48 protein-coding genes and 1 tRNA gene are annotated in these 57,148 nt (G+C 40.7%); 39 read left to right on the top strand and 10 right to left on the bottom strand.

Features of this window, described 5'->3' with window-relative positions; genetic code table 11:
* The first annotated feature begins 419 nt into the window (after nucleotides 1-419).
* The 8 genes from BACCELL_RS10335 (at nucleotide 420) to BACCELL_RS10300 (ending at nucleotide 9,593) form a co-directional block, all read left to right on the top strand.
* Nucleotides 420-2,162 (top strand): tetratricopeptide repeat protein, encoded by a 1,743-nt coding sequence (locus tag BACCELL_RS10335; RefSeq protein ID WP_007211704.1) that lies wholly within the window; start codon nucleotides 420-422, stop codon nucleotides 2,160-2,162.
* A gap of 166 nt (nucleotides 2,163-2,328) precedes the next feature.
* On the top strand, nucleotides 2,329-3,063 hold the full coding sequence (locus BACCELL_RS10330) for a hypothetical protein (protein ID WP_007211703.1): 735 nt from the start codon (nucleotides 2,329-2,331) through the stop codon (nucleotides 3,061-3,063).
* 48 nt (nucleotides 3,064-3,111) lie between these two features.
* Nucleotides 3,112-4,158 (top strand): MAC/perforin domain-containing protein, encoded by a 1,047-nt coding sequence (locus BACCELL_RS10325; RefSeq protein WP_007211702.1) that lies wholly within the window; start codon nucleotides 3,112-3,114, stop codon nucleotides 4,156-4,158.
* Between the two features lie 132 nt (nucleotides 4,159-4,290).
* The gene (gene metG, locus BACCELL_RS10320) at nucleotides 4,291-6,330 is read left to right on the top strand and encodes a methionine--tRNA ligase (RefSeq protein WP_007211701.1); all 2,040 of its coding nucleotides are present in this window, start codon (nucleotides 4,291-4,293) and stop codon (nucleotides 6,328-6,330) included.
* Between the two features lie 18 nt (nucleotides 6,331-6,348).
* The gene (locus BACCELL_RS10315) at nucleotides 6,349-6,678 is read left to right on the top strand and encodes an ATP-binding protein (protein WP_007211700.1); all 330 of its coding nucleotides are present in this window, start codon (nucleotides 6,349-6,351) and stop codon (nucleotides 6,676-6,678) included.
* Entirely contained in the window at nucleotides 6,641-7,003 is a 363-nt protein-coding gene (locus BACCELL_RS10310; RefSeq protein WP_044153582.1) for a hypothetical protein, read from the top strand. Before BACCELL_RS10315 ends, BACCELL_RS10310 begins: the two co-directional genes overlap by 38 nt.
* A 128-nt stretch (nucleotides 7,004-7,131) precedes the next feature.
* Complete coding sequence (locus tag BACCELL_RS10305; protein ID WP_007211698.1) at nucleotides 7,132-8,580, top strand: lipopolysaccharide biosynthesis protein; 1,449 nt, start codon at nucleotides 7,132-7,134, stop codon at nucleotides 8,578-8,580.
* Nucleotides 8,580-9,593, top strand: a complete 1,014-nt coding sequence (locus tag BACCELL_RS10300; RefSeq protein WP_007211697.1) for a glycosyltransferase family 2 protein — start codon at nucleotides 8,580-8,582, stop codon at nucleotides 9,591-9,593. Before BACCELL_RS10305 ends, BACCELL_RS10300 begins: the two co-directional genes overlap by 1 nt.
* Nucleotides 9,594-9,697: 104 nt before the next feature.
* Here the strand turns inward: BACCELL_RS10300 and BACCELL_RS10295 are convergent, their stop codons facing one another.
* The 5 genes from BACCELL_RS10295 to BACCELL_RS10275 are packed head-to-tail and all read right to left on the bottom strand — an operon-like array spanning nucleotide 9,698 to nucleotide 13,799.
* Nucleotides 9,698-10,198, bottom strand: a complete 501-nt coding sequence (locus tag BACCELL_RS10295; protein ID WP_007211696.1) for a KdsC family phosphatase — start codon at nucleotides 10,196-10,198, stop codon at nucleotides 9,698-9,700.
* Nucleotides 10,199-10,231: 33 nt separating this feature from the next.
* Nucleotides 10,232-11,095 (bottom strand): glycosyltransferase, encoded by an 864-nt coding sequence (locus BACCELL_RS10290; RefSeq protein WP_007211695.1) that lies wholly within the window; start codon nucleotides 11,093-11,095, stop codon nucleotides 10,232-10,234.
* Nucleotides 11,096-11,098: 3 nt separating this feature from the next.
* Nucleotides 11,099-12,139, bottom strand: a complete 1,041-nt coding sequence (locus tag BACCELL_RS10285; RefSeq protein ID WP_007211694.1) for an N-acetylneuraminate synthase family protein — start codon at nucleotides 12,137-12,139, stop codon at nucleotides 11,099-11,101.
* Nucleotides 12,140-12,198: 59 nt separating this feature from the next.
* Nucleotides 12,199-12,951, bottom strand: a complete 753-nt coding sequence (locus BACCELL_RS10280; RefSeq protein ID WP_007211693.1) for a cytidylyltransferase domain-containing protein — start codon at nucleotides 12,949-12,951, stop codon at nucleotides 12,199-12,201.
* Nucleotides 12,948-13,799 (bottom strand): hypothetical protein, encoded by an 852-nt coding sequence (locus BACCELL_RS10275; RefSeq protein WP_007211692.1) that lies wholly within the window; start codon nucleotides 13,797-13,799, stop codon nucleotides 12,948-12,950. The genes BACCELL_RS10280 and BACCELL_RS10275 overlap by 4 nt, the downstream gene beginning before the upstream one ends.
* 417 nt (nucleotides 13,800-14,216) lie before the next feature.
* On the opposite strand from BACCELL_RS10275, the gene BACCELL_RS10270 reads away from it, so the two are divergent.
* Genes BACCELL_RS10270 through BACCELL_RS10260 form a run of 3 tightly spaced genes read left to right on the top strand, consistent with a single transcriptional unit; the run spans nucleotide 14,217 to nucleotide 17,492 of the window.
* Nucleotides 14,217-15,491, top strand: a complete 1,275-nt coding sequence (locus BACCELL_RS10270) for a glycosyltransferase (RefSeq protein ID WP_007211691.1) — start codon at nucleotides 14,217-14,219, stop codon at nucleotides 15,489-15,491.
* Nucleotides 15,488-16,753 (top strand): glycosyltransferase family 4 protein, encoded by a 1,266-nt coding sequence (locus BACCELL_RS10265; RefSeq protein ID WP_007211690.1) that lies wholly within the window; start codon nucleotides 15,488-15,490, stop codon nucleotides 16,751-16,753. The genes BACCELL_RS10270 and BACCELL_RS10265 overlap by 4 nt, the downstream gene beginning before the upstream one ends.
* The gene (locus BACCELL_RS10260; protein WP_007211689.1) at nucleotides 16,746-17,492 is read left to right on the top strand and encodes a glycosyltransferase family 2 protein; all 747 of its coding nucleotides are present in this window, start codon (nucleotides 16,746-16,748) and stop codon (nucleotides 17,490-17,492) included. Before BACCELL_RS10265 ends, BACCELL_RS10260 begins: the two co-directional genes overlap by 8 nt.
* A gap of 169 nt (nucleotides 17,493-17,661) precedes the next feature.
* On the opposite strand, the gene BACCELL_RS10255 is transcribed toward BACCELL_RS10260, so the two are convergent.
* Entirely contained in the window at nucleotides 17,662-18,363 is a 702-nt protein-coding gene (locus BACCELL_RS10255; protein WP_007211688.1) for an SIR2 family NAD-dependent protein deacylase, read from the bottom strand.
* A 191-nt stretch (nucleotides 18,364-18,554) separates the two neighbouring features.
* On the opposite strand from BACCELL_RS10255, the gene bamJ (BACCELL_RS10250) reads away from it, so the two are divergent.
* The 12 genes from bamJ (BACCELL_RS10250) (at nucleotide 18,555) to BACCELL_RS25725 (ending at nucleotide 30,936) form a co-directional block, all read left to right on the top strand.
* A complete protein-coding gene (bamJ, locus tag BACCELL_RS10250) occupies nucleotides 18,555-19,151 on the top strand; it encodes a BamJ family beta-barrel-assembly machinery protein (protein WP_007211687.1) in 597 nt (198 codons plus the stop codon).
* 20 nt (nucleotides 19,152-19,171) lie between these two features.
* Nucleotides 19,172-20,038 carry a BamJ family beta-barrel-assembly machinery protein gene (gene bamJ / locus BACCELL_RS10245; protein ID WP_007211686.1) on the top strand — a complete coding sequence of 289 codons (867 nt, stop codon included), beginning with the start codon at nucleotides 19,172-19,174 and terminating at the stop codon, nucleotides 20,036-20,038.
* A gap of 192 nt (nucleotides 20,039-20,230) precedes the next feature.
* Complete coding sequence (locus BACCELL_RS10240; RefSeq protein ID WP_007211685.1) at nucleotides 20,231-20,695, top strand: Lrp/AsnC family transcriptional regulator; 465 nt, start codon at nucleotides 20,231-20,233, stop codon at nucleotides 20,693-20,695.
* Between the two features lie 10 nt (nucleotides 20,696-20,705).
* On the top strand, nucleotides 20,706-21,017 hold the full coding sequence (locus BACCELL_RS10235; protein WP_007211684.1) for a DUF4491 family protein: 312 nt from the start codon (nucleotides 20,706-20,708) through the stop codon (nucleotides 21,015-21,017).
* Nucleotides 21,018-21,112: 95 nt separating this feature from the next.
* Nucleotides 21,113-21,186, top strand: a tRNA-Ile gene (locus tag BACCELL_RS10230).
* 143 nt (nucleotides 21,187-21,329) lie between these two features.
* The gene (locus BACCELL_RS10225) at nucleotides 21,330-22,598 is read left to right on the top strand and encodes a phage integrase SAM-like domain-containing protein (protein ID WP_007211683.1); all 1,269 of its coding nucleotides are present in this window, start codon (nucleotides 21,330-21,332) and stop codon (nucleotides 22,596-22,598) included.
* Nucleotides 22,599-22,750: 152 nt separating this feature from the next.
* Entirely contained in the window at nucleotides 22,751-23,683 is a 933-nt protein-coding gene (locus BACCELL_RS10220; RefSeq protein WP_242577616.1) for a hypothetical protein, read from the top strand.
* A gap of 345 nt (nucleotides 23,684-24,028) precedes the next feature.
* Complete coding sequence (locus BACCELL_RS10215; protein ID WP_007211681.1) at nucleotides 24,029-25,099, top strand: ParB N-terminal domain-containing protein; 1,071 nt, start codon at nucleotides 24,029-24,031, stop codon at nucleotides 25,097-25,099.
* A 318-nt stretch (nucleotides 25,100-25,417) separates the two neighbouring features.
* On the top strand, nucleotides 25,418-27,028 hold the full coding sequence (locus BACCELL_RS10210) for a hypothetical protein (RefSeq protein ID WP_081450810.1): 1,611 nt from the start codon (nucleotides 25,418-25,420) through the stop codon (nucleotides 27,026-27,028).
* A gap of 594 nt (nucleotides 27,029-27,622) precedes the next feature.
* A complete protein-coding gene (locus BACCELL_RS10205; RefSeq protein WP_007211678.1) occupies nucleotides 27,623-28,645 on the top strand; it encodes a DUF3871 family protein in 1,023 nt (340 codons plus the stop codon).
* Nucleotides 28,646-28,910: 265 nt separating this feature from the next.
* Nucleotides 28,911-29,549: a recombinase family protein gene (locus tag BACCELL_RS10200; RefSeq protein ID WP_007211677.1), complete on the top strand. Its 639-nt coding sequence runs from the start codon at nucleotides 28,911-28,913 to the stop codon at nucleotides 29,547-29,549.
* 613 nt (nucleotides 29,550-30,162) lie between these two features.
* Nucleotides 30,163-30,936 carry a DUF4595 domain-containing protein gene (locus tag BACCELL_RS25725; RefSeq protein WP_007211676.1) on the top strand — a complete coding sequence of 258 codons (774 nt, stop codon included), beginning with the start codon at nucleotides 30,163-30,165 and terminating at the stop codon, nucleotides 30,934-30,936.
* Between the two features lie 36 nt (nucleotides 30,937-30,972).
* Here BACCELL_RS25725 and BACCELL_RS10190 read toward each other — a convergent pair whose 3' ends face one another.
* On the bottom strand, nucleotides 30,973-31,158 hold the full coding sequence (locus BACCELL_RS10190; RefSeq protein ID WP_007211675.1) for a hypothetical protein: 186 nt from the start codon (nucleotides 31,156-31,158) through the stop codon (nucleotides 30,973-30,975).
* Between the two features lie 637 nt (nucleotides 31,159-31,795).
* On the opposite strand from BACCELL_RS10190, the gene BACCELL_RS10185 reads away from it, so the two are divergent.
* From BACCELL_RS10185 to lacZ, 11 genes are all read left to right on the top strand, one after another.
* Nucleotides 31,796-32,359 carry an RNA polymerase sigma-70 factor gene (locus BACCELL_RS10185; protein ID WP_007211674.1) on the top strand — a complete coding sequence of 188 codons (564 nt, stop codon included), beginning with the start codon at nucleotides 31,796-31,798 and terminating at the stop codon, nucleotides 32,357-32,359.
* 78 nt (nucleotides 32,360-32,437) lie between these two features.
* Entirely contained in the window at nucleotides 32,438-33,409 is a 972-nt protein-coding gene (locus tag BACCELL_RS10180; protein ID WP_007211673.1) for a FecR family protein, read from the top strand.
* 140 nt (nucleotides 33,410-33,549) lie between these two features.
* Nucleotides 33,550-35,475, top strand: a complete 1,926-nt coding sequence (locus tag BACCELL_RS27615) for a SusC/RagA family TonB-linked outer membrane protein (RefSeq protein ID WP_007211672.1) — start codon at nucleotides 33,550-33,552, stop codon at nucleotides 35,473-35,475.
* 11 nt (nucleotides 35,476-35,486) lie between these two features.
* Entirely contained in the window at nucleotides 35,487-36,896 is a 1,410-nt protein-coding gene (locus BACCELL_RS27610) for a SusC/RagA family TonB-linked outer membrane protein (protein WP_282705114.1), read from the top strand.
* A 24-nt stretch (nucleotides 36,897-36,920) separates the two neighbouring features.
* A complete protein-coding gene (locus BACCELL_RS10170; protein ID WP_007211670.1) occupies nucleotides 36,921-38,471 on the top strand; it encodes a RagB/SusD family nutrient uptake outer membrane protein in 1,551 nt (516 codons plus the stop codon).
* A 76-nt stretch (nucleotides 38,472-38,547) separates the two neighbouring features.
* Nucleotides 38,548-40,620: a GH92 family glycosyl hydrolase gene (locus BACCELL_RS10165; RefSeq protein ID WP_044153577.1), complete on the top strand. Its 2,073-nt coding sequence runs from the start codon at nucleotides 38,548-38,550 to the stop codon at nucleotides 40,618-40,620.
* A 5-nt stretch (nucleotides 40,621-40,625) separates the two neighbouring features.
* Nucleotides 40,626-42,839, top strand: a complete 2,214-nt coding sequence (locus tag BACCELL_RS10160; protein ID WP_007211668.1) for a GH92 family glycosyl hydrolase — start codon at nucleotides 40,626-40,628, stop codon at nucleotides 42,837-42,839.
* Between the two features lie 2 nt (nucleotides 42,840-42,841).
* Nucleotides 42,842-44,302, top strand: a complete 1,461-nt coding sequence (locus BACCELL_RS10155; protein WP_007211667.1) for a glycoside hydrolase family 28 protein — start codon at nucleotides 42,842-42,844, stop codon at nucleotides 44,300-44,302.
* Between the two features lie 8 nt (nucleotides 44,303-44,310).
* Nucleotides 44,311-46,170, top strand: a complete 1,860-nt coding sequence (locus BACCELL_RS10150; RefSeq protein ID WP_007211666.1) for an FAD-dependent oxidoreductase — start codon at nucleotides 44,311-44,313, stop codon at nucleotides 46,168-46,170.
* Between the two features lie 12 nt (nucleotides 46,171-46,182).
* Nucleotides 46,183-47,670: a glycoside hydrolase family 28 protein gene (locus BACCELL_RS10145; protein WP_007211665.1), complete on the top strand. Its 1,488-nt coding sequence runs from the start codon at nucleotides 46,183-46,185 to the stop codon at nucleotides 47,668-47,670.
* Between the two features lie 2 nt (nucleotides 47,671-47,672).
* The gene (gene lacZ / locus BACCELL_RS10140; protein WP_007211664.1) at nucleotides 47,673-50,765 is read left to right on the top strand and encodes a beta-galactosidase, LacZ type; all 3,093 of its coding nucleotides are present in this window, start codon (nucleotides 47,673-47,675) and stop codon (nucleotides 50,763-50,765) included.
* Nucleotides 50,766-50,861: 96 nt separating this feature from the next.
* Here lacZ and BACCELL_RS10135 read toward each other — a convergent pair whose 3' ends face one another.
* Nucleotides 50,862-51,224 carry a hypothetical protein gene (locus BACCELL_RS10135; RefSeq protein WP_007211663.1) on the bottom strand — a complete coding sequence of 121 codons (363 nt, stop codon included), beginning with the start codon at nucleotides 51,222-51,224 and terminating at the stop codon, nucleotides 50,862-50,864.
* A gap of 243 nt (nucleotides 51,225-51,467) precedes the next feature.
* On the opposite strand from BACCELL_RS10135, the gene BACCELL_RS10130 reads away from it, so the two are divergent.
* The gene (locus BACCELL_RS10130) at nucleotides 51,468-52,256 is read left to right on the top strand and encodes a LiaF transmembrane domain-containing protein (RefSeq protein WP_007219199.1); all 789 of its coding nucleotides are present in this window, start codon (nucleotides 51,468-51,470) and stop codon (nucleotides 52,254-52,256) included.
* Between the two features lie 4 nt (nucleotides 52,257-52,260).
* Nucleotides 52,261-53,064, top strand: coding sequence for a LytTR family DNA-binding domain-containing protein (locus BACCELL_RS10125; protein ID WP_044153574.1), 804 nt, complete (start codon nucleotides 52,261-52,263; stop codon nucleotides 53,062-53,064).
* Between the two features lie 103 nt (nucleotides 53,065-53,167).
* Here the strand turns inward: BACCELL_RS10125 and BACCELL_RS10120 are convergent, their stop codons facing one another.
* Nucleotides 53,168-54,826 (bottom strand): flotillin family protein, encoded by a 1,659-nt coding sequence (locus tag BACCELL_RS10120; RefSeq protein WP_007211659.1) that lies wholly within the window; start codon nucleotides 54,824-54,826, stop codon nucleotides 53,168-53,170.
* A 25-nt stretch (nucleotides 54,827-54,851) separates the two neighbouring features.
* Nucleotides 54,852-55,349, bottom strand: coding sequence for a hypothetical protein (locus tag BACCELL_RS10115; protein ID WP_007211658.1), 498 nt, complete (start codon nucleotides 55,347-55,349; stop codon nucleotides 54,852-54,854).
* Nucleotides 55,350-55,508: 159 nt separating this feature from the next.
* Here BACCELL_RS10115 and BACCELL_RS10110 point away from each other — a divergent pair, with 159 nt between their 5' ends.
* The 3 genes from BACCELL_RS10110 to BACCELL_RS10100 all read left to right on the top strand — a co-directional run.
* On the top strand, nucleotides 55,509-55,946 hold the full coding sequence (locus BACCELL_RS10110; protein WP_225979469.1) for a hypothetical protein: 438 nt from the start codon (nucleotides 55,509-55,511) through the stop codon (nucleotides 55,944-55,946).
* Nucleotides 55,947-56,047: 101 nt separating this feature from the next.
* Nucleotides 56,048-56,485 (top strand): hypothetical protein, encoded by a 438-nt coding sequence (locus BACCELL_RS10105; protein ID WP_007211656.1) that lies wholly within the window; start codon nucleotides 56,048-56,050, stop codon nucleotides 56,483-56,485.
* A gap of 8 nt (nucleotides 56,486-56,493) precedes the next feature.
* A partial coding sequence (locus tag BACCELL_RS10100) for a sodium ion-translocating decarboxylase subunit beta (RefSeq protein ID WP_007211655.1) occupies nucleotides 56,494-57,148 on the top strand: 655 nt, incomplete at its 3' end.

The raw sequence follows: 57,148 nt of genomic DNA, 5'->3' as shown, positions 1-57,148 counted from the left end.
AACTTAAAAAGTTGTTTTGTTTCATTGCAAAAAAGATTCGTATAAATAACCATACAAAATGGTTGAATAACAATACTGAATTATCAGACCAAGCATGCAAATGTATAAAATTAATCTAAAAATTAAAGAGTATTGCTTTTATACTTTGTGGAGACATATTCAGAAGCATTATTAAGATTCATTGTTAATTAGTAAATGTCAATGCTCTAACATCTCAATTATTGTCGGAGATTTTAAAATAACAATTTTGCGATTATCATCAGTAAGTGCAGAGTCCCAGAACAATAAATTGTCAGATAATAAGTGTAAACAACGACAAGTAACACGAAAGTCGAAAAAACGAATTTCACTCTTCAACTTCAACAAAAGTTTATTACCTTTGTATGCTAAATAACACTAACGACTAAAACAACACGCGTATGAAATGGCCTGAACCGCTACTACTAATCATTCTCTTACCACTTTACTTCCTCTCCTGTGACAGTAAACCTTATCCTCAGGTCTTACAACTTGCTGATTCTCTCGCAAATACTTGTCCGGACAGTGCTATCGTATTGTTAGAACAATTCAAAGACAGTACACATCAAGAATCTAAAGAGGCACAAATGTATTATCAGCTACTGACCATAAAGGCCAGAGACAAAGCGTATATTACACATACCTCCGATAGCTTGATACTGGAAGTACTGCACTATTATGAAAAGAGGAAAGATAAAAAACACCTACCAGAAGCATATTATTATGCCGGACGGATATATAGAGATTTGGGAGATGCACCGCAGGCGCTGGAATATTTCTTCAAAGCTATTGATGCATCAAATGCTTGCATGAACTATAGATTAACAAGTCGCATCTATAGTCAAATAGGAACCCTTTATCTTTATCAAGAAGTATATGATAAAGCACACGATGTATTCGTCAAAGCATATCAATATGATATCTTGGCAAAGGATAGCATCAGTATTACTTACAGCTTACGAGATATCGGCCGGACGTTTAGCACACTGAACAAGGTGGACAGTGCAATATATTACTACGAAAAGGCAGATAAATTAGCTGACAAAATAAAGAACATAAATCTGAAAAGAATCGTCAACAGTGAACTATCTGAATATTACACTAAACTGGGGATGTATCAAAAAGCTTATCAAAGCATGCAAATTGCCTTTGAGCAGATCAACACTATCAATTTAGCTCCCCGTTATTGTACGGCAGCGCGTTATTACTACCATACAAATCAATTAGACTCAGCTACTTATTATTACACCCAATTGTCACTCATGAACCGATATAGCTACAAGGCAGAAGGCTATCAGGGATTGGGCTACATTGCACGTCTAAAAGGAGAATATAAAAAAGCATTAGAGTATTTAGACAAAGATTTAGCATATACAGATTCTGCGAGAAATATTATTCAGACAGAAACAGTACGCAAAATAAACTCATTATACAATTACCAATTAAAAGAAAAAGAAAACAACCGATTGAAAGATATGGCTAATAACCAGAAGATATGGAATATTATTTTCATCTCCTTTCTCATCTCTCTTATACTAATCTTTGCTGTTTATTGGCAATATCATAAGAGAAAAAAACAAGAAGAATTAGCCCAACAAAGGAGAATAAAAAGAATGCAAGAAGAACAATATAACCAAAGTTTGGCATGCATTGAGGAAAACAGGAGGCAAATAAAAAAACTGGAACAATCGCTACAGAGTGCAGAAAGCATAAAAAGTTCATTAAATCAAGATTTACTCAATCTCCAGAAAAAGCTTATTGAAAAAAGCAATGAGCAAATTATAGCTAAACAAGAATTTCGTGAACAAGGTATCTCTATTTTAAAGAAATCACCAATATACCACAAATTTCTAGAGGCGGAACAAGGGATAAAAATTAAAAAAGAAGACTGGCAAGAACTGACTCATAGCATAAATGAAGCCTATACAGATTTCACGCTACGTCTACTTGATCTCTATCCAATGAAGACAATAGAGATGCAAGTTTGCCTACTCATAAAAATAGGAGTACCTCCTACCCAAATTGCATATATAACCTCACATACCAAGCAAGCCATTACATCCATACGAAAAAGGTTATACAAGAAGGTTTTCAATATGGATGGAAGCCCCGAAGATTGGGATATTTTCATTAGCTCAATGTAGTCAGAAGCGTACTTGTTGCGTACTATTATTATTGAGTACATATAAAATGCGTACTTATTGCGTACTTAATTATCGCATGATTCTTACACGAAGTCCCTACATTTGTAAAAACTCAAAAATTATAAAGTAAACGTCAATCTATACAAACTTTATAAACACCCTAATTATGATGAAACTATCGCATTTCTTTTTCCTGATATTAATACCGGTTCTGCATTCTTGCTCATCCGATGAACATTATCTTGATTTCACCATTGAAAAACAAGATATAAAAATAGCAAAAGCATTTTGGGGAAGAATAAAAATATTAAGCGGTAATATGGATTATAGTATAAATAACTTGAACTCTGATATAGCTGAAGCATATATCTATGAAGACGGGGAATATGGCAACATAGTCATAAAACCGATTCAGAAAGGTAAAGCAACTATTGAAATAACAGATAACATTTGCCACACCAGTATTATTATAAAAGCAGAAGTTGTAGACAATGAAATCGGAACCATCATACGTGAAAGCAATCACCCTTTATTGAAAGAAGGCGGTTTTTTATGGTTCAAAGAGGATGAAAAGCGCTCATTTCGCATAACCGTTCAAGATGTGGACATTGCAAAAGGGTTATATTCAATATACAAATCCGAGAAGAAATACTACCTTTCACTCGCCTATAAGAACGATGATGGCAATGAGGCCACGGAAGTTTATGATATAGGAGAAAGCGACTATGTAGCATTGTATATGTTGGACACTATTTTAAACTTAGGTTTATTCGAAACTACAAGATCGGCTCCTCCTCCTAAGGCTCACTGGCTGAGAATGAAAGGGATTAACAACGAATATAACATCAATTGCATAGCTTCTAACGATGAAGGATATGACATAGAAGGGGAAACTCGATGAAGCACCCAATTTATCGCTTTTTATCACTGTCAATATAAAAATTAAAATATGAGACTGAACTACACTTTATTTGGGGTACTGTTACTGCTTTGGAGTGGATGTGATTTTTCGGAACCGGAACCAGAAATCGAACCGCCGACTGTAGTAGAGAAAGATCCTGTTGATATAAAAGTATTTATAGAAACAGTAACGAACGATAAAACCTATGATTACATAGACTTATTGGGCAGAGGATTTGACTGTAAAAAGAGTACCATAAAGGGATATATAAATGTAAAAAGCAAAGTTATTGATGTAGAACGTCTGTTAGCAGGTGACGGATATGACTGTATAAAACAGGAACCAGTTAAACTATACCCTTATTCTATGGAAGTAGCTTTGTTGTACGAGGGAGGACATTGGATTATAAATGAGAATCGGGACCTAAATAGATATATAGATAATATCTATTCAAATAGCCATGTGGAAACGAAGATAGGAGATGATATTCTTGAACTATTTACTGAGGACATAGGAGATATAGAGGAGAATTTGCAAGGTAATTACTTTTACAAGGCAGAATTACTAAAGCCTACCAGCAGATACACCCTTCCCCATGTTTGGCCGGAGTTTTTATGTTTTTTCTTGTCTAAAGAGTTCCTGAATGATTTAGAGAAGAGTAACGGGGATGAGATAGTGAAAAAATATGGTACTCATGTTCTTACCGATGTGCTCTTGGGGGGATATGCATCTATTTCTTATATTGCTCAATATAGCTATATGCTATCTGACGTAGACTATAAAAAGCGAGTTCAAGTTTATACCAACTACTTTTCCGTTTCCCGTTATCCTCTGGAGGCAACCCAGATCTTTGAGGAATGCAGTAAAGTAAGTATTCGTTGTAAAACCAATGGAAGGAACCCGTCACATTTTGTTGCCAAAGGCGATAAAATCATGGGCTTTGACAAGTGGATTAGAGAAATTGATAATCAGGTGGGAACTTTAATTGGAATCGGACACTCTACCACTCATATATTTTTAATAAGTGATTTTGTGAAAGATGAAAAGAAGAAAACTGAAATAGAAAAAGCGATTCTACGGTATTGCAATCAATAACCGATACACAATTTCTGAATCTTTTTGAATACATCATTGGACATTTCATTGTCTTCTCTTTTTCTTTGAGTGGAAAACCGTTATCTTTGCACACCAAAATGCGCTCATAACAAAAGAGATACATATATCACAATGGAAAAGAAATTCAAACGCACTACCGTTACGTCGGCATTGCCCTACGCTAACGGACCCGTTCATATCGGACACTTGGCAGGAGTTTATGTACCCGCTGATATCTACGTCCGCTATCTGAGACTGAAAAAAGAAGATGTAATCTTTATCGGAGGTTCGGACGAACACGGAGTACCCATCACAATACGCGCCAAGAAAGAAGGCGTAACACCGCAAGATATAGTAGACCGTTATCATACGCTTATCAAAGAGTCTTTTAAAGAGTTCGGCATCTCATTTGATGTATACAGCCGCACAAGTTCAAAAACTCATCACGACACCGCTTCGGAATTCTTCCGTAAGCTGTACGATAAAGGCGATTTTATCGAAAAAACCAGCATGCAGTATTACGACGAGGAAGCCAAGACTTTCCTTGCCGACCGCTATATCACAGGCGAATGTCCCCACTGCCATGCAGAAGGTGCCTACGGTGACCAATGCGAAAAGTGCGGTACGAGCCTCAGCCCCACAGACCTGATTAATCCGAAAAGCGCCATCAGCGGAAGTAAGCCCGTAATGCGCGAAACGAAGCATTGGTATTTGCCGCTTGACCAACATGAAAGCTGGTTGCGCCAATGGATTCTGGAAGATCATAAAGAATGGCGTCCCAATGTATACGGTCAGTGCAAAAGCTGGCTTGACATGGGCCTGCAACCCCGTGCGGTAAGCCGTGACCTTGATTGGGGTATTCCTGTACCCGTAGAAGGAGCAGAAGGAAAGGTGCTGTATGTATGGTTTGATGCCCCTATCGGCTACATCAGCAACACAAAAGAGTTGCTGCCTGACACTTGGGAAACTTGGTGGAAAGATCCCGAAACCCGTCTGATCCACTTCATCGGTAAAGATAATATCGTATTCCACTGCATCGTATTCCCTGCCATGCTGAAAGCAGAAGGAAGCTTTATTCTGCCTGATAACGTACCGAGCAATGAATTCCTGAACCTGGAAGGCGACAAGATTTCGACTTCACGCAATTGGGCCGTATGGTTGCACGAATACCTGGTAGACTTCCCCGGCAAGCAGGATGTGCTTCGCTATGTGCTGACAGCCAATGCACCTGAAACTAAAGACAATGATTTCACCTGGAAAGATTTCCAGGCACGCAATAACAATGAATTAGTAGCCGTTTACGGTAATTTTGTGAACCGTGCCCTGCAACTCACCAAGAAGTATTTCGATGGTGTAGTACCCGCTGCCGGTGAATTGACAGAGTACGACCGCGAAACACTGAAAGAATTCTCTGATGTAAAAGCAGAAGTAGAAAAGTTACTGGATGTATTCAAGTTCCGTGATGCACAGAAGGAAGCCATGAACCTGGCCCGTATCGGAAACAAATACCTGGCAGATACCGAACCCTGGAAGATTGCCAAAACGGATATGGATCGTGTAGCCACTATCCTGAACATCTCCCTGCAACTGGTTGCCAATCTTGCCATTGCATTCGAACCATTCCTACCGTTCAGCAGCGAAAAACTACGCAAGATGCTGAACATGGACAGCTTCGACTGGGCTACTTTGGGCAGCACTAATTTATTGCCGGCCGGACACCAGTTGGCTACTCCTGAATTGCTTTTCGAAAAGATAGAAGACAGCGTTATTGAAGCACAGGTACAGAAGTTGCTCGATACGAAAAAGGCTAATGAGGAAGCCAACTACAAAGCCAATCCTATCCGCCCGAATATCGAATTCGACGACTTCATGAAGCTGGATATTCGCGTGGGTACCGTATTGGAATGTCAGAAAGTTCCCAAAGCCGATAAATTACTGCAATTCAAGATTGCCGACGGACTGGAAAACCGTACTATCGTCAGTGGTATCGCACAACACTACAATCCGGAAGAATTGGTAGGCAAACAAGTATGTTTCATTGCCAATCTTGCTCCGCGTAAGCTGAAAGGCATCGTCAGCGAAGGTATGATCCTCTCTGCCGAGAACTTTGACGGTTCACTCTCCGTAGTTACAACCATGAAGGAGGTGAAGCCGGGTAGCGAAGTGAAGTAAAAATAATCTTAATGCCGAATGACAACTCAAGAACTCATATCTGCACGTAGCAACGAAGCCAATCTTGGCCAAGAAGAATTTGCGTGGTTGTTATTCGGCATTCATGATAAGACTCACGCTGTTTTAGGCAGCTCATATAAACCGACACGTCCCTCGCTTGACGCCCTAAAAAGAGAAATAGCCGAAGGGACCAACTGTGGCATTACTTTTACGGAAATACATGAAATCATGTATCAAGGGAAAAGAGTTATCATGTTTCAAATTCCGGCAGCTCCTAAAGGAATCCCGACTTCTTATAAAGGATACTATTATGGACGCGATGGCGAATCATTATCAAAAGCTTATTGAAGGAAGAAAGCCGAACCTATTTATAGCAAAACCGGTTGCTCAGCAATTAGATCAGAAAACAGCCTATTCCAACAATAAAGGATTTGAGGACAGTTATTATTGTGATTTAATTTTAAAAGCACTCACTGAACACGGTACGCTTACAAAAAAGGAAATAACAGAATTACTTTGGAATAAGTTGCCAGATGTATTGAGCGAAAGCCAAAAACACTCAAAAGTCAGAAACCTACTTACCAAACTAAGGAAGCAGGATAAGATTAGAAATGTATCCAAAGGCATACACTCGGATTGGTTTCTTAATGCGGATAATTTAAACGCAATTTAAACGCAATTTAAACGAGGTTATGAATGTAACATGCTAATAATAAGCAATATGTATTTTAACATTTACGAGCAATTTATCCGAGATTTAAACGCAATTAAATGATATCTTAATCATAAATCGAACAAGGAATGACAGAAGCATCACTCAAAGAGAAAACAGCAAAAGGATTATTCTGGGGCGGAATAGGCAACGGCGCCATGCAACTGCTAAACCTCGTCTTCGGCATATTCCTTGCTCGGTTGTTATCCACAACAGACTATGGCATGGTGGCCGTATTGACCATCTTCTCCGCCATGGCCGGAATTTTCTCGGAGAGTGGCTTCATCCTGGCACTTGTCAATAAGAAAGAGGTAAAGCATGAGGAATATAATTCCGTATTCTGGTTCAACATCAGTATCGGCGCATCACTTTACCTCATACTTTTTCTTTGTGCTCCTTTCATCGCCGATTTCTACCATACACCCGAGCTTACCCGGCTGGCCCGTTTCCAATTTCTGAGTTTCTTCATCGGAAGTTTCGGTACTGCCCCTACGGCCTATTTTTTCCGTAATCTCATGGTGAAAGAGCGTAGTCAGATACAGATAGCCGCCATTCTCATTTCGGGTATTACAGGTGTCAGTTGTGCCTACCATGGCTGGGGATACTGGGGAATTGCCGTACAGACCGTTGTGTATGTCAGCACCAACACTATCCTGCTTTGGATATTCTCTCCCTGGCGGCCTACTTTTTCGTTCCGCTTTCACCCATTACTGGAATTATTGCCTTTCAGCAGTAAATTACTCTTTACCTCGCTCTTCACTCATATCAATAACAACATCTTCTCCGCATTGCTGGGACGTTTCTACACCATCCAGCAAGCCGGTTACTACTCACAGGGAAGCAAGTGGACGACGATGGGATATTCCACCATTTTCGGAATGATAAACAGTGTAGGGCAACCTGTGTTCAGGGAAGCCTCGGAGGACAGGCAACGATTGCAAAACATATTCCGCAAGCTGATGCGCTTCACCGCCTTTGTCAGTTTCCCCGCTATGTTGGGGCTCGCCATTGTTTCTCAGGAACTGATCGTAATAAGCATTACAGAGAAATGGCTACCCTGTGTACCCGTCATGCAGATACTGTGCGTATGGGGAGCCTTCATGCCTATTTCAACTCTTTACTCCAACCTGATGAATAGCATCGGCCGGCCGAACGTATATATGTGGAACACCATCGCACTGGGCATCTTCCAACTATTATGCGTGTGGGGTAGTTACCCGTACGGTCTGAATATCATGCTGATAGTCTATACAGCAGCCAATATCTTCTGGCTACTCATCTGGCATTATTTTGCTCATAAACATATCGGAATTTCCCTGCTTAATACACTGAAGGATATAGCTCCCTATCTCATTATATCTGTAGCCGTAATGACTTTTACTTACTGGGTGGCAGGTTATGTGAAGAACATCTATCTTTCCTTACTGGTGAAAATCGCTTTAGCTGCCTCACTCTACATATTCCTGATGTGGAGCCTGAAGTCGACCGTATTCAGGGAAAGTCTTCAATATCTATTTAAAAAGAAAACCATACAATAATGACACTGCAAAATGTAACTGTAATCATCCCTGCGCACAACCGTCCCGAGCGCTTGCGCAGATTGCTCGACTACTATAGCCGCACAGATATCAAGATTCTTGTTCCCGACTCATCCGACCATCCGTTTGCCGATGCGGAGAAGTACCCGGACATCACTTATCTGCACCGTCCTAAACTACATTTCCTGTTGAAGCTGAAAGAAGTGCTTCCGATGATTAATACACCCTATGTGCTTTATTGCGCTGATGATGATTTCGCTGTTCCCTCCGGCATTGCGCAGATGACCGCATTTCTAGACGAACACCCAGATTACAGCACTGCACAGGGACATTACCTGACCTTCACTCCCCATAAAGGGAAAATATCATTCTACCCTCGCTATATCCGCTACTTCGATAAACAAGTAACGGGCGACACTCCCCGGGAAAGACTTTTACAAGAGAAGAACATGTATGCCTCATTACTCTACTCCGTCATCCGGACACAAGCTTTTCAGAGGATGTATGCAGCTTGTTTCAACCCGGACGGAAGCCTGCGTTTCCGCAACCTTTTCCTGGCTGAAGAGTTCTTTAACCATGCTGCGCTTATCTTCGGCAAATATGCTACACTACCCTATTTCTACAGTGCCCGCGAGCGTATCAGAGGTTCCGCCACGGAAACCACCGTACCTGTTTCAGTTATCAAAACCTCTCATAAATATCGGGAGGAATATCAAGGTTTCCTTCTGGCGTTATCAGAATTACTGGCAGCCCGGGAAGGTGATACGCTTGAAGATGCTTTCTCCTTTATTTGCAGCATCAGCGATATGCCTAAAGACACTGCCGAAATCTCTGGCAAAAGGAAGATTATGGAATTCACTCATAAGCATCCCCTGTTACGTTGGGTAAACAGGCTGGCTGACTGGAGATATACTCAGAAAGGATTGAAAGCGGTACAAGGTATGCAAAGCTACCCCTGTACATTCTCCACACCGGAAAAAGAAGAAATTATCAAAGCTATTGAACAATCTTAAAGACACGCAAAAATGACAAATAAAACTGTTTCTATTGTAACAGGTACTTATACGACACCTACCTCTTTCCGGGAAATCAAGGTCTACAAAGTAAGGGAAAAACCTCAGGATAGAAACTGCTGAAGCACTCCTTCAAGCATCCCATTATCAGAAAGCAGTTTCTCCACAAACTCACGAAAGGCACCAAAGCCCCCATGCTGTGCGGTGACGTAATCGACCTCACGTTTCACATAATCCGGTGTATTACTGGGGGAAGCGCTGAATCCAACCTTACGGAGCAGAGCCAAGTCGTTCACATCATCACCGATGAAGGCAACATCCTGCAACGTAATGCCCAACTCACGACATAAATCTTCCGCCTGTGCCACTTTATCTTTCACTCCCAGGTAGCAGTAATCTATCTTCAGTTTATCAGCACGCTTCTGAACAATCTGCGTATTCTCACCCGTCATAATGGCTACAGGTATATTCAGCTTGCGAAGGAAAATAACTCCCCAGCCGTCTTTCACAGAGAAGCGTTTCATCACATCGCCCTGTTCGGTATAGTACATTCCACCATCAGTCCACACACCATCAATATCGGTAATCACTAACTTTGGTAACATAGTTTTTTCTTTTTATTCAGATGATACAATCATTTATTTCCACTTCCCGCTCTTTCCCCTCAGCCCATCGCGATAGCCACACAGCAATGCCCACAACTTACTGAACTTCTGCCGCTCATACAGTATGATAAAAACCACACGCTTATAAAAATGATAGCGCAAATGCGACTTCAAATTCAACGCCTCTGGATACAGACGATGCAGGAGAATACCATTGCGCACATTATAGTAGGAACGGGCCGGACCGTATTCATTAGGAAATACTTCTTTTCCCAGCAAACGCCTTTTCTTCTTCTGATAACCCAAATCGTGTGTCAACAGAATATTCTTGAAACATAAAACGGGAATATCTTTCCTTTTAGCCCTCCAACAAAACTCACAATCCACTCCCCAGACAAAGAGGGATTCCATAAAGTCGCCCAAAGTATCGAACAGGCTAACCGGATATATACTTCCCGAAGTCATTGCCGAATACACTTCATCCACAGAGTCCGTTGGCGGATACATGGTGGTTTGCTGGGATTTAATGAAATAATTGGTAGAGAAAATGGCAGCCTTGTCCTCACCATAGCTACGGATTGCCCGAAGGTAGCTTTCGAAGTTCCGCCCACCGAAACAGCTATCCTGATCCAAGGTCAGCAGATGCGTAAATCCATTTGCACGGGCATATGCCACCGCCTTATTCAGCGCAGAACCAATGCCCAGATTTTCACCGCAACCATCCAAAATGATTTTCCCTCTCCCGTCTCCCAAAGAATCCAAATCCAGCTCCCTGCGATCTGTAGCCGGAGTATTATCCCACAACATCAATTCATCCAGTTGAGCAAGATAGGTAGCGATATTCTTTACTACCGAATCATCCGGGTAATATAAGATGACTATGCCTAAGAGTTTCATAAATTATCGGATGACATCCGGATAGATAATCTCATTCCGGGGAATTTCTTTCAGTACTTTATGCCCTACCACTTTCGCACGCTCCACCCACTTAAAGCCGTCACCGGGACTCAACAGATGGATATCTTGTTCGGTAATGATATCTCCGGGATGCAGCGTCTTATTCGTTGCAATGGAACGCTCCAGTTTCACCTTTGCCGAGGCAACGGAAGAGTCGATATACAGTTCTTCTTTTCCCAGCCAACGTTCGGCAATACGGATATCACGTATCATGCGGTTCACACCGTCGGGGCCAAGAGAACCTTGCTGATCGGTTCCCTTCATACGGCGGTCGATGGTGACATGCTTCTCTATGATTTCCGCACCCATACCCACGGCAACGATAGGAGCGGCAATACCGATGGTATGGTCGGAGAAGCCGATGCAATACTGCCCATAGTGCTGTTTCAGATAGGTGATAGTCTTCAGATTCAGATTATCAGGCTGGGTAGGATACTGGGATACACAATGCAAGATAGATATGTTGTTATGATAACGGGTAATCACCTCCAAAGCATCATCCAGTTCTTTTCTGCCTGCCATGCCGGTAGACAGAATAATGGGTATCTTGGTTTCAGCCATCACTTCCAGCAACGGCAGGTTGGTAAGATCGCGGCTTGCCACTTTCAGACGGTCGGGCGTGAAGAGTTTCAGCAAAGAGAGGCAGCCTTTGGAGCAAAGTGTTTCCACGAAATCAAGCCCTAAAGACTTGGCGTGCCTATACACCTCGAAGTGTTCCTCGTCCGTCAACTCCAGAAAAGCACGATGTTCGCCGTAGGTACGTCCGAAAGAATGGGGGGAATCATACGGACGGTTCATCTGTGAGTCCGTCAGTTCTTCATTCAAATCCCGTTTAGTCAATTTCACCGCATCCATCGGACGAAGTTCTATATTGAACACTTCTTCACGAACAGGGCGGGACACCAGGTCTACGATCAGTTTGGCTATATCGACGGAACCGTTATGGTTCTGTCCGATTTCTCCTATTATATAAGTACTATTCATTTACGAATTATAAATTACGAATTACACTTGGCTGCACGGCGGTAGAAGGTATGTATGGGCTATTTTTCATTTCTTGCAATATTCTCCAACATTCTGGCACGATAGTCGGGATGCGATTGCACCAGTTGCAACAGGGCATGCACACTACGGTCGGTCTTCTCATGGAAGGTGGCATAAAGTTCCTGTAGCAAGGTGAAGTCTTCCATCGTATCGAGAGTGAAACGAAGATCGAAACGCCCTTCCAACTCAGCCGGCAACGGAAGCAGACGCACCTTGAATTTTTCGGGATGCGTATAGAGATAGATAGTGACATGCTCGATGTAAAGTTTCTCTTGCGTAGAAACGGCGGCACGACGCAGAGCGTCAATCGTTGTCAACTCGGAATATAAGCCCAAATGGGATTTGATGGTAGGACGCCCATCAGCAAAGCCATAGGCAATATAATCTGCCGGACAGAAATTGTGTTCGGCAAAGAAGGTATTGAAAGTTTCGGGACGAAGGAACGGATTATCCGAACAAACACGGATAAAGCGGTTGATACCGAAAACTTCGGCAGCACGGATAAAGCGGTCGAGTACATTGTCCTCGTCGCCACGAAAACTAAGGATACCCGCCTGACGGGCGGTTTCGGCAAGCACATCGTCCTGCGGGCGATTGGTGGTGGCAAGTACAATACATTTGTCCGGACAAGCCTGTTTGATATTGGCTATCAGAATGTCGATGATGCGCTGTTCGCCATAGAAGGGGAGCAGAATCTTGTTGTGCAGCCGGGTAGAACCGGTGCGTGCCTGAATGATTATTCCATCTTTCATAATTTCATCCGTTTAAAAGCGTCGATATAAGAGCCGGGAGTGACATTGACAATTTCCTTACCCAGTCGGCGTGCGTAGGCTTCGAGTATAAAATAGGACTTGAAGGCTACGTGCATGTGATAGAGAATAATGTGAAGCCGGGCACTGTTCAAGTTTTCCTGTTTCACGGTTTCGGCCTGCGATTTATTCTGGTCGTAGAAGTGCTTTTGGTGCATCAGTACTACGTTGTCGTCCGTTACGGTGATCTCCGGCAACCAGGAATGGTCAGCACCTGCCAAATAGATTTTCTTGAAAGGCAGGCGCAATCCCATAGCGATAGAAGGTATCAGCACGTTATGCGGACGGGGAACGCCCCAGCCTTTGCGGAATATCCAGTTGCAGAAACCCTGGAAGCCTTCGATAGGCGTTGTATTATAAACATAGAGCTTGATGTGGGGGTTACCCGCCAGTAAGGGTTGCCATTCTTTATTCTTCAGGGCACGGGCAGGGACAAAGAAGTTCATGTCCCAGGTAGTCTTCTCGGCCATTGTCTTGAAAAGCTGTATACGCTTCTCGGGAACGATCCAGAACAGCGGGTCTGCAATCAGATAAAGTTCGGGGCGGAGACGCTCGAACATAGGAGAACTTACACAGAAGTTCACTGCCAACAAGGTTTTTCCCTTGATGAAATCCGTCGAATCTTCTACCGTGCGGTTCAGCGAAGGGCCGTTAGCCAATATCAGCAATTCATCCGGATTACTGAAAGAAGACGGCAAGCGCGTGCGCCACTTGGACTGCAACAGGATTTTCACTATACTGAGGAAGCACTGCCAAAGCTGTTCCAACCATTTCAAACCTTTTTCTCCCATATTGTTATAAAAGTTACGAGCTATAGTTTATGAACTACAAATACCAAGTACTTTCAGACTACCTGCGAACAATTATTCGCCCTACCATGTGGCATCATTTAAACGGCAGATTCACAACGCTTATTCGGTTCATTTGCAACACTTGCAATACATTTACGTAACACCTACAATACATTTCCACAACACTTGCACGGTACAAATCAAACACTTGTGTCCCGTAATCATCCTCTTGAACACTTATAAACAGAATCTTTCCCCTCCAATCACAACGCAGCCACTCGTAGCTCGTAGCCTGTAACTTGTAGCTAATTTATTCTCCTGCAAAGATAGATACTTTAGCGGTTACTGGCTAAAAAAACCGCGAATTTGTGGATAGAAAGCGGTAAAAGCTGTACTTTTGCCAAAACATTCCGCAACATGAGAGTACTTATAATCAATACGTCCGAGAAAACAGGCGGAGCCGCCATTGCCGCCAGACGCCTGATGGAATCGCTCCATACAGCGGGAACAGACGTGAAGATGCTCGTCCTGCACAAGGAAAGCCAATCGGAACAGGTGATCCCTGTAGGCAAAGACTGGCAAAAGAAATGCACTTTCCTCTGGGAAAGACTGGTTATCTGGACGAATAATCTCTTCAGCCGGAAGAATCTCTTTACCGTCTCCATAGCCAATACAGGCTTCAACGTCACCAAACTGCCTGCCTTCCGGGAAGCCGACATCATACACCTCCACTGGATAAACCAGGGAATGCTTTCACTGAACAATATACAGGAAATCTTCGAATCGGGCAAGCCCGTTGTCTGGACCCTGCACGATATGTGGGAATGTACCGCCATCTGCCACCATGCCCATACCTGCACCCTCTTCAAAAACGAATGCAGAAACTGCCGCTTCCTGCGCTTCCCAAGCAACAACGATCTGGCGCACCGGGTATTCAAGAAGAAACAAAAACTATTCAGTCATGCCAGCCCCCTGAATATCGTCGCAGTCAGCACATGGCTTTCCTCACAAATACAGCAAAGCACCCTACTTAAAGAGAAACCTGTATCTGTGATCCCTAATACACTCTCGCCTACCGACTTCCGAATGATGGACAAAGAACTGTCCCGAAAGGAACTGTCCCTGCCCGATAAACATATCATTCTGTTCGGAGCCGCCCGCATCGACGATCCGATCAAGGGAGTGGAATATCTGCTCCAGGCCATCCGGTTATTGATTGAAAAGAAGCAATTCCCGCAGGAAAAACTTCACCTGGCACTGTTCGGCAAGATCAAATATCCGGAGAAACTTCTCAACTCCATCCCCGTCAGCTACACCTATCTGGGACGAATAGGCGATACAAACAAACTCTCGCAACTATATTCCGCCGCAGACGTCACCGTATCCGCCTCTTTCTATGAGACATTCGGCCAGACTCTGATCGAGGCCCAAGCCTGTGGTTGCATTCCGGTTTCTTTCGGCAACAGCGGACAGGCCGACATTATCCGCCACAAAGAGAACGGCTTCCTGGCCGACTACCTCTCTGCCGACAGCCTGGCAGAAGGCATCCGATGGGGAATATCCGAAGCCCGGACAGCCATCTCCAAAGAAAATATGCGAAGCGAAGTATTCAGGAAATACTCCGGTGAAGTCGTTGCAAAGCAATATCTCAATCTCTACCAAAACTTAATCAGAAGAAAGGTAACACAATGAGAATACTACTTATCAATACAACAGAAAAGATAGGCGGCCCCGCCGTAGCCGCAAGCCGCCTCATGGAAGCCCTCAAGAATAACGGCATCAAAGCCAAGCTATTGGTGCGCGACAAACAGACCGAACAGATCACCGTAGTGGAGTTGCCCCACAACCTGCGCATGGTATGGAAGTTCGTATGGGAGCGAATCGTTATCTGGAAAGCCAACCATTTCAACAGAAACCACCTCTTCGCCGTAGACATTGCCAACGCCGGCACGGACATCACCAACTTGCCGGAGTTTCAGCAAGCGGACATCATACATCTCCACTGGATCAACCAGGGGATGCTTTCTTTAAAGAACATCGAGAAAATTCTGGCTTCGGGCAAGCCCGTAGTCTGGACCATGCACGATATGTGGCCCTGTACCGGCATCTGCCACTACTCCGGCGGATGTACGCATTACGAAGAGGAGTGTCATCATTGCCCCTTCATCCACAACGGAAGCCGGAAGAAAGACCTTTCCCACCGCATCTTCCTCAAAAAGCAAAAGTTATATGAGGGCCGTCATATCAACTTTGTAGCCTGTAGCCACTGGCTGGAAGAACGCGCCCGGAAGAGTGCCCTCTTCAGCGGACATGCCATTACCAGTATCCCCAATCCTATCAACACCAATCTCTTCAAGCCGCACAACAAAAAAGCCGCACGGGAGAAATGCAGGCTTCCGCAGGACAGCAAACTGGTTCTGTTCGGTTCAGTGAAGATAATGGATACCCGGAAGGGAGTGGAATATATGATTAAAGCCTGCAAACTCTTGGCAGAGAAGCATCCGGAACTGAAAGACCAACTGGGTGTAGTGGCCTTTGGCAACCAGTCGCAACAGTTACAGAATATGTTGCCTTTTAAGGTTTATCCGCTCGACTTCGTCAGCAACGAACATCAGTTGGTAGATATCTACAACGCCGTCGACCTCTTCGTCACCTCATCGCTGGAAGAGAACCTGCCAAACACCATTATGGAAGCCATGTCCTGCGGTATCCCTTGCGTAGGATTCAACGTAGGCGGCATACCGGAGATGATAGACCATCTGCACAACGGCTACGTGGCACAATACAAATCAGCCGAGGATTTTGCCAACGGCATCTACTGGATACTGACCGAGCCCGAATATACCACCCTCTCCGAGCAAGCCTGCCGGAAAGCCGTTTCCAATTATTCGGAAAGTGCCATTGCCAAGAGATACATCGACGTTTATAACAAAATAACCGGAAGACATGCATAACCGTCCCACACCCAAGTTCAGCATCATCACCGTGACCTACAATGCCGAGGCCGTATTGGAAGACACGATACAGAGCGTTATCTCACAAACCTACCACCACGTAGAGTACATCATCATAGACGGTGCATCCAAAGACCGCACCCTCGCCATTGCCGAAAGGTATCGCGACCGTATCACCCTGCTTGTCAGCGAACCGGACAAAGGACTGTATGATGCCATGAACAAAGGCATCCACCTGGCAACGGGCGACTACCTCTGTTTCCTGAATGCCGGAGACAGTTTCCATGAAGACGACACCCTGCAACAAATGGTGCATACTTTAGGAATCGGCGAACTGCCGGACGTACTATATGGCGAAACCGCTTTAGTAGATAAAGAAAGGCATTTCCTACGTATGCGCCGCCTCTCCGCCCCCGAAGTGCTGACATGGAAGAGTTTCAGGCAAGGTATGCTCGTTTGCCATCAGGCATTCTTCGCCAAACGGAGCCTGGCGGTACCATACGATATGCAATACCGCTTCTCCGCCGACTTCGACTGGTGCATCCGCATCATGAAAAAAGCGCGGACGCTGCATAACACGCATCTCACGCTTATCGATTATCTGGAAGAAGGTATGACGACGCAGAACCAAAAGGCTTCCCTGCGGGAACGCTTCCGCATCATGGCGAAGCACTATGGACTGATAAGTACCGTGGCGCACCATGCATGGTTTGTATTCCGTCTGCTGCTGAAGAAATAGTACCTGGCTTTCAACACCTTACGGCAAGTAATCCGCAACCCCGCATTCAAGTTTTAGTTTCATGCCGTGAAACTCACAGTTTCAAGGCATGAAACTGTTGGTTTCACCTATTGAAACAGGAAGTTTCACGGCATGAAACTAACAGTTCCAAATGGAGAAACTGATAGCATCAAACAGACAATAGTTTCTTCAGCTCCTTCACTCCTTCCGAAGCACCCTTCTGAATGATATGTATCTGCCTCATTGAGTGCGTATCCACCGGTTTCGGATCAATCAGATATACTTCTGCCGTTCGAGGCACATAGTTCAGCAGTCCCGCTGCCGGATATACATTCATCGAAGTACCTATAATCACAAAGATATCCGCTTTCTCTACATAGTCGACAGCCGTTTCTATCTCCGGCACCGCCTCGCCAAACCAAACAATAAACGGACGCAACTGCGAACCGTCGCCCGCCTTGTCACCCATCTTCACCTCATATTCTTCCGGTTTCAATTCCTTTACGTAGCGAGGATTGTAAGGGTCACGACTGGAACACACCTTCGTCAGTTCACCATGCAGATGAATGATGCGCGTGCTCCCGGCACGCTCGTGCAGATTATCCACATTCTGCGTAACCACCGTCACGTTGAAGTCCTTCTCCAGCTCGGCAAGTCCGATGTGCCCTGCATTGGGCTCCACATCAAGCAACTGCTTACGGCGCTCGTTATAAAAGTTTATCACCAGCTCCGGATCGCGCACATATCCTTCGGCACTGGCTACCTGCATCACCGGATATTTGTCCCACAATCCGCCTGCGTCCCGAAACGTACTGATACCACTCTCGGCACTCATACCGGCACCGGATAAAATCACTAAATTCTTCTTCATACCAAAATCTCCTTTCTATTATAGCAGTTTCTTTTCTACAAAAATACAGAAGATTGCCGAAGTTGCCACAGATATAAGAAAATTTAAAACCTAAAAGCATAAATCATTCAAATAAAACACTTACTTTTGCGACTTGTAATTTTGCAACTGATTGAAAGAGATAATACTTTCAGTCTCAACCCCAAAGATATATGGATAAATTCAGTTACGCTATCGGCCTCGGAATAGGTCAAAATTTATTAAGTATGGGTGCAAAAGGCATCGAAGTAGATGACTTTGCACAAGCTATCAAAGACATACTGGAAGGAAACAAAACCGCCATCTCACACGCAGAGGCACGCGATATAGTAAACAAATACTTCGCAGAACTGGAAGAGAAAATGAATGCAGCCAGCATAGAGCAAGGCGTACAGTTCCTGGAAGAAAACAAGAAACGCCCTAATGTGGTTACTTTGCCAAGCGGCCTGCAATACGAAGTCATCAACGAAGGCAAGGTAGGCACTTATGCAAAAGCCACCGACCAAGTGAAATGCCACTACGAAGGCACACTGATTGACGGAACCCTGTTCGACAGTTCTATCAAACGCGGACAACCCGCCGTATTCGGTGTGAACCAGGTTATCCCCGGCTGGGTGGAAGCGCTTCAGTTGATGCCCGAAGGTGCCAAGTGGAAACTTTATATTCCTTCCGATCTTGCCTATGGCGCACAAGGTGCGGGCGAAATGATACCGCCTCACAGCACATTGATTTTTGAAGTGGAATTACTCGAAATATTATCCCAAAAATAAAAATAAACAGTAAAAGCAAAATGAAAAAAGTAACATTTATCATGGCTCTTGCAGTAGGCGCAGGTTTAGCTTCCTGTACTGCACAAAGCCCGAAAGCAAATCTGAAAACAGATGTTGACTCATTGTCTTATGCCATCGGTATGGCTCGTACAGAAGGTCTGACTCAGTACCTGATGCAACAAGGCGTTGACACTACTCAGATGGCTGAATTCATCAAAGGTTTCAACGAAGGCGCTGCTAAAACCAGCAAGAAAGACGTTGCTTACATGACCGGTATGCAAATTGGTCAGATGGTAGGCAAACAATGGGTAGAAGGCTTCAACCAACAAATCTTCGGTGGCGACTCTACTCAGACTATCAGCCGTGAAAACCTGTTGGCAGGTTTCATAGCAGGTATCACAGACAAGAGCAACGTTATGACTAAAGAAGCTGCTACAGCTTACATGCGCGATGGTATGGAAGCCATCAAGGAAAAAGCTTTAGCTGTCAAATACGCTGACAACAAAGCTGCCGGTGAAAAATACCTCGCTGAAAACAAAGGTAAAGAAGGTGTTGTAACTACTCCGAGCGGTCTGCAATACAAAATCATCACCAAGGGTACAGGCGCAATCCCTGCTGACACCAGCAAAGTGAAAGTAAACTACAAGGGTACTTTGATTGACGGTACTGAATTCGACAGTTCTTACAAGCGCAACGAACCTGCTACTTTCCGTGCCAACCAAGTTATCAAAGGCTGGACAGAAGCCCTCACAATGATGCCTGTAGGTTCTAAGTGGGAACTTTATATTCCGCAGGAACTGGGTTACGGTGGCAGAGAAACCGGCGGTCAGATCAAACCGTTCTCTACCCTGATCTTTGAAGTAGAGCTCGTCGGCATCGAAAAATAAGTATCAGCCGAAGATTTTTTCTTCAACGGTACAGACTTAGCGGGCGAAACGGATGTAAACAAAAACATCTGCTTCGCCCGCTTCTTTTTTACTCTTTCCCTATTTTTTCCTCCTTTTATATAGAGAAATTAAAATAAAGTCCTATATTTGCTTACTATTTGATAAAAACAAGAACTTACACAAATTGATATTATGGAAAAAATAGACAATCTTGACCGGCAGATTCTGGAAATCATCTCTCAGAATGCCCGCATTCCTTTCAAAGATGTAGCTGCTGAGTGTGGCGTATCACGTGCTGCCATTCATCAACGTGTGCAACGTTTGATAGATTTAGGTGTCATTGTCGGCTCCGGTTATCATGTGAACCCCAAATCTCTGGGCTACAGAACCTGCACGTATGTAGGTATCAAGTTAGAGAAAGGTTCCATGTACAAATCAGTGGTTGCCGAAATGGAGAAAATACCGGAAATCGTGGAATGCCACTTCACTACGGGTCCTTACACGATGCTGACGAAAGTATATGCACGCGATAACGAGCATCTGATGGACTTGCTGAATAACAAAATGCAAGAAATTCCGGGTGTAACCGCTACCGAAACGTTGATTTCACTGGAGCAAAGTATCAAGAAGGAAATTCCTATTTGCCCGGAGAAATAACAGATAATTTATGGAATTCTTAAACGAATATCATCTTTCGGGACTGTTCATCGGCATTTGTACATTTCTTATCATTGGATTGTTTCATCCTGTGGTAGTGAAAGCCGAGTATTATTGGGGTACCAAGTGCTGGTGGATTTTTCTTGTATTGGGCATCGGGGGCGTTGTGGCCTCGCTTTGCGTAGAGAATATCTTGATTGCGTCCCTCTTGGGCGTATTTGCTTTCTCTTCGTTCTGGACCATCAAGGAGGTCTTTGAACAAGAAGACCGCGTAAAGAAAGGTTGGTTCCCCAAGAACCCCAAACGTACGTACAAGTTCTAAAAACAAAGCAACAAACAGTATATTTTGCCCGAAAGGTTTGCATATTTCAACTGAATATACTATTTTTGTGCCCGCTATCCGATGAGGATAACACCGGACTTGTAGCTCAGTTGGTTAGAGCAACAGACTCATAATCTGGAGGTCCCTGGTTCAAGCCCAGGCTGGTCCACAAAGAAAAAAGGCTGATTCCTAAGGGAATACAGCCTTTTTCTTTATGGAGACCTCCGATTAAGGGTCTGTTGCTTTAGTAGTTTTAGCCTTAAATTGATGCAGTTGTTTCACTATTGTTTCACCAGTTAAACAACATGTAGTATGCTGACAATCAACGCAGAAGTAGTAAAAATCCAACGGCAATCAAATGAATGTTTCACTGTAAGACTTAGATTTACTCTTAACAGACGAATGAAAAGATTGTCTACAAGTCTATTTGCAACCTCCAAAGACTTGACTAAGGACTTAAGAATCAAGCAATCATCTCCTTTGAGACAGGAAGTAAACGACCTTATTCGTTGCTATCAAAACAAGTGTGCCAAACTTCAAATTGAACTGAATAACTACACCATTGACGATGTAATGGACTACTTAAACGGGGAACATCAGAAGCAGCAGACCATTGACTTTATAAAGTTCAGTCGTGAGTGGATTTCTTCTGCCACAATTAAAGGTGCGCCCAATTACACCACTGCCACTAATGCCTTGGTACGGTTTGTTGGTAAAGAAGAATTGGATGTAAATCTGATAACCTTAGATTTCTTGGAGCAGTTCAAAGTATTCTTGATTGGAGAACGTGAAGCACGTACCAAGAAACTAATGCAGCAGGGTAAGCGTGTTCCTTCTAATCGTTCACTATCCCTTTACTTGATAAGCATTAAGAAACTGTTCAAAGAGGCTCAAAAGAAGTACAACAAAAGGGAAAAAAATCTCATACTCATACCCAATTCTCCATTTGCAGACTTCGAGATACCTAGACAAGAAGCAACCCGTAAAAGAGCTATTCCAGCAGACATCATCAAAAAGGTATGGAAGCTACCCTATAAAGACATGAAGAAGGGGTACAAATCAACTTGCCGTTACAACTTGGCTAAAGATTGCTTCATTCTATCATTCTGTTTGATGGGGATTAATTCTGCCGACCTTTACAATGTCACGGAAAGAACAGGTGACACCATTACTTACAACAGAACCAAGACCAAAGCTCGTAGATTAGATGGTGCAAAAATGATGGTGAACATTCCAAAAGCAATTCTTCCACTGGTTGAGAAGTACAAAGACCAAAGTGGCAAACGACTCTTTAATTTCTATCGCTACTATGCAGATGAAGGAAACTTCAACAAAGCCATCAACTACGGCTTGAAAGAAATTGGTGGATTGTTGGGTGTAGATGATTTGGAGTACTACGCAGCCCGCCACTCATGGGCTACCATTGCACTCAACAAAGTAGGTATTGACAAGTACACTGTACACGCTGCATTAAACCATGTTGATGAATCAATGAGAGTAACTGACATCTACATTGAACGAGACTTCGTGAATGAGAATAAGGCTAATGCAAAAGTCATTAAGTACGTGTTTGGGAAGTAGCTTTTAATTAATCCCGCTTACAGTAATGTGAGTGGGATTTTTTAACTTTGTAGTCTAAATGTAAATGCATTATGACAAGTTACACACTACCAATTCCAGAACTTAAAAGACTGGAACCAATTCTAGAAGAACTCTTTGGCTACAGACGTGCCATGTTTGAAAATGAGCTACTAAACGTTTACCGCACCAAGTACCCTAATGGAATCAGTAAAGAAGTAGCTAATAATTACATGATTGCCTGTCCATTTTTAAATGAGATTGCAGTGGATAATGGTGCGTTTGATTACCACCGTTACGCACCAAGACCAGCCTCAACAAGCATGGAACTTGATGTGAAAAGTTTCATTATGGACACAGAGCATGAGATTACGATTGTTCTTTCCAATGATACCATCTTAAAACAGTTAGACAAATTGTTGCAGGACTATGGAGAGAAAGACAGCAGCGAAACAATCAGAACAACTCTTCTTATCGTAGCTGCCATTTACGACAAGCATGTAAAAGAGGAACTCTACACAGAAATTACCATGTCTGAGAATACGCTTCCTTATCTCCAACAAGTCCGTCCAGAAATGTTAAAGCTCTTTGAGTTGCTTAATACTAAGAGATACTCACCTAGCAAGAAGAAAGAATTAAGAGTGTTCAATCCTATCACTATTGATAATGGAGTTAAGAAGATCACACTAGATAATTCATGTCATTGGCTGACTGACTTACTGGACGACTACCTGCAAATTTACTTGGGAGTTAAAAGTCTGGAAGAAGCCCAAGCAGAACTAAAGGAAGTGTATGCAGAGAAAAAAGGCAGGAAAGCTAGTAATGTAGCTTGTAATCTTATCATGTACGGCACATTCCATCTCTTACAAAAGTACTCGTCATTGAAAACCAAGAGCGAACAGATACGTATGACATTGGACTACATGAAACTACTGTTTGAAGAAGGCAGTTACAATGTCGATGAGAACTCAACCAATGCAGCTATTGCTTACTTAGTGAAACAAGGGTACAAACCACAATGGAAGCCCAAGCAGACAGAAGACTACAACTTCTCACCTAACAATCAATCTACAGAATACCTCTGGTAATTAAAAATCTACCAATCCTCACAGACTACCATGTAATTGCATGGTAGTTTTTTTATGTCCTTAAATGAGCTAACTCACTGATAACCTACAATCTAAAGAATACCCCTCAAATCGCTTCTTATTCTTTATTACCCACCTTCTAAGTATTCCCCAACTTTGCAATGTCAAAACGAGAGCATTGAATAACTGACAGGACAAGTTCCTAAAGAATAGAACTGAAATCAGAACTTATTCTTTATAGCACAGCAGTTAGGATAGCAGTAGCTTTGCACCGCAATCAAACGTTAAGGGTGCACACTTAACCAGAGATTGCAATTATTAATAACTATCTAAATTTTAAAAAGTATGGAAACAAATTCATTAAAAGCGATTGAGAATGTAAACACAGTAGCTAACAAAGCAATGGCAACCATGTGCACCAAAGAGTTAAAGAAGCGTCTTGCTAAAGAAGAGAGAGACTTAAAGAGTTTAATCAGTAAGAAGATGAATGATACTATCATCAATGCCCAACAGGAAATTATAGCCCAACTGCAACAAGAGATTGTACAAGCTGAAAGCAAGAAGCAGGCATCTACTGTAGCTCTGAAAGATGATGCAATCACGTTCAGACTGGCTAAGGACGGTAAGGTAGTGTCAAAGAAGATAGCCTTAGTTGAGCACAACAGGGTTATCAACTCCAAGAAAGTGGATAAGTTCATCGCCATTATTGACAATGGCAAGTATGAAGAAGCCTACCCAATCATTGTAGTAGAAGCCAAGGCATTAATAGAAGCAGGATTTACTGTAACAGACATCAACGGCAGAGAGTTAAGTATAGAGGAAGCAGAAGGTTACTACGTGATTCTGGACGGACAGCACAGAAGTACTGCATTTGCCAAGTTGAATGCAACTAAAGGTGGTATAGTTATCCCTAATGTATTTGTCAAGGAAGTTGAGAATGTAGGGGAATACTTGGTAGACATCAACACTGTCAGCAACTGGGACAAGAGAGACAGACTGACAGTAGCCGCTCTGACATCAGAAGAAGCATTGTTCAAGAATGTGGCAGAACTTATCAAAGAGGGGTTCAATCCTACAACGGCAGGTCTGATTTATACAAAGAAGAGCATATCAGAAAAAGCACTTGACAAGGTGTTGAAGGGTGAAGAGTATAAGCTGCCTAAAGGTACGACAGTTGAAATTGAGAGAGGAAACAGATTCATTACACTATGTAAAGCTGCCCACATCACAGTTCCTTTCCTTACAAAGCGATACTTCATCAAAGGATTTAACAGCTATGCTAAGATAAATGGTGAGGAGCAGGCATTTGGGGCATTGGACAAACTGAAAGTTCTGAATCTTAATGAAGAGAGACTGAAGCAAGTCAAAGAGGAGGATGACTTCCAAGTAATGCTTAAAGAAGCACTGGAAGCCTAACTCCAATTAGACAGAGAGCCAATGTGACAGGTTGGCTCTTCTACTCCAAATTCTCAGAAAGTGGTGATTTTCCCCTATACAATAATGCTGATTACCCAAAAAACAGAGCTAAGAAATGCCTAAAGTCTGATTAATTGGGCAACAGGTAGCAGTTTGTAATTCACCAAGCAGAGATGATGATAGAGTAAATTTTTCAAGAAAGTGGTGAATCTTCCTATTACAATAGGATGGTTTACCCTAAGATTTGGAGTTAAGGCTCTCCTAAAGTACGAGAATTAAGGTCACAGATAACAAATTTAAAATCACCAAAGATAAATGATGATACCCTTTAAAATTCAAGAACGAGATGGTTTTCTCACCATGGACGACTTCCCAGAAAACTGCATTTTTAATAAGGTCAAGACGGGATGCGGTGCTACTACAATAGCACTTACTAATAATGAGAATTACATTATTGCCGTACCTACAAAAGAGTTAGTAGTTAATAAGTGCTACCCACCTAAAGACAAGGATGGCAACGATAACATTTGGAAGAAGTCACAGATTCAACCAGGCGTAAGTCCTGTTAATGAGAACTTGTTTGGCTTGTATGGCAACCTCAACAGGACAGTAAAAGCCAAACTAAAGAAATTCCTTACAAAGGACGGGAAAAAGAAGATACTTTGTACTTATGATAAGGTAAGCACGTTAATTCCCCTCATTAACCCACTGGAATTTAAAATACTTGTAGATGAATACCATAACCTTCTGAAACAATACGGCTTTAGGACAAAGGTAATAAATCAAGTAATAGAGAAATTTGAACTCTTCAAATCTCATTGCTTCTTAACTGCAACCCCAATTCCAGAGCAATTTAAGCCTGAAATTTTCGCAGGAATTACAGAGTACGTTGCTGATTGGAAAACAGTAGATAAGATAACAATCTATCCTTGTTTGTGCCAAAGTGCAAGTACTACGGCAGCTAAGATTATCAAGCACTATCAAGACAATGGTTACTTTGTACTGGATGGAGTAAAGAGTGAGGAAGCATACTTCTTTGTCAATAGTGTAAGAGAGATTAAGACAATACTTACAAAGAGTAAATTAACTAATGATGATTGTAGAATTATCTGTGCAGATGACGAACTGAACCACTACAAATTGGAAGGTTTTGAAATTTCCAGTTCAACAGCTCCTGCCAAACGATTTACATTCGTAACCTGCAAGGCATTTGAAGGAGTAGACTTCTACTCTGAAACTGCAATTTGTTTCATTGTTAGTAGTAGCAATAATAAGCACACTCTAATCAGTATTGACATGGACATTCCCCAAATTGCAGGACGTATCAGAACCAAATCCAATCCGTTTAGAAACAAGATTGTTCACATCTTCAATCCTAAGGCTATTAATTACTACCGTCCATTTGATGTAATGAAGGAGGAGATAGAGGACGAACTTGCTACTGCCCGCAAAAGAGTAGAGCAGTTGAATAAAGAACCAGATACAAAGATACTAGAGCAGCAGGATAAGGAATTTGAGAAACTAGGTATTGATACATACATTATTAAGAGGAACGATAGATACGAAGTTAATGACATGGTTGCCCAATTAAAGCTATACCAACATTGGACTATGCGTATCGTTTACAAGTCAGCAGAATCACTAATAGAAAGTTACAAAGAGCTAGGAATGGTAATAGGCAAAGCACATGAATGGGACATTAAAGATGAAGATGTTATGAAGAAAGCTCTTACACCTCCCCAATTCAGAGACAGGCTCAAACGTTTCTGTGACTTAAAGGAGAAAGCTACTCTAACGGATAGTGAGAAGCAAGAACTAAAAGACATTACAGACAAGTATCCATTCTTAGAACAAGGATGTGAGAAACTTGGGATAAATCAATTAAAGAGAACAAGAACCATTAAGGAAATTAAGGCATTGATTGAGTAAGATTAAAGCTCCAGACCATTCATAAGGTTTGGGGCTTTTTTGTATCATGCCAACTCAAAATGTAAGGTACTTAAATTTCTACCCCCTCCCCTTCAAGCATGAGAAGCATTTCCATTTAGACTTTACGTTCTTACGAAGTGATTACATTGATTTCAGAAGAATGGCTTACATGGAAATTTAAAAGAGATGTATGTCTCAAACTCTTCTTTTCTGTTACCCTTCACACCCTTCCTACCAATCAATAGGAAAATGAAAGCTAAACATGAAACAGCTTCCCAACCCCAAACGAATGAAATTTTTAATTTGTCAGTTCTGCCAAGTGCAGATAATTAAAGACTGACTACAAAAACACACATTCGTAATGAGATTGGAAAGTACTTTCATGCAAAGCGTTCATTTTGTCTACATTCAACTGATTACTAATCTTAAACAATGCGTATGGAGAAATTAAAGATTGTATTAACGCTAGGAGTTATCTTAATCCTTCCTGTAGTCCTAATGCCACAGTTTTTCATTGGTTTACTTGTTCTGACTGTGGTGTGTTTCGCACTCAGACGAAGAGCTTTTTAATACTAACTTAATGAATTACAAATTATGGAAACATTACAGATTACGCCAATAATGGCACAAAGGAGAAGTTTAAATTTTGGTGAGTATGCAGAAGACGCTACTTTAGTAATGGAAGAACAGCCCACAAGGGAAAAGAGACCGTTATTCATTGAAGCCAACACGATTGAAGCAAGTTTGGAGCATTTAAGAAATGATTGTATCATTCCTGTATTCGCAAAGGATAATGAGGCTACCTTATCTCATGTGGCTTTCATTGAAACTGTGCAAGACGCTGCAAGGACATTCTTTCAAGGTGAACAAATTGAATTGCCTGACATTCGTGTTTCTCATGTGATTAAGGGCAGAATACCAGAAGCAATCCATAAGCCTGCCAATCAATTACTGGAAAGTGACAAGACTATCTACTACGAAAGATGCGCTTTTGTCATTCAAGTTCCTACGATTTACGAGACAGTAAACGGTAACAGGTTGACTCTTACTATTGGCGGAGTTCGTGCGTACAACCATACGAACTTATACAGTAAGAAGACAGCAGAACGATTTAAAGTATTCATTGGCTTTACCTGTAAGGTCTGTACGAACTTGTGCGTATCAACTGACGGGTATCTTTCATGTTTGGAAGTTACCAATACGAATGAGTTGTACCGTGCCATCTTGGAATTGTTCAACCGTTATGATCCAGCCAAGCACATACATTTGATGCAAACACTTGGCAACTCTTACTTAACGGAACACCAGTTTTGCCAATTACTTGGGAGAATGAGACTTTACCAGTCATTACCACAGAGCCAACAGAAAGCCATACCAAGAATGTTACTAACTGACAGTCAGATTAACAATGTGGCGAAGTCTTACATTCAAGATGAGAATTTTAGTAGCTTGGGGAATGACTTATCAATGTGGAAGTTCTACAATTTACTTACTGGTAGTAACAAGTCAAGTTACATAGATTCTTTCTTGGACAGGGCTTACAATGCTACAGAATTGGTTACTGGAATTGCAGCCGCTTTACATGGAGATGAGAAATACCAATGGTTTTTAAGTTAGTGGTATTTGAGAATACACAAAATTGTCAAATGCTTAATTCTTGAAACTATGGTACAAAAGTTATTCTATGTATTGTTATTTGTCGCCACTATGCTTGTGGCTATGCTATCATTTCCTTTAATCATGGTTGGCTATGCTCTCTTAATTGCCTACGCTCTTATCAAGGGTAGCTAACCATGTGTTCAAATTGGGAGCGTGTTCAAATTAATCTGGAAAGATGGTTTGAATACATTCCCTTATGTTATTAACTTAATCAAAGAATTAAATGAGAACAAAAGCAGTGATTTATGCTCGTGTTTCATCTGTTAGTGACAGACAGGACACAAGCAGACAAATTGAGGATTTAAGAAAGTATGCCAACTTACGGGACATTGAAGTAGTTGCCACATTTGAAGAACACATAAGCGGTGCAAAGAAGAATGAGGAACGCCAAGTTCTTACGGAATGTTTGGAATACTGTACTACTAATTCAGTTCATTACTTGCTACTATCTGAACTTTCCAGACTGGGCAGAAGTACATTACAAGTGCTTCGCTCATTAGAAGTACTACATGAAGCCAAAGTTTCCGTTTACATTCAGAACTTGGGACTTTACACACTTCAACCAGATGGTAAAGTAAATCCTATCGTTTCCATTCTGATTACCATACTAGCGGAAATGTCTAACATTGAGAGAAGCAACATTGTCTATCGTTTGAACAGCGGTAGGAGTAATTACATTGCCAAAGGTGGGAAATTAGGACGGAAGACAGGCAGCATCAAAACGGAAGAAAAGAAACGGGAAGAGTACAAAGAAGTAATTCAACTGTTAAAGAAGGGCTACTCTGTTAGAAATGTAGCCAAGTTACAAGGAATTGGCATCTCCACAGTTCAACGGGTGAAGAACATCTTTGTCAATGCCTAGTCTTTTTAATTGGTTGGGAGGAAATTTTTAAAATTCTACCTTTATGAGGACTTGGCTAATTTCCTCCTAACCTTAAAATGTTGAGTAGAAGTCAGCCTCAACGATTAATAAACAATAGTTCTTGCTAATCAAACGTAAATTCGTAACTTTGTAGCAATTTCAGAAGCCTAATGCGTTAGGGCTGGAAGGACTTATTAAGAAAACGAAGAGCGTTTAAAGCATTATCCTGTCATGAAATCTGGACAATTTCATTCTCCAAGGATAATAGGCAAGAACGCTCACGCTTAGTTTGTTGTTATCAACTTCTCATGTGCATGGGAAGGCTGCATAATTACATTAGGCGTGGGCTATTGTTTATTACTTGGAGATGGGCAGTCCAGAGCCTCATGACGGTAATAATCAGTAGTTCCCACGCTTCTTCTGTATGTAACAGTCAACCATTGGGAACTGGTTGACATTAAAAAAGCATGTAAAAAAACAGAGAGTTTGAATTAACCAATCAATTGACAGTTCTTTTAAGGAGTGTGCAGCCTTTGCTGTGTTCCTCACACTCATTTAACCTATTACTAATGCTTTCTGCAAGGAACGTAGAAGCACAAACAGATTTATTACAATGAAAACTTTAAGATTAATTGGAATGGCGATTGTAGCCGTAATTATGAGTGTTAACTTTACTGCATGTAGTGACGATGACGATGAAGGAGAAGGCAATAACGGTACTAGTAAGAAATTCATCTCTGCGACATACGAATCTGGGGATGCATCCTCATTTGAGTATGATAACCAAGGAAGAATTACGAAGGAAGTGTGGGATGAATACGAGCTTCGCCAAGAAATTACAGAATTTACTTATGAAGCAAATAGAATCATAGCAACGGCTTATGACATAAGCTCTTCCAGTAGTGCTGATGAGAAATGGATAACCAACTATGAATTAAAGGATGGCATCATAGCTAGCAAGGTTGAGTATAACCCTGAAGGAGAAGCAATCGTTAATGTCAAATACAATTATGACAGTTCAAAACAACTTGTTTCCATTGAATACAGCAACTCTTACAATACTAACAGCGAAAAACTAGTAAAATTCATCTGGCAGAATGGCAACATCACTTCTATGATTGATGATGATGCTACAGAATTGTCTTACACTTCACTTCCTTACCAGTTCCTAGGTGAAGCAACCAATGTGTTTGATCCAGATTTAATTAACAACACACTTTTTGCCCAAGGATTCTATGGTAAATGCCTCACAAATTTAGTCAAGACTGAACGAGGCTATGACCATTATGATTACATCTACACAACGGACGAGGAAGGCTATGTAACCAAAGTCATTATGGAATACGAAGACGGAGACCAATGGGCATGTTATTGCTCTTGGAAGTAAAATGTACTAAAAAGGTAGAACGACACTGAATTAGCTTCAATGTCGTTCTACTTGTGTCTTTTTTTTCTTCACTAACTTCCGCTTATCTTCTTTAGTAGCCTTCTGGAAATACTTCTCTAGCAATTCTCTTGTTACAGGCATGTAAGTCACATCTGTTGTTACAATCTCCCTAACTTCTTGTGGCATGTAATACACAGCGTTGTCCTTCTTTGTCACTCTCATTTTGGTTAATGTAAATAGGTTGGTAATTAATTAATCTTCACAAAGGTAATTAGATTAAAGACTAAAAACTAATAGCAAGAAAGACTTCCTTGGTACTTAGAGTAGAGATGCAATCATAGTACAATCAAGAGTAATGCAATTAAGCCATACAACAATCAATTGAGTTACTTAGAAAAAAACGCTCAATTACAGCCTTTTAGTTAACTAAATTAAAGACTAAATTTGCAATACACAATTAAATTCATTACCTTTGTAACAGTAATTGATGTTTCACTATTGTTTCATCATCAGTTATTAGCGAGTTAATTAACTTAATGAGAATCAATGCATTACCAAAGGAAACTATTAGAGCCTCATAATCTGGAGGTCCCTGGTTCAAGCCCAGGCTGGTCCACAAAGAAAAAGGCTGATTCCTAAGGGAATACAGCCTTTTTTCTTTGTAATACCCCTCCAGTTATAAGTCCGTTGTTTTAGTAGTTTTAGTCTCAAGTTAGGCAATTGTTGACCTATTGTTGCCCCCAAACCAAGCAATTTAGAATTTACTCCTAAAAAGTATAATAAGAGAAAAAACTCATTTTATGAGTTGCTTATCATTCTAAACTTATTATATTTGCTCCCATAATCTAAAAAATGAAAGGTGATACTAGAGAAACAACATATTGATTTTGAACAGATTTATCTTTCTTATTTCTCGAAAATGAAACGTTTTGCCCGAGAATATGTCTTATCGGATGAAGATGCAGAGAATATAGTACAAGATGTTTTCCTCGATTTTTGGGAAAAGAAAGAACTATTGCCACTACCTATCAATATTCTGGCCTATTTATTCACTTCTATAAAAAACCGTTGCATTGACTTTCTACGGCACAAAATAGTGCAGAAAGAAGTAGAAAATAAAATGCAGGAAGAATATAGATTGACCTTACAAATGAAATATTATTCTTTAGGAGAATTAGATGAAGGGATTTTTGAAAAAGATGATGTAGAACAATTGCTCTCTAAAGTAATAGATTCGCTGCCTGAAAGATGTAGAGAGATATTTTTGAAAAGTAAGATAGAGGGCAAAAAGCAAAAGGAAATAGCAGAAGAGATGAACATTTCAATTAATACGGTTGAAACTCAGATGGGAATTGCCTATAAAAAGCTACGAAACGAACTAAAAGACTATTTTCCTCTTTTTATCTTTCTGTATTATTTGTAACCTGAACAAAAAAAGTGATTTTCTTTTAGCGGATTCTTTTTCTACATTCGTCTATACTATGAATTAAGTCATAAAAAGATGGATGAACGTATATTAAAATATTTCCAAAACAGCCTAGCACCCAATGAGAGGTTGCTACTTCTTCGTGAAATAGAGAAAAATGAGGAGCTAAAAAAGCAGTTTGCCGAGTATCAGAATATCCAGGCATTACTGAACTTATCCTCACACACAGAAGATAAGAAAGAGGGAAAAACAAGCTATCAGCATTTCCAAAAACGGATAAAAAGCAAAAAAATGCGTATTTGGCTGGTGAAAACAATGAAATATGCAGCTGCAATACTCATTTTAATGATAAGCACATATCAGCTATCTATTTGGCAGATGTCACATAAGCTACAAGATGACTTCCAAGTGCAAACCAATACTTTATATGTACCAGCCGGGCAACGTGCTTGTATATCTTTGCAAGATGGTACCGTGGTCTGGTTAAATGCTCAATCGACCTTGACCTACCCCTCGCATTTTTATGGAAAGGAAAGAACTGTTTCCATTATAGGCGAAGCCTTTTTTGAAGTAGCTAAAGACAAAAACAGACCTTTCATCGTAGCGGCTCAAGATGCGAAAATACAAGTATTAGGAACAAAATTCAATGTATATAGCTATCCGGATAGCAAACAAATCAGGACAAGTCTGATTGAAGGTGCCGTTCAAGTGTTCTACAAGAGTAAGCAAGTTATATTAAGGCCCAATGAAGAAAGCATTGCACAAGACGGGAAATTGACAGTCAGCAATATAAAAAATCCTGATATGTTATTATGGAGAAATGGCATCTACAGCTTTAATAATGAACGCTTGGCTGACATTGTTAACAAATTGGAGCTATATTATGATGTCACAATCAATATTGCAAATCCCAAATTGAAAGATATAAATTATACATGTAAATTCCGTCAAAGAGATGGAATAGAGAAAATACTACATACCATTCAAAAGATACATCATTTCAAAATTGAAATAGACAAAGAAAATAACGTGATCACCTTAAAGTAATACAATTGTTTAACCCTTAATACATTATCCACATGAAAACATAGAATTATAATCAAAAAGGCGACAAGTGCACCACCACCTGTCGCCAGTAGAAAGTAAACACCGGAAAAAAATTTAGTATTCACTCTAAATACAAAGATATGAAAATAAATCCTTTGTTATCACTCTTTATTGTCCAAAATCAAAGCTTTAAAGATTATTTTAGAATTATGAAAATCTCTTTATTCTTGCTATTTGCTTGTGCCCTCCAATTACTGGCAGTAAATACAGAAGCACAAAACGCAGTCATAACCTTTCCTTCTAATTCTATATCTGTAGGTCAGTTAATAGAAGAGATAGAAAAGCAGACAGATTACTTAGTTGTATATAGCAATCGCGAAATAGATACCAACCGGCAGGTCATTATACAAAATAAATCTGCTAAGGTATCTTCATATTTGAAAGAGACATTGGCGAAAGTAGGTATTAGTTATAAATTCGAAAACGATTATATTATTTTATCGAAAAATACCAGCTTATTAGATCAGATACAACAAGAAAAAATAACAGGAATAGTGACTGATGTAAAAGGAGAGCCGATTATAGGTGCAAATGTCAGTGTTATAGGTAAATCAATAGGTACAATTACAGATATAGATGGCAAGTTTACCATCCAAGCTTCACTAGGAAATACCCTTCAAGTTTCATTCATTGGCTACAAAACTCAAACCACCAAAGTTGCAAACAAACATATCACAATTGTTTTACAAGAAGATATGGAAATGCTTGATGAAGTGGTTGTAATTGGCTATGGAACTGTGAAGAAGTCAGACTTGACAGGTTCAGTTTCTTCCATTTCACAGAAAAATATAAAGGACCAGCCAATGACTCGATTGGATCAAGCTTTAAGCGGAAGAATTCCCGGCGTCGTTGTTATAACAAACTCCGGTGCACCGGAGCAGAGTACCCAAATTCGTATACGTGGTGCAAATTCTATTTATGGTGGAAATTCACCACTTTATATTGTAGATGGGGTACCTAATACCGATTTATTTAACAATCTGGCTCCTAATGACATACAATCGATAGAGGTCCTGAAAGACGCTTCGGCAACTGCTATTTATGGTTCTCGCGGTGCAAACGGAGTAATACTGGTCACTACCAAAAGAGGGGCTGAAGGTAAGACAAATATTCACTTGGAAACAGAACAATCAATATCTACCATTGCCAAAAAGCTAGATCTATTAAGTGCAAGTGAATATGCAGAATTCTATAATGAGTATCGTCGGGAAAAGGGGGCTAATCAAGATTTCTTTTCTCCCGATGAAATCACTCAGTGGAAAAAAAATGGGGGTACAGACTGGCAAGATCTAATGTTCAGAACAGCTCATACTCAAAATTATAAACTCTCTATTTCAGGAGGTATTCCGAAACTTCAATATTTGGTATCTATGAATATGATGGACATAGAAGGCATTTTGAAGGAATCGAAAAGTCAGAAATTCAGTTTACGGTCTAATATAACTGCTGATGTAACTAATTGGTTGAAAATGAACTTAGACGTAAATGCAGTAAGACGAAAAACAAATAAAAATGGTCCCCGTGGAGGAGTCGGAACTATTATAGCAGATGCAATTACCTATAGTCCTACCTTGAAATTAAAAGATGAAGAAGGAAACTGGTTGAGAGATAATATCAATTCAACAAAAGATAACCCTTATGGCCGATTAACTCAAGATTTGGATGAAAGTTACACTAATTATCTAGCAGCAAATTTACAGTTTATGGTACAATTACCAGTAAAAGGGTTGAGTTTGAATTTCCAAGGTGCTGCCCATTATAAAGATTACAAGAATCGTTGGATGAAGTCGAATGCAAAGGATTTACGAGCTCAAAACAATTCTGCAAATAATAATCAAAACGATAGTTTTGACTGGTATAATGTAAATCAAATAAATTATGCAAGAGAATGGAAAGAACATAAGTTGAATCTTATGGGAGCCATAGAATTATCACAATCAACAACTACAGGATTGTCTAATGAAGTAGCTAACCTGAGAACAGAATCTGTTGATTTTTGGAATTGAGTTTGGGAGATATGAATCTGTTTAGCAATTCATTTTCACGCTCTTCGCTGGTTTCACTTATGGGACGTGCAATGTATCAATTCAAAGATAGATACTTACTTACTGCGACTATTAGACGAGATGGTTCTTCCAAATTCCAAGGTAAGAATAAATGGGGAAATTTTCCATCAGTTGCCGTTGCCTGGAGAATGTCAGAAGAATCTTTTATAAAGAATCTCAATATTTTTGATGTCTTAAAGTTAAGAATGAGTTGGGGCAATACAGGTAACCAAGCCATTGGAGCCTATTCAACCTTAGGGCTTCTAGCTGAGTCGAAGTATGGTTGGGGAGGTACAAGTGATTATCCCGGATACGGAGTTTCCGGACCTGCCACTCCTAATCTGACATGGGAAAAAACTACTCAATATGATTTAGGCTTAGATATGGCATTTGCAAATAATAGAATTCTGGCAAATATCGATCTATATCAAAAGAATACAACCGGGTTGTTACTAAAGAAACCTATACCATACTATGATGGCGGAGGAACCACTTGGGTAAATCTTGGTGAAGTGAAAAACAGAGGTATTGAATTCTCTTTAACCGGAATTCCTATTCAAAACAAAAATTTAATATGGGAAAGCACATTTAATGTATCCTACTCAAAAAATGAAGTTATCAGCTTAGGAGATGAAACAAGATTACATCCGGGAACAAAATTAGACCAAGCTTCTCTCAATACGGCCGTATTGCAAGTAGGAAAACCATTAGGTAGTATCTATGGATATATTTGGGAAGGTTTATGGCGTACTGACGAGGCCGAAGAGGCAGCCAAATGGGGGCAAAAGCCAGGAGATAACAAATTTAAGGAGAAAAATGTGAATTACAAATTGGAATCTGATGACGCAGATATTATCGGACAAGCATTTCCTGATGTAATATTAGGATGGAATAATACCATCAAATGGAAGAATTTAGATTTTAATTTATTCTTTCAAGGTTCACTGGGAGCTGACCGTTTGAATTTATCACGCTATCTCACCAATGAATGTGTCAGTGATTCACGTTTTATCACCTCTAAAGAAGGTTATTATAACAGATGGACACCCGAAAATCAAAATACTAAAATACCAAACCCGTTCAGTTCGACAATCAATTCCAGATTTGAAACTGCTCAATATTTGGAAAAAGCTGATTATCTAAGATTAAAGAATATAAGTATTGCATATACAATCCCCAGAGCAAAAACAAAATTTGCAGATATCAGAATCTCCCTGAGTGCTCAAAACCTGTTTACGATCACGTCTTACACAGGATATGATCCGGAAGGAACTATGGATATCACAAGCAATGGCGGCAATAGTGACATTAACGCAGGCGTTGATGGCGGTTCATACCCATTACCAAGAACATTTACTTTGGGGCTTGGATTCTCATTTTAGTTTAACCAATAAAATAGATGCAAAATGAAAAAAATATTGATTTATAGCATATTATTATTTGCTTTATGTTCTTGTGACAATTTCCTGGAAGAAGACCCTCGTGGTAAACTTACCCCTTCCTCTTTCTTCTCAAGTCCGGAAGACTTGGATATGGCTATAACTGGGATGTACAACAAATATTACCAGACTAATGCTCGCGTCTTCAGAGCCATTTATGTGTGGTGTGCAGATGATGTAACAGCCCATAGTGGTGGTAATAAGTCACGTTTTTCGGAATATGACCGGTTTAATTTCAACTCGGGAAATACAGATATTCTTGAAATGTATCAACTCTATTATCAGACAATCAAAGCTTGCAATTATGTAATTAATAATGCAGAAAGAACACCGGTTGAGAAATCTTTCCTGGAGCCGAGACTGGGACAAGCCTACTTTTTAAGAGCATTAAACTATTTTATGCTTGTACGCATTTGGGGACGTATACCTCTAGTCACAGAGAATGAGATAAATTACAATACCCCAAAAGCAGAGGTGAATAAAATATATGAATTAATAGAATCGGATGCATTAACAGCAGAAAGAATGCTGCCGGATAATCATAAGATAGCCCCCTATTTTCAGAACGGAATTAATGTAGCTCCTAACAAAGGCGCTGCAAAAGCTTTACTAGCCTCTGTTTACATGACGGAAGCAGGCTGGCCTTTGAAAAAAGGAGCGGAATATTATGATAAGGCGGCTGCAAAGTATAAAGAAATCATTGAAAACGAAGATACGTATGGTTATATATTAGAACCGGACATACGTACATTGACTAAAGAACCTGAAGCTAATTACTCCAAGGAAATAGTATTTGGAGAGTTCCATAACAAAACGAAAAACTATTTCTCTGGACCCAAAAGCGAATTACCAGAGGAGTCCGGCGGATGGTGTGACTATATGGTTGAATTGGAATTCTTTAAAAGTATGCCGGAAGGAATACGCAAGGGTGCTTGGTTCCTGACCAAGGTGACGATGACCGGGCAGGAGCGTAACCCAGAAACGGGACGCTATCCATTACTAAATTGGGATGATCCCGCAACCAATCAGAAACATCCTTATTGGAAGAAAAATATAGAAAGTTCAGACTGGGTATTTAATTATGATGACGGGTATTATGAAACCAAAGGAATTTCAAGCGCAAGCGGGAAAACCAGAATGATATTTAGATATGCTGATATCTTACTATTGTACGCAGAAGCAGTTGCTTATGGAACTAAGAGTATTGATGATTTAGCATTTGACTGCATGTGGAGAGTACAAGAAAGAGCTGGAGTACCACTTATTTCAAAGGATGTCACTAAAGAATATTTCCAAAAAGCTGTTCTGGATGAGAGACGGTGGGAAACCGCAGGTATGGAACATAGCTGTATGGGGCGTTTCTTTACTATGCAAAGACATGAGATTCTTCATTTGCAAAAGAATTATAGAGATGCAGCCGAGCTTTCTTTAAATCCCAATTTAACATTAAGCGAAGAATTCTATTATTTCCCGATACCAGACAATGAACTCTTGATAGTTCCTGGATTAAAAGATTAATTCTACTTTTCTAAAATGAGGGTTTTAAGAGTTCGCGTTTCTTTTGAAACCCTCTTTCATTTATAAAACATTTAATATGAGATACTTTAGTATAATATTTGTATTATGCTTGACCCTTTCTATGGTTCAAGCTCAGCAAACCTCTTTTGTAAATCCTTTCATTGGTACTTCCGATGATCATGGACAAACCGATCCATCCGCAACCATTCCGTTCGGGATGATTAAACCGGGGCCAGAAACTATACCTCGCGGAAACGGAGGTTATGATTATCAATCACAACAGCTGAAAGGATTCTCACAGACCAGAATGTCTGGAGTAGGCTGTATAGGCGTCGGAGGAAACCTGCTGATAACACCTTTTGTCGGAACAGCATGCAAGACTTTAAAAATGGATAAGGCGTCAGAAACTGCAATTCCCGGATATTATAGCGTAACTTTAGATAATCAACTTAAAGTTGAAATAACCACAGGTAGGACTGCAGCTATCTATCGTTTTACCTATCCTGCTACAGAGACCGCCGGCATAAAAATAAATTTCAAACATTCTTATGGTAAGCATATTGCCGAAGAACATAGCATTATAGGAGACAATGCAGTAAAAGGATTTGTGCGTTCTGCTTGCACTTGTGATTTAGGCAGTTACAAATTTTATTATTATATTGAAAAAGATAAATCTACTTATGAACCAGAAGATAACGATTCAGAATTACTATGGAAGTTTCAAACAGAGCCTAATGAACAAATTATACTGAAAATAGGATTATCCTCTGTCAGTGCAGAAGAAGCTGAAGCGAATCTCAAAAAAGAGTGCTCGAATCAGTCTTTCGAACAGATACGCACCAATGCACGTATTGCCTGGGAAAATCTATTGGGACAAATACAAGTCGAAACTTCTGATGAAGATTTAAAAACATCATTTTATACGCGGCTCTATCATGCCTGCCAGACCCCTTTCACAATCAATGATTATTCCGGTAGTTATAAGGGAAGTGACGGAAAAGTATATAAAAGCCAGCAGTTACCCTATTATCATGGTTGGTCTATTTGGGATACCTACCGAACAAAATATCCTCTGTTATCTATTGTTTGTCCCACGGAATACAAGCACATGATCTCCTCACTTGCGGAATTATACAAACAAGGCAAGCCTCGTTCTGCAACAAAGACAGAACCATTTCTGACAACACGTACTGAACACTCTATTATCACGATTTTAGATGCATTACAAAAAGGAATGTTTGATGGTTCTCTCGACGAGCTACTTCCACTGATGCTAAAAGAGGCAGAAGATATCTCCAATGACTCACCGGACAAAGCATTGGAACGAGGATATGATTTCTGGGGAGTTTCTGAACTCGCAGGGAAAATGGGTAATAAAGAGTTAAAAAAAGAGTTCTCTTTACGCTCAAAAGAATACAGACCAATATGGTTACAAAAATTTAAGGACATTGGTCCAACTTCAGATATAATGCATGGTGACGGTTTGTACGAAGGTACTATATGGCAATATCGTTGGTTCGTACCTCATGACTTCGATTGGGTTATTGCGACTTTGGGCAGCAAGAAAAAGGTTTTGAGTGAATTAGATTATTTCTTTGAGAACAATTTATTCAATATGGGAAACCAACCTGATATACATGTTCCATTTTTATATTATTACCTTGGAGCGCCATGGAAAACGCAAAAGTTAGTCCACCAAATATTACTTGAACCGACCACTAATTATTATGGGACACATGAAAAGTGGGAAAAACCTTATATCGGCAAAATCTTCAATACCACTCCACAAGGGTACTTGAAAGAAATGGATGATGATGCCGGAACCATGTCCTCTTGGTTTGTGCTCTCTTCCATAGGACTATTTCCTGTCTGCCCGGGTATACCCTATTATTGGATAAATGCTCCGGTCTTTGATACGGTTACATTACACCCAACGTCTCAACAAGAATTTAAAATCTATGTAAATCGCCCTGATGCAGAGTGTATCTATATTCAAAAAGCAATTTTAAACGGTAAAGTTTTAAATAGAAGTTGGTTAAGCTATGACGAAATCATGCAAGGCGGAGATTTGACCCTAGAGTTAGGAAAGCTTCCTAATAAACATTGGGGACATAATACTGATTTTATAAAGTCACTATTTAAAAAATAAATTAAATGAAAAGAAAGGAATGTTTTTGGTGGGTATTTGCGATAATTGGAGTATGCCTTCTGAGCATAAGATGTAGTAATGTAAAAGAGGATTATTGCTGTTATGTAAATCCCTTTATTGGTAATGCAGATAATGGCCACACATTTCCAGGAGCTTGCGTACCATTTGGAATGATACAAGTAAGTCCGGAAAGTGGAAATGGTTCGTGGAGATATTGCTCCGGCTTTAATATTGAGGATGACTCTATCATGGGATTTTCCCAAAATCATTTGAACGGTACGGGATGTCCCGACTTAGGAGATATATTGATTCTACCATTTTGTGGTGATATACAAAATGAAAAATATAAAAGTAGATATGAGAAAGAATATCAAAAAGCTCATCCAGGATACTATTCAGTAGTTTTATCTGATTTTGGAGTGGAGGTAGAATTGACTGCGACACAACGCACGGCCATGCATCGTTATACTTTCAGAAAAGCAGAACCGGCACATATTCTGGTAGACCTTCAAAGTGGAATCGTAAGTAAGAATGAGCAGCTGCGAACTCATGTAATAGATGCAGAAATGCAACTGTTAGACCAATATAGTATCGTCGGAAAGAACAAGGTGAAAATGTGGGTGGAAAGAGAGTTCTTCTATGTTATCAAATTCGACAAACCCTATATAGATATTGAAGAACTTCAACCTCAAGAAGGAGAAAAAGCCAAACGCCTTCTTCTTTCATTTGATTTAAAACCAGGAGAAAATGTTCAAGTAAAAGTCGGTCTGTCTACTGTCAGCATAGAAGGTGCACAGGAAGCATTAGAAAAAGAAAATCCAGATTGGAACTTTGAAAAAGTAAAGGCTCAATCTGCCGAAGCCTGGAACAATCTGTTGTCACGGATAGACGTATCAGGCACAGAAGAACAAAAAGTAAACTTCTACACTTCCATTTACCATTTATGTATCCAACCTAATAATATAACTGATGTGGATGGAAGATACAGAGGTCCTAATGACAGCATCCTCTACTCTCCCATAGGAGAATACTATTCTACCCTATCCTTGTGGGATACTTATCGTGCAGCTCATCCATTATATACTCTTTTAGTACCGGAGAAAGTTAACGGATTTGTCAATTCAATGTTATCTCACTGTGATACACAGGGTTATTTACCCATATGGGCTTTATGGGGTAAAGAAAATCATTGTATGATCGGTAACCATGCCATCCCCGTTATTGTAGATGCATATCTGAAAGGATATAAAGGTTTTGATCCTGAGAGAGCTTATGAAGCAATCAGAAAATCATCATTAGAATCTCACCCGAAGTCTGATTGGGAAACCTACAATCAATATGGATATTATCCTTTCGATCTTATTCCTGAAGAATCAGTTTCCAGAACTTTAGAGAGTTGCTATGATGACTATTGTGTGGCACAAATGGCAAAAGCATTAGGAAAGAAAGAAGATTATAATTTCTTTTCCCAAAGAGCCCGTGCATATACATCCCTGTTTGATCCGGTAACCAAACTAATGCGCGGGAAGGACTCACAGGGCAAATGGAGAGAACCTTTTGATCCTTTCAGACTATCACATGCCGGAACTTCCGGAGGGGATTATACTGAAGGAAATGCATGGCAATATGTATGGCATGTGCAACACGATGTAGATTCTTTAATTGAGATGATGGGAGGAAATAAAGCATTTACAGCAAAACTCGATTCACTCTTCTGGCTTGAGAACAATACTGTAAATACAGGTTTTATATCTGATGTGACCGGACTCATAGGACAATATGCCCATGGGAATGAACCTAGTCATCATGTAGCTTACCTATACAACTATGCAGGGGAATTCTGGAAAACCCAAAAACTTATCCGAGAAATCTTTGATCACTTTTATCTGCCCGTTTCCGACGGTTTGTGCGGAAATGACGATTGTGGGCAGATGTCCGCATGGTATTTGTTCTCAGCTATGGGATTTTATCCTGTAGATCCTATCAGTAAAGAGTATATTATTGGTGCTCCTCAACTGAAGGAGATGATATTACGTCTGGAAGGTGGAAAGAATTTCATCATTCGTGCCGAAGGCTTATCAGAAGAAAATAAATATGTAAAGGCAGTCTTTTTGAATGGAAAAGAATTAAAACGGTTTAGAATCTTTCATCATGAAATCACAGACGGAGGTATTTTAGAATTTATCATGACGGATAATCCGTCAAAATCATTTAATTAATTATGAAAGTATACATATTATCAATCCTTTTCTCCCTGTCTTTTTCGTTAGTGTGGAGTAAAGAGTATAATGCATCTTTTTTTGGCATAAAGTCTGATGGAGTAACATTGAACACCAACTCTATCCAGACTGGTATTAATTATATTCACAAAGAAGGGGGAGGTGTTTTAGTTTTTAATGTCGGCCGTTATTTAACAGGTAGCATTGAACTCAAATCGAACGTAGCGATACAATTAAAGGAAGGAGCAGTGCTGGTAGGTTCCCTAAACCCTTATGACTATAATATGGAAGGTCCTTGCTATAGTATGATTCGAGCTATAAACAAAAAAAATATAGCCATTTATGGAAAAGGAATAATTGATGCACAAGGGCGTCAAGTATCATACAACATAATCGACCAAGTACATAAAGGTTTTATCAAAGACCCTTTGGAAAACGACAGACCGCGTAGACCGCGAGGAATTCATTTTAAGCAATGCCGAGGCATAACTATAGAAGGGATTACTATAAAAAACACCTGTGATTGGACACAGGAATATGAAGAATGCGATTCGCTATGGGTCAGGGGTATTACAGTCGACAATAAAGCATATTGGAATAATGATGGTATTGATATAGTCGATTGCCAGAATGTTTTGATAGAGAATTCTTTCTTTGACTCTTCGGATGATGCAGTTTGCCTGAAATCCCATAAAACTGAAACTGCATGCCGGAATGTAGTAATTCGTAATTGTACTATGCGTTCGAGTGCCAACGGGATAAAATTAGGTACTATGACAGTTGGAGGATATGAAAATATCCGGATCATAAACAATAAGATTTATGATACTTATCGTTCGGCATTAACAATAGCTACTCCCGATGGAGGATACGCCCGAAACATAGTAGTGGATAGTCTGCAAGCCTATAATACAGGAAATGCTATATTTCTTCGAATAGGCAACCGTATGCATTCGAATAAAATCGGAACAATGGACTCTATCCTTATTTCTAATTTGTATGTAGAAATTCCCGAAGGAAAACCGGATACAGGCTATGAATATGAAGGCCCCATAGAACATATGCCTAGAAATATATCTCCGGCAAGTATCATTGGGCTAAAAGGGCATCCCATAACACACGTGACACTGAAAAATGTGGTAATCAATCATCCGGGTGCAGGAAAACCGGAAATAGCAAAAGTTGGTGTGACTCCGGAAGAATTAGATAGAGTTCCTGAATTGGCTGATTCATATCCTGAATTTTCATGTTTCAAGGAACTTCCAGCGTGGGGCCTCTATCTTCGACATGTTGAGCGGATTATTTTAGAGAATGTTACATTTATTGCCCGAAAAAAAGATTATAGACCAGCTATAGTACTGGACGATGCACATCATGTCAGCATGAGTAAAATGAAAATCCAGGAACCGGGGAAAAAGAAGCAACAGATACATATATATCAATCTACTAATATCACTAAATAGAAATTACAATGAAACAATTACTAACAACTTTACTATTATTTTGGAGTATCAATATTTTTGCACAGCAAACATATGATATTGTTATAGTGGGAGGAACACCCGGCGGATTGACCACAGCACTCGCAGCTGCTAAACTTGGGAAAACTTCTGTTATTTTAGAACGAACACAGCATATAGGAGGTCTGCCCTCCAATGGACTGGGAGCAACGGATATTGTAACCCGGGCAGCAACAACAGGATTATTCAGAGAGTTCACCTGCCGCATCAAAGACTATTACAAAAAAAAATATGGTGTAACTTCTATACAATATCAGAGATGTGATGATGGTTTCCGTTTCGAACCTTCAGTGGCAGAACAAGTATTCACAGACTGGTTAGGAGAATATAAAGATCTAATCACAGTTTTGACAATGCGGCAATTCGATTCCAGTCCTCATAATATAAAAAAAGTAGATGATAAAATTGTGAAAATCAACGTTCTGAATCGTGATAATAATACTCAAGAAGAGTATCAAGGCAAGATTTTCATTGATGCCACTTACGAGGGAGATCTGGCAGCAGCAGCCGGTGTCCCCTTTAGAGTAGGGCGCGAAGGCAAAAATGAGTTTGGAGAACCCGGAGCAGGAAGTGTTTACAAATACTGGCATGGCCCGGAAATGGATGCTTCCACTTTTATTGGAGATAATGCTGTCCAGGCATACAATTACCGATTGTGCCTGACCAAAAATCCGGATAATAAAGTACCTATAACAAAGCCCAAAAATTATGACCGTAATGAATATGCATCTATTATCGATGATGTCTGGACGGGACGTCATACCCAAGCAGAAATGGTGAATGTTACTTTGGAAATGTTAGAAGCTAATAAGAAACATATAGCTAAGGGCAATCCGACTATGATTCCTGGTGACAAATGGGGGCTTGGTAAAGTAGTAAACCTGGTTGAAATTCCAAATGAAAAAACAGATGCTAACAACCAGCATGCTGCTTTTGTCTCATCAGATCTGCCTGAAGAGAACTGGGCATGGCCTACAGCCGGTTGGGCATGGCGTGACAAGTTTGCTACAAGACTGAGAGAATATACAGAAGGACTGCTTTGGTTTGCCCAAAACGATAAAGAATTACCGGTTCATTTTCGGAAAGCAGCTCGCGAATGGGGGTATGCAAAAGATGAATATACTGATAATGGGCATTTTCCCAGACAAGTATATGTACGTGAAGGACGTCGGTTCGAAGGACTTCATTTTTTCATAGCAAGTGATGCGATGCCTGTAAAAGGCAGTGGAAGGCCTCCTGTGTATTCATCAAGCATCACAGCCAGCCATTATGGATTTGATTCACATGCCACCCATAAACGGGAACCCGGTATGGTGCACCTGAATGGATTTTTGGGTTATCCAACATCACCTTACACTGTCCCCTATGGAGTGATTGTTCCTAAGGAGATAGATAATTTATTATTTCCAGTTCCCATTTCCGGCTCTCATATCGGTTTCTCTACACTTAGAATGGAACCATGCTGGATGGCTATGGGACAAGCTGCCGGTGTAGCATCTTCAGTTGCAATAGAAGAAAAGGTAAAAGTCAGGAATATCAATATAGCTATGATGCAAGATGTCTTGCTTAAACAAGGCACTACTCTGATTTATTATAAAGATATTTCATTAGATGACGAAGATTTCTTAATGGTACAATACATGGGACTTCGGGGCTTTTTGCCCGAATGGGAAGCAAAATTAGATGAAGCGATAGAGGAACAGACTTTAAGTAACTGGAAGCGTTTGTCTAAATTGAATATAAAAATTCAACCGGGAATTTCTACCCGAAGGGAAATTTTGAATGAGTTATATGCAAAGATGAAAAAATAATATCTTGATACAATGCTGAAAAGAAAATTACTATATACTTTGTTGAGTCTATTCCTCTATTGGACTGGTGTCCAAGGAAAAGATTACTCTATAATGGATTTTGGGGCAAAACCTGATGGGGTAACTTTAAACACGCATACCATCCAATATGCAATTGATTATGTTCATACAGCAGGAGGGGGAAAACTCATTTTTGATGCCGGAAACTATTTGACCGGCACCATATATTTAAAATCCAATGTTACTTTACACTTAGCGCAAGGGGCTGTCTTATTAGGTTCGTATAATGCCTTAGACTATAAGAAAGATGAGTATATACAACGAACAGCTTTACTTTTTGCCGTACGGCAAGATAATATCGGAATAACAGGTGAAGGTACAATTAACGGTAGGGGATTCATAGTAGCCAACAATCTGATATCATACATTCAGAGAGGATTGATAGATGACCCATTGCATATGGATAGGCCTGATGAAATAAACCGTCCCCACAATATTTATTTTAGAGAATGTCGAAATGTAAGAGTTGAAGGAGTACGGATGCACGATCCGGCAAGTTGGAATCAAGCCTACGACCAGTGTCGGCAAGTCATTATAGATAATATAAATGTTGATTGTAAATCTTACTGGAATAATGACGGTATAGATATCGTAGATTGTGATAGTGTCAGAATCAGCAATTCTTTTTTCGATGCTGCCGATGATGGAATCTGTTTCAAATCGCATGAGCCATCGCAAATCTGCCAAAATGTAGTAGTTGATAATTGCATCATACGTTCAAGTGCCAGTGGCTTAAAATTCGGAACAGCATCAAAAGGTGGTTTTCGTGATTTTATCATCAAGAATCTCACGATTTATAACACTTACCGTTCCGCCGTGACATTCGCCACTGTGGATGGAGGCATTATCGAAAATATACTTGTTGATAGTGTACGTGCCGTGAATGTAGGAAATGCATTCTATCTACGAATAGGAGACCGCTGGAATTCCGGACGAAGACCGCTTATGAAGAATGTTACCCTTTCCAACTTCAACGTGAAGCTGGCAAGCTCTAAGCCTGATGCAGGTTATTCATACGAAGGCCCGGTAGAACATCTACCTCGCAACATCTCTCCTGCAAGTATTATCGGTTTACCTGAAGATAGAATTCAAGGAATTATTCTCAAGAATATAGATATAGAATCTCCAGGAGGAGGTAATCCTTTCTATGCCAAATGCGGAGTGACCGCGAAAGAACTGGAAGGAATACCTGAGATGAGAACAACCTATCCGGAGTTTTCACAATTTAAGGAGCTTCCTGCGTGGGGAATCTTCATACGTCATGCAGATGACATCCGGTTGGATAATGTGAAATTAAAAGTTCACACCTTTGATTACAGACCTGCTATTGTAACATCGGACGTAAAAGGAGTTATTTTAGAAAAAGTAGATGTACAATCAACCCTTAATGATAAAAAAGAACAGCTTTTTATGTATAAAACATTTAATGTCACCCAATAGATATGCTGAAAAGAATATTAGCCCTGGTTATTATATGTTGGACTGTAACACTTGTCCACTCTCAGGAAGTATTATCTGAATGGGAGAATCCTGAAATAAATAGTGTAAATGCAGAACCAGCTCATGCCTCTTATATACCTTATCGATCTGTTGCAGAGGTAGAACGAGGAGAGTCTTCCATGGTACATTCTCTGAATGGAAAATGGAAATTTAAGTATATTTCCGGTATAGAAGCCTCCCCTACTGCTTTTTATAGTGTAGATTACGATGATAGTTCATGGAATTATATTAATGTTCCTGGTAATTGGCAACTACAAGGAGAATATGATCCGCCTATTTTTACAAATGTGAAATACCCCTTTGAACCTAATCCCCCCTATGTTCCCAAAGATTCCAATCCAATAGGACTATACCGTCGAAACTTTGTTGTTCCGACTGACTGGAAAGATGAAGAAATCTTTTTGCACTTTGCCGGAGTACAATCCGCCATGTATGTTTGGTTGAATGGGGAAAAAGTGGGATACCATGAAGATGGAATGTTACCGGCAGAGTTTAATATCAGCAAATATTTGCAGAAAGGTGAGAATCAGTTAACTGTCCAAGTCCTAAATTGGTCTGACGGCAGTTACTTAGAGGATTTGGACTATTGGAGATTAAGTGGTATATACCGTGATGTCTTTTTATTTGCACTTCCTAAAGTCCATATCAGAGATTTCTCCATTTTCTCTAACTTGGATACGGAGTATAAGGATGCAGAATTAAATGCAATCGTTTCTATAAAGAACGAGACAAGCGAATTTGTCAAAGATGGTTGTTTGCGTATTTCTTTAAAAGAAACATCCGGCAAATTAATATGGACAAGAAAGTTTTTGTTCAGTGTAGCTTCGGGTGAAGAGCAAGAAATCTCATTCTCAGAGAAAGTTTCTTCTCCTTTAAAGTGGACGGCAGAAACACCTGAATTATATCGCTTGGATATAGAATTATCCCCAAAGCATGGCAGCGTACAACAAGTTATTCACCAAAAGGTAGGATTTAGAAAGGTAGAAATAAAAGATGGACATCTGTTGCTTAATGGACAACCTGTAAAAATAAAAGGAGTTAACAGACATGAATTCGATCCTTATACCGGGCGATATATTACCCGTGAAACGATGGAACGTGACATCAAATTGATGAAATTATTTAATATCAATGCGGTGAGAACTTCCCATTACCCCAATCACCCGGATTGGTATGACTTGTGTGACGAGTATGGACTATATGTAATGGATGAAGCTAATGTAGAGAGTCATGGTTTGTGGGCAAAAGGATTCTATGTAGGAGAAAGAGATGAGTGGAAAAGTGCTATTGTCGAAAGGAATGTGAACATGGTAAAAAGAGATAAGAATCATCCTTCTATCATCTTCTGGTCTATGGGGAATGAATCTGGTTGGGGAAAGAACTTTGACAAGGCTTATGAAGAAATAAAAAGATGTGACCCAGAGAAACGTCCGGTTCATTATGAGGCAAAAAATCCTGCTTATGCAAAAGTACTTTCAAGGTATGATTTCATTTCAAATATGTATAATCCTCTTAATGAAATTATCAAGCAGTATAATGAAGATCAGTCACGCCCTATGTTGATATGTGAATATGCTCACTCTATGGGAAATGGTTTAGGCAATTTCAGAAAGTTCTGGAATTTATTCTATAAATATCCCCGTATGCATGGAGGGTTTACTTGGGATTGGGTAGATCAGGGACTACGTTTGAAAGATAAAAATGGCAAAGAATATTGGGAAGTAATAAATTATAGTGACGGTGCAAATTCAAATGATGGCTTAGTAAATCCTGATCGGGAAGTTCAACCGGAGTTATATGAATTGAAGAAAGTTTTTCAAAATTTCAATGTAGAAAATATAGATATAAATGAAGGACTTGTTTCTATATCAAATGCGAACTATTTCACTGATACAAAAGGAATTATTTTATGTTGGACATTATTAGAGAATGGTCTTCCTATAGATCATGATACGATTACCGCCTTGAATATAGCTCCCCAAAGCAAGCAATTGATAGAATTGGACTTACCCAGGCAAAGCTTAAAAGCTGGAAATGAATACCATGTAAACTTTAGTTTTTATAATACTGAACAACGGAATTATTCTGACGGTAGTATTGAGATCGCTTCAGAGCAATTAGCTCTAGATATACTTCCCGAACCGTTCATAGAGAAAGAAGTTCAAACAACCTCTCCTCTTCGGGTAGAAAGAAAAAATGGACTAACAGTTATAGGGAAAAGTTTTCATATACAATTTGACAGACTCACCGGAGCGATATCACAGTTCAGTTATAAAGGAAACAATTTGCTGGAATCTCCTCTATTACCATGTTTCTGGCGGGTTCCGACCGATAACGATGAAGGACGTAATAATTCTTATGCAAGTTCATGGCGCAAAGTAGGATTGGATGATTATAAAATAAAAACCAAGCAATTGGATTTCGTGATTTTACCTACCGGAGATGTGCAAGTTTATGTTAATAACCTATTAGAATTCAAAGAAGGTAATATCCTGCAAAAAGCAAATTATACAATCTCACATGAAGGTGAAGTTCTCATTGATGCCATCTTTTATATAAATATAGATGTGCTGTCATTGGCAAGAGTCGGAATGAAGTGTGCATTACCTGTTGAGTGGAAAAATCTCACTTGGTTTGGAAGAGGCCCTCACGAAAGCTATGATGATAGAAAAGAATCAGCTTATGTTGGTATTTATAATGGAATTGTCAGTGAACAGTCTTTTCCACATATTATGCCTCAAGAAAATGGAAATAAAACGGATAACCGCTGGTTGGAGATATATGATGATTTCGGAAGCGGAATACGTATAACAGGAAAACCATTTTTCAATTTTAATATTCAAAATTACTCCGATAAAGATTTGAACCGCAGTAAAAAAGCGCATACATTAATTCGTGGTGAAAAGAATTGGTTACATATTGATTATAAGCAGATGGGGCTTGGAGGAGATGACAGTTGGTCACCTAGAGTTCATAAAGAGTTCTTATTAAAGAACAAAGTATATCACTATACGTATGCCATAGAACCTCTTTGATTATAGCTCTTACATCAACGAGAATAAGGTTGTAACTTTTGCTCAGTTACAACCTTATTCTATGATCTTAAACCTGAAGTTATAAACCTATCGTTCTTATTTTAACTCCAAATAAAGCGGCTCCACCTCCGTCACATTATCATGGAACCACTCGTCGAGCTTTGCCTCTACCTTATCCTTTATCTGCGGTGTGATATATTTCTTCACTTTTTTATAAGCATAAACAGCAGCAAATCCTTTACCTACCATAAAAATCTGTCCCAGAACATCCTCTATACTGGTAGGAAACACAATGGCCACCAAAGCAAGCATTATATTGGTCCGCTCATTATCGGGAGTCGTATCGGCAGTCATTACATAATAAGCCGTAAGTACGGGGCGACCGGTAGCACGACCTGCCTTTTTAATATACTCTTCTACTTTCGTACGGATATCATCCATGGATAAATTTACTTTCATAGTTCTTATTATTATTTATTCATTTACTTATTAGACGCAAGAAGATAAAGTTTGGTTGCAGAATATTGCTGTTTTTTTATCAAATAGTTCTATTTCACCATCCGAATTCACCGATTCATACCCGGAACTCATCGGCTTTTCTACCGGAAATCAGCCGGAAAGGCTATATGGAGAGGAATAATTCGCTTACCTTTGAGCCATCAACCCATGACAATGAAATATGAATCAATAACAATAGAAACAATGGAAAAGAAACAAAACTTCCCGTCTCATGCAGGCTTATCAGGTAAGGCACTGATAGCTTCACTCTTCATCATCTCCGGAATATTACTGTTTGCCCGTAACGTAGGGTGGATTACGTATGACCTATTCAATGTAGTGGTATCCTGGCATAGTCTTCTTATTATATTAGGTATTTATACGATGACACGCCGCCATTATCTGAGCGGAGCCACCCTAACCTTAATAGGTGTTTATTTCCTGATCGGAGGATTATCATGGCTACCGGAAAATTCACAGACCATCGTCTGGCCTGTTGCACTGATTGTAGCGGGTATCCTGTTTTTTGTAAAGGCTCGTCGCAGAGAACGCTGGATGAAAAGCCACATGAACGGCCATTACCGGGATTGGGCCAAAAGAGGAGGCGGACACATGCACATGAATATGGAAAACAATGAGCAACAATGCGAATCGGAAAACGGGTATCTGCGCTCCGACAATGCTTTTGGCTCTGTACGCCATGTCGTTCTGGACGAATTATTTAAAGGCGCCAGCATCCGGGCTTCATTCGGAGGAACTGTCATTGACCTGCGCCACACGCATCTTGCACCGGGAGAAACCTACATCGATATCGACTGCACCTGTAGTGGAATAGAACTGTACATTCCTTCAGACTGGAACGTTCTACCCCAATGCAATGCTTTTGCCGGCGGATGCGAGGATAAGCGCTGGCAGGGAGCGAATATTAATAAAGAAAGTACATTAATAATCCGTGGAAACATTTCCTTCGGCGGATTAGAAATAAAAGACTAATCCTATGAGAGCACATCCAATCATAGATTACCCTTACCGTTGGTTTCCGATGCTTGTGCTGGCATTGGTTCTGGCAATCATCCAGGCGACTTTGTCGTGGGGATATGCCGGATCTGACTGGTTGCCGGCCATCATAGACGGAATCACGACCATCGGATGGCTTGCAGCACTAGCATACCTGGCCTGGTTTGTGGTGGGCTACGTATCCATACTCCAGACAAAGGTCATCACGGTCGCAGCAGGAATATTACTCTGGATTGCGGGCAGCTTCATGATTTGTGACATTATGGTAAGAATAGCGGGAATACCTTATATATCTTTTGCTTCTACCATACCTTTCCGCCTGTTGTTTGGCGTACCAACCTGGATCGCTATCATTTTGTGGTATCAACTGATAGTAGTGAAAGATCCCGTACAGGAAGAAGAATTCATAGCACCGCAAGCAGCAGAAGAAGAAAAGTCGGAAGTACAAGAGGAAATCATCGACCGCATTACGGTAAAGGACGGTTCACGTATACACATAATCAAAGTGGACGAACTACTCTACATCCAGGCATGCGGAGATTACGCAACCCTGGTTACCCCAACAGGCGAATACATCAAGGAACAAACCATGAAGTATTTCGAAGGGCATCTGCCGACAAACAATTTTGTACGTATCCACCGTTCCACTATTGTAAACGTGACACAAATATCCCGGGTTGAATTATTCGGGAAAGAGACTTATCAAGTATTATTAAAGAACGGGACCAAGCTGCGAGTCAGTCTGACGGGCTACCGTTTATTGAAAGAACGACTGGGAATATAAAAACCTGAACTATTTTATAAGCAAAAGCGAAGAATTCCTCCCCTGTTTCAAGGGGAAATGAATTCTTCGCTTTCTTTTTTAAATGACAGAGAAAGTTATCTGATTATTTCTTCTTTTCGTCTTTCTTCGGTTCTTCATTCTTGGTTTCCTGCTTGTCTTCCTTTCCTTCCGGATGGATGATTCCCTTCACAGTCTCACCAATAGGCAACTTATCCAATACACCCAGACTTGGAGCAACCGTCTTCACCAATGAACTCAAAAAGTTACTCGTCCCTCCGTTTCCACCATCGAATACAGTGATGTTTCCTAAGTTCATGTGTTCGAATGCCTTCACCTGTTCTCCGGCGATTTCCTTCCACTGGTCTACCATCTTGTACTGGATGGCGATAGCCGGATTGGATTCCGCTGCACGTACCATGGCCTCAAAACCTTCAGCCTCGGCAAGCAATGACTTCTTCTTACCTTCAGCTTCGGCCTCCAGTTTCATCTGAATAGCTCTTGCTTCAGCTTCAGCCTGCGCCAGAGTAGCCTTTGCACGAGCTTCCGCCTCACGGGTAATCTTTTCGGCAACAGCATCAGCCTGAAGAATGGCCTCCTGTTTTGCAATCTCAGCAGGCACAATCTTTTCTGCCTTCAAAGAAGACTCCACCTTGCGTGCTTTAGCTTCTTCCACTTCCTTCTGTGCTATTTCACGGGCAGTCTGCACGGCAGCTTCCGAACGTGCTTCAGCTTCACCGGCCTGCTTGTCAGCATTGGCGCGAGTCACAGCCAGTTCAGCGTCAGACTGTGCCACAGCTTTCTGAGCTTCATTTCGTCCGATAGCAGCTTTCTTTCCGGCTTCTGCCTGTTTGATTTCCATGTCGGAGTTCAATTCGGCAATGCGGCTTTCCTTCTCGGTGTTGGCCTGTTCAATTTTGATATTCTTTTCGGCTTCCGCCTTTGCCACCTGTGATTCTTTTTCAGCATTGGCAATGGCTACCTGTGAGATTCTATCCTTATCCGCATTAGCCACAGAAATCTCCTGCAACTTCTTCGTCTCAGCAATGGCGATATCCTGGTCTTTGCGTGTTTCGGCAACTTTCGTTTCACGTTCCTTTATCTGGTTGGCAATCTTGATGGCACCCAGTTTCTCCTGTTCTTCTATATTTGCCTGAGCCTCATTCAACGCCTTACTTTCAGCTTCCTTACCCAAGTTGACAATATAATTGGCAGCATCACGGATATCACTGATATTGATGTTCATCAGATACAAACCGAATTTACGGAGTTCCGTATCGATGTTGTCCTTTACTTTGGAAAGGAATTTGTCACGGTCAGAGTTCAACTCTTCAATCGTCATATCGGCAATAACCAGACGCATCTGGCCGTATACAACATCCGTAATCAGATTCTGCTTATCATCTATTGATAGCCCCAACATACGTTCGGCGGCATTCTGCATGACGTCGTGATCGGTACTGATAGCTACAGTAATAGTAGTCGGCACATCCACACGAATATTTTGAGCAGACAAAGCTCCGGTTAGTTTACAGTCTATCTGCATCGGCTTCATGGACAGGAATTCGTAACCCTGAATAATCGGCCATACAAACGCGGCACCACCATGATACAACTTGGCAGACTTCTTATCACCGCCCGTTTTACCATATACTACCAGTACTTCGTCACTTTTACATTTCCGGTAACGGGAAAGGATACCAATGAAGGTAAGCAAAATAACCGCCACGAGTATGGCGGCCATAATCATCATTTCTTGTGTCATAAATCTATGTTTTTGAGTTTCGTTTTTATTGAATATACAGTGTTCCTTCCTTGTAAGTCATGATAATGGTTTTGTCGCCCGTCTGATAAGACTTACTTGCTTCTGATATTACATCTATCTCTCGCATGGCTCCATCGCGGCTCACCTGTACAGTATATCTGCCATCCCCCTGTTTAAAGTAGATGGTACATTCTCGCCCTACAAGCTGTTCCGTCTTTTCCGTCTTATTCACCTGCTGCAACTGATAGGCTTTCTTATAGAGAAACCACACGGCAAATACGAAAAACAGACCAATCAGAATGGCAATGACATAACTCTGAATGTCAGTATTTCCAATCAGATACATGTACCAGCCGAAACCGATACCGAAATGTGTCAGTCCCTTAAAAGACACCATGCTGCTGATGTCGGCATCCACGTCTACATCCGCATCAATGTCTCCGAAGAAGATGGAAAGGATAAACTGTATCACAAAAATACCTGTTGTAACTACAGCGATAATCAGAAATATGTTACTGCCCATAGGAATTTGAATTATTGTGGTTTACAATATATTTAGATATATTATTCCAAATATACACATTTGTAGAACATGCACAAAGAAACCGTTCTCTATTTAACAAAATTTTCTTGAAGGGGAACACAACATAACACAAAGATATTTGTTATGTTTGCGGACGCTATGATGAAACATCTACACTATATATTCTTGTTTATGTGCCTCGCATTAGGAATGTCCGCCATTCTGCAAGAGGAACAGCCGGCACTTCGGATGCTTACCGAAGCCTCGGCAGATGCTTCTGTCACTCCTGCCCCAACGGGATGTTTCATCTCAATGTCAACCGATTACTTCTCGACCATTGCCCACCGCCCCTTCTTCAACGATGAAAATAATGAGCGTAAAATCAATGGTGTCCTTTTCCAGGAGAATTTCTACAATCAGGCCAGTGCTCCCTCAAAGCTGCTGAAACTAAAGATCCATCCATCTGTAGAACAGATGCAACGTATATTTTCCACCCATTTACCGGTGGAACAGAATGCCAGTCTTTCTTTCACTCCCAGCGCTATCCGTTATTCTTACGGGTATTACGTCTACGAGCTGAAACATATTCTGATTTAAACCGCCACCTTACTTATTACCAATCATTTCTCCGGAGGTATGCCATTGGCGTACCTTTGGTCAGTCTATTGTTTATTCACTTCTAAATTAATGCAATAACTATGCTCGATTTATTAATAGCCACCCTCGAAATGATGGGGCTTACATTCGTAATCGGCTTCTTCGTGGCCTTCATCATCAAAATGATTGCCTTTGCCGCCGACTCATTCGACTTCTACAGCTCACACCAGAAAGAGCTGCTTCGCCTGCGACGTCTGCGCAAACTGCGCCAGAAGGTAGAACTCATGATACGGGACATCCCCATGGAAGATAACGGACTTCTCGATGACAAACGCGAAGAGTTCAGCCGGGGAGTAAACCGGGAACTCACCGACTATCACGGATATTACCACGGAGTAAGCACCGGAGTTTCCAAGACCAACCTGGTAGATTACTACTACCCCGAAGATACACACATGATGTACCTGAATCAACAAGAAGAAATGCTATATCAAAAAAACAAGAAACACTCCGGCAAATCAGCCGATAAAACCAAATAAGAAACAATATGGAAAATATAGATTTCGCAACCCTGTTCCAAGGTTTTGGAACGATGATGGAAAGTGGCTACCTGCTCGCGTCAGCCCGTGTATTTTTAATCCTTTTAGGTTTGCTGCTTATATATCTGGGCTGGAAGGGAGTGCTCGAACCTATGGTAATGATTCCGATGGGACTGGGTATGGTCGCCATCAATTGTGGAACACTTTTTATGCCGGACGGCACATTGGGCAACCTCTTTCTCGACCCGATGCTTTCGGACACGGACGACCTGATGAATACGATGCAGATAGACTTTCTGCAACCTGTCTATACGCTCACCTTCAGCAACGGATTAATAGCCTGCTTTGTGTTTATGGGTATAGGCACATTGCTGGATGTAGGCTTTCTGTTACAGAAACCTTTCGTCAGTCTTTTCCTGGCTTTATGCGCCGAACTGGGTACTTTCCTGACTATCCCCGTAGCTTCGGCTCTGGGACTGACCTTGCAGGAAAGTGCTTCCGTAGCCATGGTAGGCGGTGCAGACGGCCCTATGGTTCTGTTCACGTCACTGGCTCTTGCCAAACATTTGTTTGTACCTATCACCGTAGTGGCTTACCTGTATCTCGGACTGACTTATGGCGGTTACCCATATCTGGTGAAACTCCTGGTTCCGAAACGCCTGC

Origin of the sequence: Bacteroides cellulosilyticus DSM 14838 (assembly GCF_000158035.1) — a bacterium.
GTDB classification, from domain to species: Bacteria; Bacteroidota; Bacteroidia; order Bacteroidales; family Bacteroidaceae; genus Bacteroides; species Bacteroides cellulosilyticus.
Note: the sequence above shows the minus strand (reverse complement) of the source record. Positions and strands in the feature narration are given on the sequence as shown.

What these genes read in the sequence shown, in the direction of transcription:
- BACCELL_RS10335 (WP_007211704.1), top strand. Translation starts at nt 420, where the DNA reads ATGAAATGGCCTGAACCGCTACTACTAATCATTCTCTTACCACTTTAC.
- BACCELL_RS10330 (WP_007211703.1), top strand. Translation starts at nt 2,329, where the DNA reads ATGATGAAACTATCGCATTTCTTTTTCCTGATATTAATACCGGTTCTG.
- BACCELL_RS10325 (WP_007211702.1), top strand. Translation starts at nt 3,112, where the DNA reads ATGAGACTGAACTACACTTTATTTGGGGTACTGTTACTGCTTTGGAGT.
- metG (WP_007211701.1), top strand. Translation starts at nt 4,291, where the DNA reads ATGGAAAAGAAATTCAAACGCACTACCGTTACGTCGGCATTGCCCTAC.
- BACCELL_RS10315 (WP_007211700.1), top strand. Translation starts at nt 6,349, where the DNA reads ATGACAACTCAAGAACTCATATCTGCACGTAGCAACGAAGCCAATCTT.
- BACCELL_RS10310 (WP_044153582.1), top strand. Translation starts at nt 6,641, where the DNA reads ATGGACGCGATGGCGAATCATTATCAAAAGCTTATTGAAGGAAGAAAG.
- BACCELL_RS10305 (WP_007211698.1), top strand. Translation starts at nt 7,132, where the DNA reads ATGACAGAAGCATCACTCAAAGAGAAAACAGCAAAAGGATTATTCTGG.
- BACCELL_RS10300 (WP_007211697.1), top strand. Translation starts at nt 8,580, where the DNA reads ATGACACTGCAAAATGTAACTGTAATCATCCCTGCGCACAACCGTCCC.
- BACCELL_RS10295 (WP_007211696.1), bottom strand. Translation starts at nt 10,198, where the DNA reads ATGTTACCAAAGTTAGTGATTACCGATATTGATGGTGTGTGGACTGAT.
- BACCELL_RS10290 (WP_007211695.1), bottom strand. Translation starts at nt 11,095, where the DNA reads ATGAAACTCTTAGGCATAGTCATCTTATATTACCCGGATGATTCGGTA.
- BACCELL_RS10285 (WP_007211694.1), bottom strand. Translation starts at nt 12,139, where the DNA reads ATGAATAGTACTTATATAATAGGAGAAATCGGACAGAACCATAACGGT.
- BACCELL_RS10280 (WP_007211693.1), bottom strand. Translation starts at nt 12,951, where the DNA reads ATGAAAGATGGAATAATCATTCAGGCACGCACCGGTTCTACCCGGCTG.
- BACCELL_RS10275 (WP_007211692.1), bottom strand. Translation starts at nt 13,799, where the DNA reads ATGGGAGAAAAAGGTTTGAAATGGTTGGAACAGCTTTGGCAGTGCTTC.
- BACCELL_RS10270 (WP_007211691.1), top strand. Translation starts at nt 14,217, where the DNA reads ATGAGAGTACTTATAATCAATACGTCCGAGAAAACAGGCGGAGCCGCC.
- BACCELL_RS10265 (WP_007211690.1), top strand. Translation starts at nt 15,488, where the DNA reads ATGAGAATACTACTTATCAATACAACAGAAAAGATAGGCGGCCCCGCC.
- BACCELL_RS10260 (WP_007211689.1), top strand. Translation starts at nt 16,746, where the DNA reads ATGCATAACCGTCCCACACCCAAGTTCAGCATCATCACCGTGACCTAC.
- BACCELL_RS10255 (WP_007211688.1), bottom strand. Translation starts at nt 18,363, where the DNA reads ATGAAGAAGAATTTAGTGATTTTATCCGGTGCCGGTATGAGTGCCGAG.
- bamJ (WP_007211687.1), top strand. Translation starts at nt 18,555, where the DNA reads ATGGATAAATTCAGTTACGCTATCGGCCTCGGAATAGGTCAAAATTTA.
- bamJ (WP_007211686.1), top strand. Translation starts at nt 19,172, where the DNA reads ATGAAAAAAGTAACATTTATCATGGCTCTTGCAGTAGGCGCAGGTTTA.
- BACCELL_RS10240 (WP_007211685.1), top strand. Translation starts at nt 20,231, where the DNA reads ATGGAAAAAATAGACAATCTTGACCGGCAGATTCTGGAAATCATCTCT.
- BACCELL_RS10235 (WP_007211684.1), top strand. Translation starts at nt 20,706, where the DNA reads ATGGAATTCTTAAACGAATATCATCTTTCGGGACTGTTCATCGGCATT.
- BACCELL_RS10225 (WP_007211683.1), top strand. Translation starts at nt 21,330, where the DNA reads ATGCTGACAATCAACGCAGAAGTAGTAAAAATCCAACGGCAATCAAAT.
- BACCELL_RS10220 (WP_242577616.1), top strand. Translation starts at nt 22,751, where the DNA reads ATGTTTGAAAATGAGCTACTAAACGTTTACCGCACCAAGTACCCTAAT.
- BACCELL_RS10215 (WP_007211681.1), top strand. Translation starts at nt 24,029, where the DNA reads ATGGAAACAAATTCATTAAAAGCGATTGAGAATGTAAACACAGTAGCT.
- BACCELL_RS10210 (WP_081450810.1), top strand. Translation starts at nt 25,418, where the DNA reads ATGATACCCTTTAAAATTCAAGAACGAGATGGTTTTCTCACCATGGAC.
- BACCELL_RS10205 (WP_007211678.1), top strand. Translation starts at nt 27,623, where the DNA reads ATGGAAACATTACAGATTACGCCAATAATGGCACAAAGGAGAAGTTTA.
- BACCELL_RS10200 (WP_007211677.1), top strand. Translation starts at nt 28,911, where the DNA reads ATGAGAACAAAAGCAGTGATTTATGCTCGTGTTTCATCTGTTAGTGAC.
- BACCELL_RS25725 (WP_007211676.1), top strand. Translation starts at nt 30,163, where the DNA reads ATGAAAACTTTAAGATTAATTGGAATGGCGATTGTAGCCGTAATTATG.
- BACCELL_RS10190 (WP_007211675.1), bottom strand. Translation starts at nt 31,158, where the DNA reads ATGAGAGTGACAAAGAAGGACAACGCTGTGTATTACATGCCACAAGAA.
- BACCELL_RS10180 (WP_007211673.1), top strand. Translation starts at nt 32,438, where the DNA reads ATGGATGAACGTATATTAAAATATTTCCAAAACAGCCTAGCACCCAAT.
- BACCELL_RS27615 (WP_007211672.1), top strand. Translation starts at nt 33,550, where the DNA reads ATGAAAATAAATCCTTTGTTATCACTCTTTATTGTCCAAAATCAAAGC.
- BACCELL_RS27610 (WP_282705114.1), top strand. Translation starts at nt 35,487, where the DNA reads ATGAATCTGTTTAGCAATTCATTTTCACGCTCTTCGCTGGTTTCACTT.
- BACCELL_RS10170 (WP_007211670.1), top strand. Translation starts at nt 36,921, where the DNA reads ATGAAAAAAATATTGATTTATAGCATATTATTATTTGCTTTATGTTCT.
- BACCELL_RS10165 (WP_044153577.1), top strand. Translation starts at nt 38,548, where the DNA reads ATGAGATACTTTAGTATAATATTTGTATTATGCTTGACCCTTTCTATG.
- BACCELL_RS10160 (WP_007211668.1), top strand. Translation starts at nt 40,626, where the DNA reads ATGAAAAGAAAGGAATGTTTTTGGTGGGTATTTGCGATAATTGGAGTA.
- BACCELL_RS10155 (WP_007211667.1), top strand. Translation starts at nt 42,842, where the DNA reads ATGAAAGTATACATATTATCAATCCTTTTCTCCCTGTCTTTTTCGTTA.
- BACCELL_RS10150 (WP_007211666.1), top strand. Translation starts at nt 44,311, where the DNA reads ATGAAACAATTACTAACAACTTTACTATTATTTTGGAGTATCAATATT.
- BACCELL_RS10145 (WP_007211665.1), top strand. Translation starts at nt 46,183, where the DNA reads ATGCTGAAAAGAAAATTACTATATACTTTGTTGAGTCTATTCCTCTAT.
- lacZ (WP_007211664.1), top strand. Translation starts at nt 47,673, where the DNA reads ATGCTGAAAAGAATATTAGCCCTGGTTATTATATGTTGGACTGTAACA.
- BACCELL_RS10135 (WP_007211663.1), bottom strand. Translation starts at nt 51,224, where the DNA reads ATGAAAGTAAATTTATCCATGGATGATATCCGTACGAAAGTAGAAGAG.
- BACCELL_RS10130 (WP_007219199.1), top strand. Translation starts at nt 51,468, where the DNA reads ATGGAAAAGAAACAAAACTTCCCGTCTCATGCAGGCTTATCAGGTAAG.
- BACCELL_RS10125 (WP_044153574.1), top strand. Translation starts at nt 52,261, where the DNA reads ATGAGAGCACATCCAATCATAGATTACCCTTACCGTTGGTTTCCGATG.
- BACCELL_RS10120 (WP_007211659.1), bottom strand. Translation starts at nt 54,826, where the DNA reads ATGACACAAGAAATGATGATTATGGCCGCCATACTCGTGGCGGTTATT.
- BACCELL_RS10115 (WP_007211658.1), bottom strand. Translation starts at nt 55,349, where the DNA reads ATGGGCAGTAACATATTTCTGATTATCGCTGTAGTTACAACAGGTATT.
- BACCELL_RS10110 (WP_225979469.1), top strand. Translation starts at nt 55,509, where the DNA reads ATGATGAAACATCTACACTATATATTCTTGTTTATGTGCCTCGCATTA.
- BACCELL_RS10105 (WP_007211656.1), top strand. Translation starts at nt 56,048, where the DNA reads ATGCTCGATTTATTAATAGCCACCCTCGAAATGATGGGGCTTACATTC.